General features: G+C 43.5%; 47 protein-coding genes, 5 tRNA genes and 3 rRNA genes (2 of these 55 only partly in view). 35 read left to right on the forward strand and 20 right to left on the reverse strand.

The features are described 5' to 3' along the window. Positions 1-84: the 3' end of a lysine--tRNA ligase gene (gene lysS, locus OCU56_RS02185; RefSeq protein ID WP_261873950.1), read on the forward strand. Its footprint begins 1,422 nt before the window's first position; only the last 84 of its 1,506 coding nucleotides appear in the window; the start codon falls outside the window, past its left edge; the stop codon is at positions 82-84. 51 nt (positions 85-135) lie between these two features. Here the strand turns inward: lysS and OCU56_RS02190 are convergent, their stop codons facing one another. Beyond that, complete coding sequence (locus tag OCU56_RS02190) at positions 136-579, reverse strand: CBS domain-containing protein (protein WP_261873951.1); 444 nt, start codon at positions 577-579, stop codon at positions 136-138. A 288-nt stretch (positions 580-867) separates the two neighbouring features. On the opposite strand from OCU56_RS02190, the gene OCU56_RS02195 reads away from it, so the two are divergent. The 8 genes from OCU56_RS02195 (at position 868) to ispH (ending at position 9,584) form a co-directional block, all read left to right on the forward strand. Next, on the forward strand, positions 868-2,070 hold the full coding sequence (locus tag OCU56_RS02195) for a S1 family peptidase (protein ID WP_261873952.1): 1,203 nt from the start codon (positions 868-870) through the stop codon (positions 2,068-2,070). Between the two features lie 137 nt (positions 2,071-2,207). Beyond that, positions 2,208-3,260: a tRNA preQ1(34) S-adenosylmethionine ribosyltransferase-isomerase QueA gene (queA, locus tag OCU56_RS02200; RefSeq protein ID WP_261873953.1), complete on the forward strand. Its 1,053-nt coding sequence runs from the start codon at positions 2,208-2,210 to the stop codon at positions 3,258-3,260. A gap of 198 nt (positions 3,261-3,458) precedes the next feature. Then, positions 3,459-4,592 (forward strand): tRNA guanosine(34) transglycosylase Tgt, encoded by a 1,134-nt coding sequence (gene tgt, locus OCU56_RS02205; protein ID WP_261873954.1) that lies wholly within the window; start codon positions 3,459-3,461, stop codon positions 4,590-4,592. Between the two features lie 141 nt (positions 4,593-4,733). After that, a complete protein-coding gene (gene yajC, locus OCU56_RS02210) occupies positions 4,734-5,069 on the forward strand; it encodes a preprotein translocase subunit YajC (RefSeq protein ID WP_261873955.1) in 336 nt (111 codons plus the stop codon). A gap of 22 nt (positions 5,070-5,091) precedes the next feature. Continuing rightward, the gene (gene secD / locus OCU56_RS02215) at positions 5,092-6,945 is read left to right on the forward strand and encodes a protein translocase subunit SecD (protein ID WP_261873956.1); all 1,854 of its coding nucleotides are present in this window, start codon (positions 5,092-5,094) and stop codon (positions 6,943-6,945) included. Between the two features lie 14 nt (positions 6,946-6,959). Continuing rightward, entirely contained in the window at positions 6,960-7,907 is a 948-nt protein-coding gene (gene secF / locus OCU56_RS02220) for a protein translocase subunit SecF (protein WP_261873957.1), read from the forward strand. An 88-nt stretch (positions 7,908-7,995) separates the two neighbouring features. Continuing rightward, positions 7,996-8,430: an FKBP-type peptidyl-prolyl cis-trans isomerase gene (gene fkpB / locus OCU56_RS02225; RefSeq protein WP_261873958.1), complete on the forward strand. Its 435-nt coding sequence runs from the start codon at positions 7,996-7,998 to the stop codon at positions 8,428-8,430. A 209-nt stretch (positions 8,431-8,639) separates the two neighbouring features. Beyond that, positions 8,640-9,584, forward strand: coding sequence for a 4-hydroxy-3-methylbut-2-enyl diphosphate reductase (ispH, locus tag OCU56_RS02230; RefSeq protein WP_261873959.1), 945 nt, complete (start codon positions 8,640-8,642; stop codon positions 9,582-9,584). Positions 9,585-9,665: 81 nt separating this feature from the next. Here the strand turns inward: ispH and OCU56_RS02235 are convergent, their stop codons facing one another. Continuing rightward, a complete protein-coding gene (locus tag OCU56_RS02235) occupies positions 9,666-11,117 on the reverse strand; it encodes a carbon starvation CstA family protein (protein ID WP_261873960.1) in 1,452 nt (483 codons plus the stop codon). A 217-nt stretch (positions 11,118-11,334) separates the two neighbouring features. On the opposite strand from OCU56_RS02235, the gene OCU56_RS02240 reads away from it, so the two are divergent. Continuing rightward, a complete protein-coding gene (locus tag OCU56_RS02240; protein ID WP_261873961.1) occupies positions 11,335-11,679 on the forward strand; it encodes a DUF2799 domain-containing protein in 345 nt (114 codons plus the stop codon). A gap of 227 nt (positions 11,680-11,906) precedes the next feature. On the opposite strand, the gene OCU56_RS02245 is transcribed toward OCU56_RS02240, so the two are convergent. The 3 genes from OCU56_RS02245 to OCU56_RS02255 all read right to left on the reverse strand — a co-directional run bounded on the left by OCU56_RS02245 (position 11,907) and on the right by OCU56_RS02255 (position 15,725). Beyond that, positions 11,907-13,448: a hypothetical protein gene (locus tag OCU56_RS02245; protein WP_261873962.1), complete on the reverse strand. Its 1,542-nt coding sequence runs from the start codon at positions 13,446-13,448 to the stop codon at positions 11,907-11,909. A gap of 247 nt (positions 13,449-13,695) precedes the next feature. After that, positions 13,696-14,598, reverse strand: a complete 903-nt coding sequence (gene murQ / locus OCU56_RS02250) for an N-acetylmuramic acid 6-phosphate etherase (RefSeq protein WP_261873963.1) — start codon at positions 14,596-14,598, stop codon at positions 13,696-13,698. 8 nt (positions 14,599-14,606) lie between these two features. Next, a complete protein-coding gene (locus OCU56_RS02255; RefSeq protein ID WP_261873964.1) occupies positions 14,607-15,725 on the reverse strand; it encodes an anhydro-N-acetylmuramic acid kinase in 1,119 nt (372 codons plus the stop codon). 94 nt (positions 15,726-15,819) lie between these two features. On the opposite strand from OCU56_RS02255, the gene nagZ reads away from it, so the two are divergent. Then, positions 15,820-16,809 carry a beta-N-acetylhexosaminidase gene (nagZ, locus tag OCU56_RS02260; RefSeq protein ID WP_261873965.1) on the forward strand — a complete coding sequence of 330 codons (990 nt, stop codon included), beginning with the start codon at positions 15,820-15,822 and terminating at the stop codon, positions 16,807-16,809. On the opposite strand, the gene btsR is transcribed toward nagZ, so the two are convergent. Together btsR and OCU56_RS02270 are read right to left on the reverse strand one after the other, a co-directional pair. Further along, a complete protein-coding gene (btsR, locus tag OCU56_RS02265) occupies positions 16,783-17,508 on the reverse strand; it encodes a two-component system response regulator BtsR (RefSeq protein ID WP_261873966.1) in 726 nt (241 codons plus the stop codon). The genes nagZ and btsR overlap by 27 nt on opposite strands. After that, entirely contained in the window at positions 17,501-19,186 is a 1,686-nt protein-coding gene (locus OCU56_RS02270; protein WP_261873967.1) for a sensor histidine kinase, read from the reverse strand. The genes btsR and OCU56_RS02270 overlap by 8 nt, the downstream gene beginning before the upstream one ends. Positions 19,187-19,612: 426 nt before the next feature. On the opposite strand from OCU56_RS02270, the gene OCU56_RS02275 reads away from it, so the two are divergent. Together OCU56_RS02275 and tyrA are read left to right on the forward strand one after the other, a co-directional pair. Further along, a complete protein-coding gene (locus OCU56_RS02275; protein ID WP_261873968.1) occupies positions 19,613-20,686 on the forward strand; it encodes a 3-deoxy-7-phosphoheptulonate synthase in 1,074 nt (357 codons plus the stop codon). Between the two features lie 11 nt (positions 20,687-20,697). Continuing rightward, positions 20,698-21,828, forward strand: coding sequence for a bifunctional chorismate mutase/prephenate dehydrogenase (gene tyrA / locus OCU56_RS02280; RefSeq protein WP_261873969.1), 1,131 nt, complete (start codon positions 20,698-20,700; stop codon positions 21,826-21,828). Between the two features lie 143 nt (positions 21,829-21,971). Here tyrA and ettA read toward each other — a convergent pair whose 3' ends face one another. Further along, a complete protein-coding gene (ettA, locus tag OCU56_RS02285; protein WP_261873970.1) occupies positions 21,972-23,639 on the reverse strand; it encodes an energy-dependent translational throttle protein EttA in 1,668 nt (555 codons plus the stop codon). 215 nt (positions 23,640-23,854) lie between these two features. Here ettA and OCU56_RS02290 point away from each other — a divergent pair, with 215 nt between their 5' ends. Further along, positions 23,855-25,777 (forward strand): transglycosylase SLT domain-containing protein, encoded by a 1,923-nt coding sequence (locus tag OCU56_RS02290; RefSeq protein ID WP_261873971.1) that lies wholly within the window; start codon positions 23,855-23,857, stop codon positions 25,775-25,777. A 32-nt stretch (positions 25,778-25,809) separates the two neighbouring features. Further along, entirely contained in the window at positions 25,810-26,106 is a 297-nt protein-coding gene (trpR, locus tag OCU56_RS02295; protein ID WP_261873972.1) for a trp operon repressor, read from the forward strand. Between the two features lie 35 nt (positions 26,107-26,141). On the opposite strand, the gene yjjX is transcribed toward trpR, so the two are convergent. The 5 genes from yjjX to bamD form a co-directional block, all read right to left on the reverse strand. Continuing rightward, positions 26,142-26,657 (reverse strand): inosine/xanthosine triphosphatase, encoded by a 516-nt coding sequence (yjjX, locus tag OCU56_RS02300; protein WP_261873973.1) that lies wholly within the window; start codon positions 26,655-26,657, stop codon positions 26,142-26,144. Between the two features lie 13 nt (positions 26,658-26,670). Continuing rightward, entirely contained in the window at positions 26,671-27,852 is a 1,182-nt protein-coding gene (gene pheA / locus OCU56_RS02305) for a prephenate dehydratase (protein ID WP_261873974.1), read from the reverse strand. Between the two features lie 127 nt (positions 27,853-27,979). Beyond that, entirely contained in the window at positions 27,980-28,333 is a 354-nt protein-coding gene (gene hpf, locus OCU56_RS02310) for a ribosome hibernation-promoting factor, HPF/YfiA family (protein ID WP_261873975.1), read from the reverse strand. 245 nt (positions 28,334-28,578) lie between these two features. Next, positions 28,579-30,036, reverse strand: a complete 1,458-nt coding sequence (locus tag OCU56_RS02315; RefSeq protein ID WP_261873976.1) for an MltF family protein — start codon at positions 30,034-30,036, stop codon at positions 28,579-28,581. Positions 30,037-30,122: 86 nt separating this feature from the next. After that, positions 30,123-30,848, reverse strand: coding sequence for an outer membrane protein assembly factor BamD (gene bamD / locus OCU56_RS02320; protein ID WP_261873977.1), 726 nt, complete (start codon positions 30,846-30,848; stop codon positions 30,123-30,125). 142 nt (positions 30,849-30,990) lie between these two features. Between bamD and rluD the strand changes: the two genes are divergently transcribed. From rluD to OCU56_RS02375, 11 genes are all read left to right on the forward strand, one after another. Further along, the gene (rluD, locus tag OCU56_RS02325; protein WP_261873978.1) at positions 30,991-31,965 is read left to right on the forward strand and encodes a 23S rRNA pseudouridine(1911/1915/1917) synthase RluD; all 975 of its coding nucleotides are present in this window, start codon (positions 30,991-30,993) and stop codon (positions 31,963-31,965) included. Further along, positions 31,965-32,687, forward strand: coding sequence for a peptidoglycan editing factor PgeF (pgeF, locus tag OCU56_RS02330; RefSeq protein ID WP_261873979.1), 723 nt, complete (start codon positions 31,965-31,967; stop codon positions 32,685-32,687). Before rluD ends, pgeF begins: the two co-directional genes overlap by 1 nt. An 89-nt stretch (positions 32,688-32,776) precedes the next feature. Then, entirely contained in the window at positions 32,777-35,353 is a 2,577-nt protein-coding gene (gene clpB, locus OCU56_RS02335; RefSeq protein WP_261873980.1) for an ATP-dependent chaperone ClpB, read from the forward strand. A 549-nt stretch (positions 35,354-35,902) separates the two neighbouring features. Next, positions 35,903-37,472: ribosomal RNA gene (locus OCU56_RS02340) — 16S ribosomal RNA — on the forward strand. Positions 37,473-37,598: 126 nt separating this feature from the next. Further along, positions 37,599-37,674: transfer RNA gene (locus OCU56_RS02345), tRNA-Glu, on the forward strand. Between the two features lie 2 nt (positions 37,675-37,676). After that, a tRNA-Lys gene (locus OCU56_RS02350) sits at positions 37,677-37,752 on the forward strand. A gap of 35 nt (positions 37,753-37,787) precedes the next feature. Continuing rightward, a tRNA-Ala gene (locus OCU56_RS02355) sits at positions 37,788-37,863 on the forward strand. A 35-nt stretch (positions 37,864-37,898) separates the two neighbouring features. Continuing rightward, positions 37,899-37,974 (forward strand) — tRNA-Val (locus tag OCU56_RS02360). Positions 37,975-38,445: 471 nt separating this feature from the next. Beyond that, positions 38,446-41,335, forward strand: a 23S ribosomal RNA gene (locus OCU56_RS02365). A gap of 156 nt (positions 41,336-41,491) precedes the next feature. Then, positions 41,492-41,607, forward strand: a 5S ribosomal RNA gene (gene rrf, locus OCU56_RS02370). Together the 16S, 23S and 5S rRNA genes with 5 tRNA genes alongside form the textbook arrangement of a ribosomal RNA operon. A 67-nt stretch (positions 41,608-41,674) precedes the next feature. Further along, positions 41,675-41,751, forward strand: a tRNA-Asp gene (locus tag OCU56_RS02375). 516 nt (positions 41,752-42,267) lie between these two features. On the opposite strand, the gene OCU56_RS02380 is transcribed toward OCU56_RS02375, so the two are convergent. From OCU56_RS02380 to rdgC, 5 genes are all read right to left on the reverse strand, one after another. After that, positions 42,268-43,119 (reverse strand): DMT family transporter, encoded by an 852-nt coding sequence (locus OCU56_RS02380; protein ID WP_261873981.1) that lies wholly within the window; start codon positions 43,117-43,119, stop codon positions 42,268-42,270. 2 nt (positions 43,120-43,121) lie between these two features. Further along, entirely contained in the window at positions 43,122-43,577 is a 456-nt protein-coding gene (locus OCU56_RS02385) for a DUF6314 family protein (protein ID WP_261873982.1), read from the reverse strand. A gap of 160 nt (positions 43,578-43,737) precedes the next feature. Continuing rightward, complete coding sequence (locus OCU56_RS02390) at positions 43,738-43,992, reverse strand: YfhL family 4Fe-4S dicluster ferredoxin (protein ID WP_261873983.1); 255 nt, start codon at positions 43,990-43,992, stop codon at positions 43,738-43,740. Between the two features lie 3 nt (positions 43,993-43,995). Then, positions 43,996-45,354, reverse strand: a complete 1,359-nt coding sequence (gene trhP, locus OCU56_RS02395; RefSeq protein WP_261873984.1) for a prephenate-dependent tRNA uridine(34) hydroxylase TrhP — start codon at positions 45,352-45,354, stop codon at positions 43,996-43,998. A gap of 140 nt (positions 45,355-45,494) precedes the next feature. Next, entirely contained in the window at positions 45,495-46,403 is a 909-nt protein-coding gene (rdgC, locus tag OCU56_RS02400) for a recombination-associated protein RdgC (protein ID WP_261873985.1), read from the reverse strand. A 181-nt stretch (positions 46,404-46,584) separates the two neighbouring features. Here rdgC and phoB point away from each other — a divergent pair, with 181 nt between their 5' ends. The 7 genes from phoB (at position 46,585) to phoU (ending at position 55,145) form a co-directional block, all read left to right on the forward strand. Next, a complete protein-coding gene (gene phoB, locus OCU56_RS02405; protein ID WP_261873986.1) occupies positions 46,585-47,274 on the forward strand; it encodes a phosphate regulon transcriptional regulator PhoB in 690 nt (229 codons plus the stop codon). A gap of 36 nt (positions 47,275-47,310) precedes the next feature. After that, complete coding sequence (phoR, locus tag OCU56_RS02410; protein WP_261873987.1) at positions 47,311-48,624, forward strand: phosphate regulon sensor histidine kinase PhoR; 1,314 nt, start codon at positions 47,311-47,313, stop codon at positions 48,622-48,624. Positions 48,625-48,635: 11 nt separating this feature from the next. Then, positions 48,636-49,574: a PstS family phosphate ABC transporter substrate-binding protein gene (locus OCU56_RS02415; RefSeq protein ID WP_390904858.1), complete on the forward strand. Its 939-nt coding sequence runs from the start codon at positions 48,636-48,638 to the stop codon at positions 49,572-49,574. A 144-nt stretch (positions 49,575-49,718) separates the two neighbouring features. Then, positions 49,719-51,911 (forward strand): ABC transporter permease subunit, encoded by a 2,193-nt coding sequence (locus OCU56_RS02420; RefSeq protein WP_261873988.1) that lies wholly within the window; start codon positions 49,719-49,721, stop codon positions 51,909-51,911. A 62-nt stretch (positions 51,912-51,973) separates the two neighbouring features. Further along, a complete protein-coding gene (gene pstA / locus OCU56_RS02425) occupies positions 51,974-53,608 on the forward strand; it encodes a phosphate ABC transporter permease PstA (RefSeq protein ID WP_261874757.1) in 1,635 nt (544 codons plus the stop codon). Continuing rightward, positions 53,598-54,416 (forward strand): phosphate ABC transporter ATP-binding protein PstB, encoded by an 819-nt coding sequence (pstB, locus tag OCU56_RS02430; RefSeq protein WP_261873989.1) that lies wholly within the window; start codon positions 53,598-53,600, stop codon positions 54,414-54,416. Before pstA ends, pstB begins: the two co-directional genes overlap by 11 nt. 15 nt (positions 54,417-54,431) lie before the next feature. Continuing rightward, positions 54,432-55,145 carry a phosphate signaling complex protein PhoU gene (phoU, locus tag OCU56_RS02435; RefSeq protein WP_261873990.1) on the forward strand — a complete coding sequence of 238 codons (714 nt, stop codon included), beginning with the start codon at positions 54,432-54,434 and terminating at the stop codon, positions 55,143-55,145. Positions 55,146-55,297: 152 nt separating this feature from the next. Here phoU and OCU56_RS02440 read toward each other — a convergent pair whose 3' ends face one another. After that, positions 55,298-55,906, reverse strand: coding sequence for a peroxiredoxin C (locus OCU56_RS02440; protein WP_261873991.1), 609 nt, complete (start codon positions 55,904-55,906; stop codon positions 55,298-55,300). A gap of 193 nt (positions 55,907-56,099) precedes the next feature. Here OCU56_RS02440 and OCU56_RS02445 point away from each other — a divergent pair, with 193 nt between their 5' ends. Together OCU56_RS02445 and OCU56_RS02450 are read left to right on the forward strand one after the other, a co-directional pair. After that, positions 56,100-57,011 carry a hydrogen peroxide-inducible genes activator gene (locus tag OCU56_RS02445; protein ID WP_261873992.1) on the forward strand — a complete coding sequence of 304 codons (912 nt, stop codon included), beginning with the start codon at positions 56,100-56,102 and terminating at the stop codon, positions 57,009-57,011. Positions 57,012-57,135: 124 nt separating this feature from the next. Then, positions 57,136-57,453, forward strand: coding sequence for a DUF6482 family protein (locus OCU56_RS02450; RefSeq protein ID WP_261873993.1), 318 nt, complete (start codon positions 57,136-57,138; stop codon positions 57,451-57,453). Between the two features lie 11 nt (positions 57,454-57,464). On the opposite strand, the gene mutH is transcribed toward OCU56_RS02450, so the two are convergent. Next, positions 57,465-57,671, reverse strand: the end of a protein-coding gene (mutH, locus tag OCU56_RS02455; RefSeq protein ID WP_261874758.1) for a DNA mismatch repair endonuclease MutH. It continues 462 nt past the right edge of the window; the window shows 207 of its 669 coding nt (coding positions 463-669); its start codon lies off the right edge, out of view — the gene reads right to left on this strand; it ends in the stop codon at positions 57,465-57,467.

A 57,671-nucleotide genomic window follows, 5' to 3' on the forward strand; every position in this document is an offset into this window, starting at 1 on the left:
ATTGATCGCCTAGCGATGTTGTTTACTAACACGCACACCATTCGCGACGTCATCCTATTCCCAGCGATGCGTCCTCAGCAGTAATAGCCATTACCGCTAAATGATTGAGCCACATCATTACTGATGTGGCTTTTTTTATGAGCCCACTTCTATGGGTTCAACTTCTTCTTGCAATTCAAGCAGGTTAATAGCGATAGCGACAAAATCACTATCGGTAATAATGCCCACCAGTTTGCCGTTTTGCACTACAGGTAAACAGCCTACTTTCCGCTTTTGCATCATCATGGCGCTTTCTCTGAGTCCCGCATGAGGGCTAACCGTGATGACATTTTTGCGCATGGCTTGATTGAGTGGGGTAGTAAGCGTGTAGGCTCCGCTATCTGGGTTAACTTGCAGGCTAGAGTCTTGAGCTGCCAAAATATCTCTTTGGGTTACCAAGCCTAGTAATTCATCGTCTACATCAACCACAGGGACGTGTCTAACATCGTGCTCTGCCATTAGCTTTTTTGCATCAGCAAGGGTGTTGGAACGCAACAAGGTGTAGGGATTGCGAGTCATCAGCTCGACTATTTTCATCATAATAATCTCCTAGATAGTTCCGAACTATTCCATCTCATTTAACTATAGTAATGAGTTGAGTTTTTTACTTTGATGTACCCCTAAAAATGGCCTGATTTATGTACTTTTATTAGTGGGAACCGCGTCTGTTTTGTGAGTACATGTGTTTGCATGATTGCGTGATATTGATCATGTCTCTGTGTTGTTCTTCTTTTGTTTCTGTTCATTTTCAGGATGTTGACCCATTTTTATAAGTGGCTTATGACGATGAACGTCAGATCATTTCAACATTTATAAACGGATTTTATAATGAAAAGATGGATATTATGTATAGTTGGCTTACTGGCAGCAGTTAGTGCGCAAGGGATCACCCTAGGTGAGGATGCATTTGACGCAGAATATAGAGTGAGTATTCGTTCTAGTCATATGGCGGAGTTTCCTTTATGTAGCGGTACCTTGATCCGTGATCAATGGGTTTTAACCGCCGCACACTGTGTGGTGTTTCCTGGTGAAGATGAGTTAAGTGAAAAAGACTATTATGTGGCGCGTCCTGGGGAATTAACGATCACATACAATGCCGCTCATTTACGTGATGATATCAATGAAGATATTAGCAACTTTGTTGATGTATCACATGTAGTGGTGCATGAAGATTATCGTCGATTGGGGCATGTGGAGGTGCAAGACGACGGTGTTGAAGTGATGAGTACTGAGCTTACTCATGATGTTGCTTTATTAAAATTAAAGTATCCGCTAACCGGTATAGAACCTGTTGCGTTAGTTAGTCCTGATGTGATGCAGGAATTAGAGCTTGAGCTAATCTCACAATGGCCAAGTAGCAATGCAGCTAAACCTGAAAACATTCAAATATTTGGCTGGGGAAGTACTGATGTCCTAGACCCTTGGGGCAACACGGTAGAGTTACAACAGCAGACCACATCTCAAGCTTTTTACCCTATTGATGAGTGCTTTACCCGTTTAGAGGGAGGGAAGAGTGTCCCAGATTTTATTTCATCAGCAATTGATGAGACGAAGATATGTAGCAGCCCAACCAAGCTAGAGACCTTTTTTAATCCCGAGACGGGGCAAGATGATGGACAAGTCTATGGTAATTCAGCATGTATCGGTGACTCTGGTGGCGGTCTAATCTCTACTTTCAATGGTGTTGATTATCAAATTGGTATTATCAGTGGTACGCCTCTTGTATTGCCTGTTTGTGGTTCTGTGACTATCCCTAGTTTCCATAGCAAAGTGTCCTATTTTTACGACTGGATTGTGGCTATGGTAGATAGTGAAAGCGATCCTAATGCTACCGTTATGGCTCCAAGTTTTATCCAACAAGCTCAAGATGCAACAGAAGATGCCAGTGATACTGAGGTTGAGGTTGGCGCTTGTAATGAGGATGAAACGGTGTTTGTTGATTGTGGAGATTCAGACTCGGGTGGTGGCTTACATTTATTATGGTTGCTTGGTTTAGGTTTAATGGCATTTAGACGTCATAGAGCCGCGTAGATAATGAGACTCCTCGCTCTGCTGAATACCGTTAGCAGGGCGTTACTTGGGGAACTTCTTTATATCCCCTTGATCTTGTCTGGTGGCAATCTATACTAGCGCCCTGCACTATATTTAGCCTAGGATCGTTAATCGCCATGCAAGTTTCAGATTTTCACTTTGACCTACCTGATGAGTTGATCGCTCGTTATCCCATGCCAGAACGCACTTCTAGCCGACTGCTGCAACTAACGGGTAATAGTGGTGATGTTCAAGATAAAAACTTCACTGATGTCTTGGAGTTGGTGAATGAAGGCGATTTGCTAGTATTTAATAATACTCGAGTCATTCCAGCCCGAGTTTATGGTCGTAAAGCCAGTGGCGGTAAGATTGAAGTCTTAGTGGAGAGAATGGTGGATGAGCACACTATTTTAGCTCATGTTCGCGCTTCTAAGTCCCCTAAGCCTGGTACTGAGTTATTTCTTGGAGATAACGATCAATATGCGGCTGAAATGGTGGCAAGACATGATGCTTTGTTTGAAATTCGCTTTACTTGCGATAAAGCGGTGTTGCAAATATTAGAAGAAGTAGGGCATATGCCTTTACCTCCTTATATCGACCGCCCTGATGATGATTCTGATCAGGAGCGTTATCAAACCGTTTATAATGAAAAACCGGGTGCCGTGGCAGCGCCTACAGCGGGCCTTCATTTTGATGATGAAATTCTAGAAAAAATTAAAGGGAAAGGGGCGAAGCTAGCCTTTGTTACTTTGCATGTTGGGGCGGGTACTTTCCAACCGGTGCGCGTTGACAATATTTTAGAGCATCACATGCATGCGGAATATGTTGAGGTGACCCAAGAGGTTGTGGATGCGATCAATGAAACGAAAGCCAACGGCGGTCGTGTTATTGCTGTCGGTACCACCTCTGTACGCTCTTTAGAGAGTGCCGCGCAAGACGCAAAACAAAAAGGTACCTCATTACAACCTTTCTTTGGCGACACCGATATTTTCATCTACCCAGGTTATGAGTTTCAACTTATCGACTGTTTGCTAACAAACTTTCATTTACCTGAATCGACATTAATCATGTTGGTGAGTGCTTTTGCCGGTTATGACCATGTTATGCACGCTTATCAACATGCTGTTACCAATAAGTATCGTTTCTTTAGTTATGGTGATGCCATGTTTGTCACTCGTAAAGGTTTATAAGTAAAAAAGAAAAGTTAGATACCATTCTCGTTTGATGAGAAGGGTTAGATACAATTCATTCGTGAATGTCAGTTGTACGCGGTGGGGAAAGTCCCATTACGGTAATTGGAATGACATTCTTTTTTGGGGCAATTCTAAAATAAAGACATTGTCCTAAACTAACCGTCAGATTGTTTCTCTGGCGTATTGGAGTAATTCGTGAAATTTGAACTAAAGAAAACGGACGGGACAGCTCGCCGTGGTCAATTACAGTTTGAGCGTGGTTCCGTTCAAACTCCCGCATTTATGCCTGTAGGTACTTACGGTACGGTTAAAGGCATGACACCTGAAGAAGTGAAAGAGACAGGGGCAGAAATCCTACTCGGTAATACTTTTCATTTGTGGTTAAGACCCGGTCAAGAAGTGATGAAATTGCATGGTGATTTGCATGACTTCATGAACTGGCAAGGTCCTATCTTAACGGATTCAGGCGGTTTTCAAGTCTTTAGCTTAGGGGATCTACGTAAGATTACCGAACAGGGTGTTCATTTCCGTAACCCAGTTAATGGCGATAAGATTTTCATGGATGCAGAAAAGTCTATGGAAATTCAAAAGGACCTCGGTTCTGATATCGTGATGATTTTTGACGAATGTACTCCATATCCAGCGACACACGATGAAGCCCAAAAATCTATGGAAATGTCTTTGCGTTGGGCGCAACGTTCTCGAGATCATTTCAATAAGCTGGAAAATCCTAATTCTTTATTTGGTATTGTGCAGGGTGGTGTTTACGAAGACCTTCGTGACGTGTCTGTAGAAGGCCTAACAAAAATTGGTTTTGATGGTTATGCCGTTGGCGGTCTTGCCGTTGGTGAACCTAAAGAAGATATGCATCGCATTTTAGAGCACACTTGTCCGCAGCTGCCACAAGATAAGCCTCGCTACTTGATGGGCGTGGGTAAACCTGAAGATCTTGTCGAAGGTGTTCGTCGTGGTATTGATATGTTTGATTGTGTTATGCCTACTCGAAACGCACGTAATGGTCACTTATTTGTGACTGGAGGTGTGATCAAGATCCGAAACGCGAAACATAAAACAGATACAACCCCTCTAGATCCTGAGTGTGACTGTTACACTTGCCGCAACTATTCTAAATCGTATTTGCATCATCTAGATCGTTGTAATGAGATCTTGGGCTCTCGCCTAAATACCATTCATAACCTTCGTTACTATCAGCGCTTAATGGAGAGTATCCGTAGCGCTATTGACGAAGACCGATTTGAAGCTTTTGTAGAAGAGTTTTATGCACGTCGCGATAGAGACGTGCCGCCGATGTTAAAAGCTGAAGCATAAAAAGAGTTAAAAGGTGATTCAAGCAATCAAATTGTATGTTCACCTCGCTGGCTTTGTCGTTTGCCCTTGAAAAAGGGGCGATAAGGCCACATTTAAATTTATAACTTAAATTAACGATTATTTTAAAAAAAGGGGATTTTAATGAGTTTATTTATTTCTGAAGCTCACGCAGCAACAGAAGGCGCAGCACAAGGAGGTGGTTTTGAAATGATCATCATGCTTGGTATGTTTGCTGTAATTTTCTACTTCATGATTTACCGTCCACAAGCTAAACGCTCTAAAGAGCACAAAAACCTAATGGCTTCTATGAGCAAAGGTGATGAAGTGCTTACCAGTGGTGGCCTAGTAGGTAAAATTTCTTCTGTATCTGAAGAAAATGATTTTATTGCTATTGAACTAAACCCAAACAACGTAGTTGTGATCAAGAAAGACTTCGTAACTGCAGTGCTACCAAAGGGTACACTGAAGTCTCTTTAAGAACAGCTAGAGGATCCTCGCTGTGTTAAACCGTTATCCGTTATGGAAGTACTTAATGGTCATATTGGCCATTTTAGTTGCGGCACTGTATGCCCTTCCGAATCTTTACGGTGAAGATCCAGCCATTCAAGTGACAGGGGCACGTGGTGCCTCTGTAGATATGGCGACGATGGATACTATCACCAAAGCTCTTGATGAAGAGAGCCTTTCCCATAAGTCTATTGCATTAGAAAATGGCTCAATCTTAGTTCGTTTTAGTGACACTGACACTCAAATTAGTGCACGCGATATTATAAGTGAAGCCCTAGGCTCAGATGTTATTGTGGCCCTTAACCTTGCACCTTCAACGCCAAATTGGTTAGAAAGTATTGGTGCGGCACCTATGAAGCTAGGTCTCGACCTACGAGGTGGTGTTCACTTCTTAATGGAAGTGGATATGGACGCGGCTATGAATAAGCTGATTTCGCAACAGGAAGAAGCCTTCCGTAGCGAGTTACGCGAGCAAAAAATTCGCTATCGCGCTATTCATGCCACGAAAGACTCCGTTGAGGTTACTTTGCGTAATGCTGAGCAGTTAGCTCAAGCTGAAGCAACGTTAAAATCTAAGCACCATGACATGCTATTTGTTGATTCAGATAGTAATGGTCGTTTTGTAATAACCGCTACATTTACTGAAGCTCGTCTTACTGAAATTCGCAACTATGCGGTAGAGCAAAATATTACTATTTTGCGTAACCGTGTGAACGAATTGGGTGTTGCAGAGCCGTTAGTTCAACGTCAGGGCACTAGCCGTATCGTTGTTGAATTACCGGGTGTGCAAGATACCGCACGCGCTAAAGAAATCTTGGGTGCAACAGCAACGCTAGAATTCCGTGAAGTTGATATGCAGGCTGACTTAGCCGCTGCTGCAAATGGTCGTGTACCTGCTGGCAGTGAAGTTAAGCATGATCGTGATGGTCGTCCTGCGGTATTGAAAAAACGCGTTATTCTTGGTGGTTCAAGCATCACAGACGCAAGCTCAAGTGCTGATGAATATGGCCGTCCTCAAGTAAACATCTCGCTAGATAGCGAAGGTGGTAGCAAAATGGCTGCTTTCTCTCGTCAAAATATTGGCAAGTTGATGGCAACGGTATTTGCTGAATACAAAGACAGCGGTAAACGCACTCCTGAAGGCAAAGTCATTCTTGATAAGCACGAAGAAGTCATTAACCAAGCAACCATACAATCAGCTCTTGGCCGTAGTTTCCGTATTACGGGTATCGACTCAGCAGCAGAAGCGCACAACTTAGCCTTGCTATTGCGTGCAGGTGCTTTGATTGCGCCAATTTCGATTGTAGAAGAGCGTACGATTGGTCCATCAATGGGACAACAGAATATCGATATGGGTATTCAAGCGTGTGCTTGGGGCTTAGTTGCGGTAATGCTATTTACGCTTCTTTATTACCGTAAGTTTGGCTTCATCGCTAATATGGCGTTGATGGCAAACCTTGTATTGATCATCGGTGTTATGTCCATGATTCCAGGGGCGACAATGACGCTACCGGGGATCGCTGGTATTGTATTGACGGTCGGTATGGCGGTGGATGCTAACGTACTTATATTTGAGCGTATACGTGAAGAGCTTCTTGAGGGACGAAACCCACAACAGGCGATTCACCAAGGTTATGCCAATGCGTTTAGTACCATTGCCGATGCCAACATTACGACACTACTTACAGCGATTATCTTATTTGCTGTTGGTACTGGTGCGATTAAAGGCTTTGCCGTAACACTGTCTATCGGTATTTTGACTTCCATGTTTACTGCTATTGTCGGTACTCGTTGTGTTGTTAACTTGCTATATGGCGGCAAGCGCGTCACTAAACTGTCGATCTAATTGAAGGTATTTCCATGTTTCAAATAATGAAAGCTGGCAAAACGCTCGACTTTATGCGCTGGTCAAAAGGCGCCGTCGTTTTCTCGTTACTCATGATTGCAGCTTCAATCTACACCATTTCAACTAACTGGTTGAACTGGGGCCTTGACTTCACTGGCGGTACTTTAATTGAGGTAGGGTTTGAACACCCTGCCAATTTAGAAGAAATTCGTTCAGCTTTGGATGCGAAAGGCTTTGGTGATGCTACCGTGCAGAACTTTGGTTCGGCGCGAGATGTAATGGTGCGTTTACGTCCCCATGATGATCTACAAGGCGAAAAACTGGGTGCGAAAATCATCCAAGCTTTGCAAGAAGGCACTGGCGAGTCAGTAGAGATGCGTCGTGTTGAGTTTGTTGGTCCGAATGTGGGTGATGAACTGGCAGAGGCTGGTGGTCTTGCGATCATCGTGTCATTAATCTGTATCTTGCTTTACGTGTCAATGCGTTTTGAATGGCGTCTTGCAGCCGGTGCGGTATTAGCACTGGCGCACGATGTTATCATCACCATTGGTATCTTCTCTATCATGCAGATAGAAGTGGATCTTACTATCGTCGCGGCGCTGCTAACGGTTGTCGGTTATTCACTCAACGATACTATCGTTGTATTTGACCGTATTCGTGAGAACTTCCGTAAGATGCGTAAGGGCGATTCCGTTGAGATTATCAATGGCGCGATCACTCAAACCTTGAGCCGTACCTTGATTACATCCGGTACCACTTTATTTGTGGTTATCGCGTTGTTCACTAAGGGGGGTGCGAATATTCATGGCTTCGCAACAGCATTGTTGTTAGGTATTACCGTTGGTACATACTCATCTATTTATGTTGCTTCGAACTTAGCTCTGAAATTGGGTGTTTCTCGTGAACACTTAATGCCACCTCAAGTTGAGAAGGAAGGCGCAGAATTTGACAAAATGCCTTAAGCCTTTGTCTTATTTCTAGTAGTCTTTTAAGCGGTCAACATTATGTTGGCCGCTTTTATTTTGGGCGCAAAGTAGGTAAGGAAGCAAGATGTCAGTAATTAAACAAAACAGTGCGGTGACGATGCACTTTGCCATTAAGTTACAAGATGGTTCTATAGCAGACAGTACTTATCAGATGGGTAAGCCCGCCAAATTAGTCATTGGTGATGGTAGCTTAAGTGATAACTTTGAGTCGTGTTTACTGGGCTTGCAAGCGGGGGATAAGCACAGCGTTAACTTGCCAGCAGTCGATGCGTTTGGGTTATCTAATCCTGATAACATTCATCATATGGATCGCGCTAAATTTGTCGGTGATACCCAAGTGGAAGTGGGGACTATAATGGCATTTAATGGGCCTGATGGTATAGAGATCCCCGGTATTATTACTGAAATTGCAGGCGACTCTGTTACCGTTGATTTTAATCACCCATTAGCGGGACGTGATGTGACCTTTGATGTAGAAATTATCGCTATTGATCACTAACCCTTATCATCCTCTGCAATTTTTAATAGCAATATAGCAAGTCACTGTAATAAGTATAAATTTGCTTTCTAGCCTATAGGCAGTAGTACCCTTAACGTTTTTGTGGATATTACTGCCTTGAGCTTAGTAGGCTAATATCGGTACAATGAACGGGACTTGAGGTTGCTCATTACCTGAGCAACAAGGCCTTCACTAATGAAAGATAAAAAATGGAAATTCTATTAGCTAACCCCCGTGGTTTTTGTGCCGGTGTTGACCGTGCTATCAGCATCGTCGAACGAGCGCTTGAAATGTATCAACCACCTATTTATGTGCGACATGAAGTAGTACATAACCGCTTTGTAGTAGAGGGGTTAAAAGCTCGCGGAGCTATCTTTGTCGAAGAACTCAGTGAAGTTCCAGATAACAACATTGTGATTTTTTCTGCACACGGTGTGTCACAAGCGGTAAGAAAAGAAGCGAAACTGCGTGAATTAACCGTGTTTGATGCAACGTGTCCTCTGGTGACCAAAGTGCATATGGAAGTGGCTCGTGCCAGTCGTAAACATAATGAAGTGGTATTAATCGGTCATGCCGGTCACCCAGAAGTGGAAGGCACTATGGGTCAGTACGCTAGTGAGCAAGGTGGTATGTACCTAGTGGAGAAAGCAGAGGATGTGGACTCCCTACAGGTGACCAATCCTTCTAACTTGCACTATGTAAGCCAAACCACGCTATCGGTAGACGAAGCATCTGATGTGATTGAACGGTTGCGTCAGGTGTTTCCTGACATTCAGGGACCGAGAAAAGATGATATTTGCTACGCCACACAAAATCGCCAAGATGCGGTGCGAACCATGGCCAATGAAGTGGACGTTATGATAGTGGTTGGTTCTAAAAACTCATCTAACTCCACACGACTAAAAGAGCTGGCTGAAAAGCTAGGGACTCCTGCTTATTTAACCGATTGCCCTGAAGACCTCAATGCACAATGGTTTAAGGGGAAAAGTAAGATAGGTATGACTGCGGGCGCTTCTGCCCCTGAAGAGCTAGTGAATGCAATTTTACAGCGAGTTAAAATATTATCGGGCTGTCAGGACGTGATCGAAGCGACAGGTAGAGAAGAGAATATGTTTTTTGAAGTTCCTAGAGAGCTGCAAATTAAAAATATTTAGCGCTATTATTTGTGATTGGTATAAAAATGGGCTTCCACTGGAAGCCCATTTTTTTATGTCTCATTGTTGATGAGTTTTCTTTTAATCGAGAAGGTCTTTTTCACCTTTCCCTTTTGAAATCTTAATCACGAGAGCAGTAACAGCTAAGCTCACAATCACACCAATAATAGTAGATGGCTGCATAGAGAGACCAAACCCAAGAGTGGCGTTGTTTAAGATGAAAGTCACACATACTGCCGTCATGAACATAGCAGGAATAGTCGTGATCCAATGGAATTTATTGTAACGCAACAAGTAAGCAGAAGCGGTCCAAAGCATCATTACAGCTGTAGTTTGGTTAGCAAAACCGAAGTAACGCCAAATAACACCAAAGTCAACTTGAGTTAAGATACCACCGATAATAAATAGAGGCACAGCCATCAATAGGCGGTTGCGCATTGAGCGTTGTTCAAGGTTAAAGTACTCAGCAAGAATCAAACGGCTTGAACGGAACGCTGTGTCACCAGAGGTGATTGGAAGAATAACTACCCCTAGGAAAGCGATAATACCACCGAAGACACCAAGTAAGCCAAACGATGAGTCATAAACCACTTTACCAGGACCGCCACTTGCCACAACATCAGCCAATGAATCAACAGAACCAAAGTATGATAGTGCTAGCGCACACCAGATAAGAGCAATGATACCTTCGCCTATCATGGCACCAAAGAAGACAAAGCGTCCATTTTTCTCATTTTCAATACAACGCGCCATCAATGGTGATTGAGTTGCGTGGAAGCCAGAGATAGCACCACAAGCGATAGTGATGAATAGCGCAGGCCATAGAGGAAGATCATGAGGGTTCATATTAGTGAGCATATCGCTTACTTGGAAATTACCCATTACGGTGTAATCACTAGAAAGAGCGACAGCAGTAATTAAGCCAACGGACATGAAAATTAATAGTGCGCCAAACAGTGGGTAGAAACGGCCAATAATTTTATCTACAGGCACTATAGTTGCAATAATGTAGTAAATGAAGATAACAGAGACCATGGCTCCCATAGAGACTGTCATATCTGTTTGGTTATTAACTAAGTTAGTAATCATGCCTGCTGGGGCTGAAACAAATACCACACCAACAAGAAGCAGCAAAACAATGGCAAAAATGTTCATAAAGTGTTTTGCGCCATTGCCGAGGTAACGTCCGGTCAACGTTGGCACTGATGCACCGTCATTGCGCACAGAAAGCATACCTGAGAAGTAGTCATGTACGGCACCGGCAAAAATACAGCCAAGAACAATCCATAACATAGCCGCAGGGCCGTATAGAGCACCCATAATAGGACCAAAAATTGGACCCACACCGGCAATGTTGAGTAATTGAACTAAGTAAACTTTTTTGGTTTTCATTGGTACATAGTCAACACCGTCTGGTCTAGTTATTGCCGGTGTTTGACGTTTTTCGTTAACGCCAAAAATTTTTTCTACTATGGAGCCATAAATAAAGTAACCAGCAATCAGTGCTGCTACACAGGTCAGAAACCACATCATAATTGTATTCTCTTTCTCTTCGATTTTATTTCAGGGAAATGTCTGACTAAATAGTATAAAAACGGACAATCAGCGACACTCGCTTCTTAGGTCAGCGGTCAAATAGAGAGTTAAGCGGTTAAATAGTTATGTGAGTGGTAATGGTAACGACACACTTTTAGGTAATGTGCTTTTGCTGTGCTAATCTCAAAAAAATGTATCTAATTAGTGAGTCTCAATGAAAGGATTTAAGGCACTTTTACTAACAGTGATTCCCCTGCTGTTTGCTTGCGCAAATAACGATGAAGCAATGGTAGCCAATGGCGACTGGAATGGCATTGGCTATGCCGATGCTATCAAAGGCAAGACGCAACGCTCTTATTCACGTTTAACCGAATTGGGTGCCGTCAATATGGCTGACTATGAACTAGGATATTCAAAAGGGTTAGCTGAATATTGTAATCCAGATTTCGCTTATCAAATTGGCTTATCAGGTCAGTATTATGAAGGGGTGTGCTCAGGAACCAAAGAAGGGCAGCGTTTTCGTATGGAATGGCAACGGGGCTGGAATGAACAAAACTAACCGTATTGTCTAATAAAAAAGCCAGTCAGCGGATAAACTGACTGGCTTTTTTTACTACATACTTTCGCCATTCATCGATATGGGCATACCCATAATCGCAGTAACTGGTCAGCCTAGCGGTTTTTAACACCTGATAACAGTGTTGAAATTTTTGCTTGTAGAATAACTACTTATCAAAGATATTCGCTTGTTCTCAGGTGCTTCTCTACGCTGTTTTGTAATTGATATTAGAAAGTATTAAAGCCGAAGTATTTCACTTGAATACTATTGCTGTTACCCCATGTTAGTGTCGGAGCGCCCAGTGCTGTTTTAGAGCTAGCATGACATTGTGCACTATCACCACATAATGCATGTAGGTCTTGGTTATAACCCATGATGAACTGAATATAGTAAGGGATATTATTCGGTTTTAGCATTGTTTCGTTAACTGGATCATGTGCATAACCCCAAGTGTGACTGAACTCGTGCGCCACCAAAGGAACTTGCCCAAAGCCTGAGTGTAGTAGTGAGTCTTCTTCTACGGTCATCTCTACAGGGTTTGTAGAACCTTGAGCTGCCGCCATGCCGTAATCGAAGCCACTTTTACTACCAGATAAAATCACTTTTAATTTATGATTTTCAGTCGTTTTCTGTGAGTCTGCTTTTAATTGCGCAAAGCTATCTGGCATAGGTGTATTGAATACACCAGGTTGACCTTGTGTTGATTTATCTAACATGGCCATGTTATTGCCATCGTCAAATTTCTTAGCAAATTCAGGGGTATTATATAGGAACATAACCTGACCAAAGACGCGCATAAAGCGGGCTTTAATTTCAGGTGTCCACGTATCTTGAATATATCCCGGAGTGTTATTGGTTGCTGGTGATACAAATTCAAAGTCTTTTGGATTTGTGCCATTAAAAATCAGGTCGCTTTTTGGTGTATTAAGCATCGTTTCCACTGTCGCTTTTAGCTTGGCGTCTTTATTCGCCTTAGCCGCTACAATGGTGGCATCCGCAGGGTCTAAATAGAAGGTGTTTTCTAGGCGAGAAACCAGATCACCTGCATTATTAGCTGCATTGCTTGATGTATTACTCGCCGCTACTTTTGGCAGTGGTGGAATATTGGTTGGTACGTCCCCTTGAGGATCAGTATGATCGTAGTAGGCATCTAGCGATTGACGGATAGTTTTTGTGATACCTGAATCTTCAGTTAGCTTGGTATCTAAATGCTCTTTTATAAAGCGAACTTGAGTGATTAAACGATCGTAGTCAAAAATATTTTTACCGTTTGCATCTGTGTCGTATGACCATTTGCTACTAAATGGGAAGTCTTTAATAAGCAGAGCAGACTCACCCTTCATGCTGGTGATTTCTAGGGCAAAGTCACTGATAGCGCCAAGAGCAAATTCATAGTTTTGCCAACCCATAGCATGTTGAATCGCGGAGAGATCCGCTTGTAGTTGGAATGGGATTTGTTTTGGCACTGAACCTGGGAAAGCTTTGGCAATTTGCGAGTGCTGCGACGCTTCAGCGGTATCGAGTATATTTTTAGTCGCATCAGGATCTTTAGCATACACAGATGCTAGAGAGGCATCTAGACCGGCAATGAGCATTAACTGCTGCTTACGAGTTTGTTCTTGTTTATTAAGTGTTAAGCTGGCCAGTTCACCATCTTCTGGTGCTTTTACTTTGTTTACAGCGCTTTTATTTGAACTGTGACAACCACCAAGTGCGATAGCACTGGTAATTAAGGTGACCAAAGCCAATTTAGATGTATTGAGCTGCATAGAACCTCTTTAATAACCAAGTAAAGGCGTCAGCATTAGCGATTAAATTCTTATTTAATCGCTAAGCTAATCGCTATAAATAATTGTTTGCAGCCTGATTGTATTTTTGTCAGTACGGTCATTCAATGAACAAAATTGAGAAGTTATTTATCTGCGCGAATTTACAGGGAGTTAATCTGCGCTGACATTAAACAAACAAACCAACAAGGATAAAGAGGTATTATTACCGATTGTCTGGAGAGCCTATCTATTGGCGAATAAAGCCTTTTTGATCGTCTAACAGAGCTTGAGCTTGTGCTTTATTTTTCCCTGTTAGCTGCATCATAATTGCGAGTTTTACTTTCATATCAGCCAGTTGTAATAGCTTTTCTGCTTGATTCTCATCACACTCAGTGGCCTGCATAATAATGCCAACGGCCCGTGCAATTAATTTTTTATTGCTAGGCTTAACATCCACCATCAGATTTTGATAAACCTTGCCCATTTTTATCATGCTCGCAGTTGAGAGCATGTTCAGAACCAATTTTTGTGCAGTCCCTGCTTTCAAACGAGTTGAACCGGTTAATACTTCTGGGCCTACGATAGGCGATATGGCAATTTTAGCTTGTTGGGCGATCGCTGAGTCAGGGTTACATGAAATAGACACTGTACTTGCCTGAATGTGGTTAGCATATTCTAGCCCACCAATGACGTAGGGAGTACGACCACTCGCGGCGATACCAACAACGGTGTCTTTGTGAGTTAACTGAATCTGTTTTAGGTCACTTTCGGCTAAGGTTAGGCTATCTTCCGCTCCCTCTTGAGCCTGAAACATGGCTTCTTTGCCACCTGCAATCAAACCAATCACTTGCTCTTTATCTACGCTAAAAGTGGGAGGACATTCCGCCGCATCTAAGACACCTAATCGGCCACTTGTTCCTGCTCCAATATAAATCAAGCGCCCTCCTTGAGAGAAAGAGTGACAAATAGCATCGACCGCTTCAGCTATCTTAGGCAACTGTTGCTCAATAGCCATAGGAACCTCAGCATCGGCTTGATTCATTTTTTGTACAATCTGCAAAGTGTTTAGAGTATCAATATCCATAGTAGTAGGATTGCGATTCTCAGACACTAATTTAGACAGAGAGTTAAGTAGTGTATTTTGTGACATGATAAACCTTATTCTGCGTTGTAGATGATGCCAAGAGAAGTGGCTCGGCAAGCGCCGGTGACTTTAGGGAGATTACTTGGCAGATTATGAATACGTCGATAGGCGAGCCAAGCAAAAGCGAGAGCCTCCATATAGTCGCCACTCACTCCGTGGGCATCTGTGGTATCAATATGCCATGTAGGGAGGTGCGCCTTTAGTGCTTGCATAAGGGCACTGTTGTTGGCTCCACCACCACACACCAATAATTGGTCTTGGTGGTGGGTTTGATATAACTGACACTGCTGGGCAATAGAGCTTGCCGTAAACTCAAGCAAACTCGCCTGCACATCTTGCTCACTGAGCGGTGTGTCTATTTGCGATAATATATGCTCTAGCCAAGGGAGATTATAGTGCTCTCTACCGGTACTCTTTGGTGCGGGTTCAGCAAGGTAAGGATCTTGTTGTAATCCTTGTATCAGTTCACGGCTTACCGTGCCAGAACGAGCAAATTGCCCATCATGATCAAAGGGCTTATTAAGGCACTTTTCAATCCAAGCATCCATCAGCATATTGCCCGGCCCGGTATCATAACCGAGCACTTCACCGTTTGCTTTTAATACGGAAATGTTGGCTATTCCGCCAATGTTGAGCACGATCTTACAGGCTTTTGATAGCGGAAACAGCGTTTGATGATAGGCTGGAACGAGGGGGGCACCTTGACCGCCTAGAGCCATGTCTTTGCGTCTAAAGTCTGCAATTGTGGTAATGCCCGTTTTTATCGCCACTAGGTTGGCATCACCAATTTGGCTGGTAAATGGTGTGTCACCCGTAGGTTGATGATAGACAGTTTGCCCGTGGCAACCTATCGCCGTAATGTCTTGTGCGGAGAGCTTTAGATGGTCAAGAAAGGCATTAACTGCTGCTGCGTAAAGCAGACCAAATTGATGATCGAGTTTGCCTAATGCCTTTAATGTTGTGGACTGACCTTGGCACACTTGTAATGTATTGTGCTTCAGTTCACTTGGTATAGGAAATTCAAACGTATTAAGACAGTGAGTTTTGTCATGCTCAAAATGAGCTAAAACGAGGTCAACACCATCTAAACTGGTGCCCGACATAATGCCGATATAAAGGGCTTTTGTGTGCATATTTTCGCTGTCATATCCGTTCTATCATTGTCAAAATACAATAAACTGAATACTCTGCTAATGCCACATAAGATATGCGATATAAGGATGAAAAATGGGCCCGTTATGGTTAGATGTTGAAAGCTATGAAATTGATGCAGAAGAAAGAGAGATACTGCAACATCCCACTGTGGGAGGGGTCATTCTCTTTGCACGAAATTATCATGATAATGAGCAGTTACAGGCGCTGACCGACTCTATTCGTCAAGCTGCGAAGCGACCTATTTTGATTGGAGTTGACCAAGAAGGTGGGCGAGTGCAACGCTTTAAAGAGGGGTTTACTCGTATTCCTGCCGCGCAAACATTTGCCACTAAAGCCAATGGAGAACAATTGGCTAAACAAGCCGGGTGGCTAATGGCCACAGAGATTATAGCTCATGGTATCGATTTAAGTTTTGCACCTGTATTGGACCAAGGCCATCAATGTTTAGCCATTGGCTCTCGTGCATTTGGTGAAGACAAGTCAACCATATTAACCCATAGCGCCGCATTTATGCGTGGCATGAAACAAGCGGGAATGGCCACAACGGGTAAGCATTTTCCTGGGCATGGTGGTGTGACAGCGGACTCTCATAAAGAGACGCCGTTTGATGAAAGAGACAACCTATTTGATCTGGATATGGCGATTTTCAAGGCTCAGATTCAGGCTGGGTTATTGGATGCCATGATGCCTGCGCACGTTGTGTATCCTGAGTATGATGATAAACCGGCCAGTGGTTCTGAGTATTGGCTTAAATCGGTATTACGTCAGCAGTTAGGCTTCCAAGGCCTGGTCTTTTCTGATGATCTGAATATGGAAGGTGCAGGGATCATGGGAGGCGCTGCACAAAGAGCTAAACAGAGTTTGGCTGCAGGTTGCGATATGGTGCTTATGTGCAATAACCGCAAAGGGGCGGTTGAAATACTGGATGCACTGCCAATAACCACCGTGGCTAAAGCACAACAATTGGTGAAGAAAAACACATTAAACCTGCAAGATCTACGTTCAAGTCGAGAGTGGAAAACCGCGAGCGAAGCCTTAATTAAAGCCGAGCTTTTCCTTTAATATTTTAAGATAGCGCCGACTCACTGGCGCTTGATGACCACTTTGAGTGATGATCTCGGCTAACCCTTGTTCCAGTAGTTTGATCTCTCTAATAGTTTTGGGGCTCACTAAGTATTGACGATGACAACGCATTAGCTGGGTTTTTTCTTCCAATACTTTCAGCGTTAGTTGGCTGGTGGCGGTGTGTTCTTTTGTTTGGATATGCACGCCACTGATGTCGCTATACGCCACTTCAATATCATCAACTGGGATAAGCATTATTCGGTTGTGCCCACTGCACGGAACTTGCTCGATTCTACTTGGTGTAATGGCAGAAAAATCCACTTTAGGATGTTTCTTTTCAAACAATTTTTTTAAGCGACACACGGTTTTATTTAATCGCTGAGGATCGATGGGCTTAAGTAGATAGTCAAAGGCGTTATCTTCAAATGCTTGCAATGCGTATTGATCATAGGCGGTAATGAACACCACAATAGGCATAGTGTCAGGATCGAGCATACTTAATAGTTCAATGCCGGTTACTTGGGGCATATGAATATCCAAAAACACCACATCAGGCTTTAAAGTATTAATTTTTTTGATGCCTTGAATCGCATTCCCAGCCTGATCAATCACGTCTACTTTTTGTGTTTGTTCTAGCAGTTCAATTAGCTCTTCTCGGGCAAATAATTCGTCGTCGATCACTAGGACTCTAAGCATTGTTATTCTCATTATTTTTTGGAATAGTAAAACTCATACGAGTGAACTTGTTTGGCTCGCACTCAATGTCGAGTTGATGTGGTTCACCAAAGTAATTGGTTAGGCGTTTGCCAACAATTTGCATCCCAAGCCCAGTTTGATCTTTATTTTCAGGCTGATAGGAGCCAGCATTGTCCTCAACGGTAATTCGGTCACCAATAGGATCTGAGCTGCTGTAGATTTTAATGACGCCTCCCTCCAGAAGGTTAGAAACGCCATGCTTGATCGCATTCCCCACTAAAGGTTGCAGGGTAAAACTGGGGATCATTCTTTCTAATAGATGATCCGCAATATCAATTTCCACCTCTAAGCGGTCCACAAAGCGGGCTTTTTCGATAGTGAGGTAAGAATTTACATGTGCCAGTTCTTCACTAAGAGTGACAAATTCCGTGTTGCGCTTTAGGTTGCCACGGAAAAATTGTGAAAGGTGTTGAATCAACTCTCTCGCTTTATGTGGATCTCTACGTGTTATGGCGCTGATAGTATTGAGGGCATTAAACAAAAAGTGAGGGTTTACTTGCGCATGCAGTAATTTAATTTCTGCTTGAGAAAGTAGTATTTTTTTCTGTTGATATTCGCTGTTTAGGATCTGACTTGATAGTAATTCGGCGATCCCTTTGGCCATGGTCGTGTTGATGGAGGAAAATAATTTAACTCTAGGTTCATACAGTTTAATCGTCCCAATCACCTTATCATCGGCAATTAAAGGGATCACTAAGGCCGACCCCAATTTACAATTAGAAGAGAGAGAGCATTGATAAGGACTGCTACGCCCATCTAGGTAAATAATGCGCTGTTCTTGAATTGATGTATGGGTGTACTCAGAAGAAATGGCCGTATTCGGTTTATGATGATCCGATCCTATGCCTTCAAAAGCTAAGATTTTTTCTTTGTCGGTAATCGCCACTGCGCCGACTTTTGTTTCATTTAAAATGATGGAGGCTATCTTTTTTGCGCTACTGGCATTTAAGCCTTCGGCTAATACGCCGACACTACGTTCGGCAATATTAAGGGCTCGTTTAGAGTAAGCAGAAGAGTATTTTTCTAAAATGGCGCGCCTATCTTGCAAGATACTGATAAAGAAAGCAGCCCCCAATGAGTTGGCTAAAATCATAGGGACGGCGATGGCTTCGACTAAGACAATCGCCTGCGCTGTGGGTGTGGCCACCAGAACAATTATTAACATCTGGATGATCTCTGCCACTAAAGTAACGTTAAAGATGACGACAGAGCTAAATAGGCGATCCGCTTTTCCTTTTTTAAGCATATATAGGTGAACAAACCCACCAATTACCCCTTCAACAGTGGTAGAAATTGCACAGGCAAGATCGGTAAACCCCCCCATAGAATAGCGATGTAAGCCACCGGTTAGTCCCACTGCAAACCCCACCAAAGGACCACCAAAAATCCCCCCTAAAACGGCTCCTATGGCTCGGGTATTGGCAATCGCATCGCCAATTTGTCGTCCAAAATAGGTGCCGAGAATACAGAATAAAGAGAACATTAAGTAGCAGATGAGCTTATGTCTGCTTTCAGCCGATATATTGAGTAATGGAATGACCAAAGGTGTCTTACTTAAGGTATAAGCGACCATAAGGTACACACACATTTGCTGTAAAAGAGAAAGAATTAATTCCATTGTGGCTAAAACTCAATAATGTCGATATCTTTAATTCTATACCAATGTACGGAAGTGCTTTGTTTTTGTTGTGAAAACAAAGCTTAGTATTCCATTTTCTTGCGTAATGTGTTCACACCAATCGTGCTAAATAACGGTCATTCTAGCTTGTTAAAATACTCGATAACTGCATTACAATTTTTGATTGTAGAATAACGACTTATGGAAAAGTTCTGCCTTGTTTTCGAGCATTTTTCCTGCGCTATTTCTGAACACTTACTTAGGGGGATTGGTATCACTTTACGTTAGCGTTAAATGTAGCGGTGTAAACTTAAGTTTACATTAACTGTAATTTCTTGTGTACAAAGTTCTTGCTTTATATTCAAGGTGCGGTATGGTTAGGCTATATCTTAAAAGAACATGTATAAAATTATTTACGGTGAGACTATGCAGCGCAGTGAACTTAGCAATATTTACATCAGTGAAGAACAAGTATTAATCACTCCGGAAGAGCTAAAAGCAAAAATTCCATTGAAAGAAACGGCTAGACAATTTGTTCAGCAGTCTCGCGATACCATTGCCAACATCATTAAGAAAAAAGATCATCGCCTATTAGTGGTGTGTGGTCCTTGTTCAATTCATGATGTTGAAGCGGCAAAAGAGTACGCTAAGCGTTTAAAAGCGTTGTCGGAAGTTGTGGGTGATCAACTGTACTTAGTTATGCGCGTGTACTTTGAGAAACCGCGTACTACTGTAGGTTGGAAGGGACTCATCAATGACCCTCATTTGGATGGTTCTTTTGATATTGAACATGGCTTGCACATCGCTCGTGAATTGCTCGTTGAATTGGCCGATATGGGCATTCCACTTGCGACAGAAGCGTTAGACCCGATTAGCCCGCAATACTTAGCTGATACCTTTAGTTGGTCAGCAATTGGTGCTCGTACGACTGAATCTCAAACTCACCGAGAAATGGCCAGTGGTCTTTCTATGCCAGTGGGCTTTAAAAACGGTACTGACGGTAGCCTTTCAACTGCAATCAATGCTATGCAAGCGGCTTCTTCAAGTCACCGCTTCATTGGTATTAACCGTGCAGGACAAGTGGCGCTATTAACTACTAAAGGTAATCCAGATGGCCACGTTATACTTCGTGGTGGTAAGCAAACTAATTACGATTCAGTCTCTGTTCGTGAGTGTGAAGAAGATCTAGCAAAAGCGAATTTAGACGCAGCACTAATGATTGATTGCAGTCATGCCAACTCACGTAAAGATTTCCTTCGTCAGCCACTAGTGGCAAAAAATGCGATACAACAAATTAGAGAAGGCAATAAATCCATTATTGGCTTAATGATTGAAAGTAACATTAACGAAGGTAATCAAGGTACTGATATCCCTCTAGATCAGTTGAAATACGGCGTTTCTATTACTGATGGATGTATCAATTGGCAATCAACTGAGGCACTATTAACGGATATTCGTGAAGAGTTGATTCCTGTTTTACAAGACAGATTAAATAAGTAACAGAGTAGAGTATGGCAAAGGAACTACAGGGTTTAAGAGATAAGATAGATGCGGTAGATAAGCAAATGCTTGATCTGCTTGAGTTGCGCCTTAAGTTAGTTGAAGAGGTGGGTGAGGTCAAAAGCGAACATGGCCTCCCTATTTATGCTCCTGGCAGGGAAGCTGCCATGTTGCAGTCGCGACGAGATGAAGCGGAGAAGCGTGCGATACCCCCTCAACTTATCGAAGATATCCTGCGCCGAGTAATGCGAGAGTCCTACGCAAGTGAGAAAGACTCTGGCTTTAAATGCCTTAACCCTAATGTTGGGGATGTGGTCATTATTGGTGGTCATGGTCAACTAGGTAGTTTATTCAAAAAGATGTTTGATCTTTCTGGGTACCAGGTGAAAGTGCTAGGCAGTAAAAATTGGCATGAAGCCGATGCACTGTTTAGCAACGCCGGCTTAGTCGTCGTGACTGTGCCTATCAATAAAACGGCGTCGGTTATTGCTAAATTGGATAACCTGCCAGAACAATGCATTTTATGTGACTTTACCTCGATCAAAGCTAAGCCTTTGCAAGCCATGCTCGATGTACACTCTGGCCCAGTGGTAGGGCTTCACCCTATGTTTGGTCCTGATGTACCAAGTCTTGCTAAGCAGGTTATTGTTCATTGTGAAGGCCGTGGTGCAGAGCAGTATCAGTGGTTGCTGGAGCAGTTTGCCATTTGGGGGGCAAGTTTATGCCCTATGGATGCCGAGCAACATGATGATGGGATGACCTTGATTCAAGCGCTTCGTCACTTTACCTCGTTTGCCTACGGTTTGCATTTAAGCAAAGAAAACCCAGACATAGATACGCTACTTAAGTTGAGCTCTCCTATTTACCGACTTGAAATTGCAATGGTGGGACGTTTGTTTGCTCAAGATCCTGATTTATATGGAGATATAATTTTATCTTCAGATAAAAATATAGAGATGATCAAGCGCTTTCAGCAACGTTTAGGTGAAGCGGTATCTTTATTGGAACATCATGATAAAAGTGCGTTTGTGACTCAGTTTAACTCTGTATCTGAGTGGTTTGGTGACTATTCGAAGCAGTTTATGCATGAAAGCCAGACTTTGTTAAAGCAAGCCAATGACTCAATCCAGCGAGATCACTAGAACCCATTTACTCCACTTGGTAGTGGATACCATAGGAGTGAATTTTTGATCACTTACTTAATGTGATTGGCATGATAAATATTATTGGTGAGTGATGAAAAAAGGTCGCGAAAGCGACCTTTTTTATAGACATAACGCGAGTTTTATTTTGCAACACGCTTGTACTTAATGCGGTGAGGTTCAGCCGCTTCAGGTCCCAACGTTTTCTTCAACCATTCCATATATTCATTGTAGTTACCCTCGTAGAAGTTCACTTGCCCTTCGTCGCGGTAATCAATGATATGGGTGGCAATGCGGTCTAAGAACCAACGGTCATGGGAAATAACCATAGCACAACCAGGGAACTCAAGCAGTGCTTCTTCTAGTGCACGTAGAGTTTCAACGTCCAGGTCGTTGGTTGGCTCATCGAGAAGTAATACGTTACCGCCCGTTTTAAGCAGTTTGGCTAAGTGAACACGGTTGCGTTCGCCCCCAGATAACTGACCGATAACTTTCTGCTGGTCTGCACCTTTAAAGTTAAAGCGTGAGCAGTAAGCACGAGCAGGAATTTCAAAGTTATTGATCTTGATGATATCGGCACCATCGGAGATTTCCTGAAATACCGTTTTGCTGTCATCCATGCTGTCGCGGAATTGGTCAACAGAGGCCAGTTTAACGGTGTCACCCATTTCAACGGTGCCTGAGTCTGGTTGCTCTGTACCGCTAAGCATTTTGAACAGTGTTGATTTACCCGCACCGTTAGCACCGATAATACCGACAATAGCGCCTTTAGGCATAGAGAATGACAAGTCATCAATCAGTACGCGACCATCAAACGACTTGCAGAGGTTTTTCACTTCAATAACTTTGTCACCTAAACGTTCACCCGGTGGGATAAACAGTTCGTTGGTTTCGTTACGCTTCTGACGATCGCCACTTTGCAGTTCTTCAAAGCGAGCCATACGAGCTTTAGATTTTGACTGACGGCCTTTAGGGTTTTGACGAACCCATTCCAACTCTTTCTCGATGGTTTTTTGGCGAGCACTTTCTTGAGAGGCTTCTTGTTGTAAGCGAGCATCTTTTTGTTCAAGCCAAGATGTGTAGTTACCTTCCCATGGAATACCTTCACCACGGTCAAGTTCAAGAATCCAACCTGCAGCGTTATCAAGGAAATAACGGTCATGGGTAATCGCTACTACGGTTCCTGTATAGTCCACAAGGAAGCGTTCTAACCATGCAACTGATTCTGCATCCAAGTGGTTGGTTGGTTCATCAAGAAGCAACATATCCGGTTTTTCTAATAGCAAACGACAAATCGCCACGCGACGACGTTCACCACCAGATAGATGTTCAATTTTCTGATCCCACTCAGGAAGACGAAGTGCATCGGCAGCACGTTCCAGAGAGTTTTCTAAATTGTGTCCATCTTTTGCTTGAATAAGGGCTTCAAGATCCCCTTGTTCTTTTGCTAGTGCGTCAAAATCTGCGTCAGGTTCAGCGTATGCGGCATACACTTCATCAAGGCGCTTCATTGCTCCTGCAACATCTGAAACCGCTTCTTCTACGATTTCACGAACCGTTTTCGATTCATCTAATTTAGGTTCTTGGGGAAGGTAACCTACGTTTAATCCCGCTTGAGGACGTGCCTCACCATCAATATCTGTATCAATACCCGCCATGATACGTAATAGAGTGGATTTACCTGCACCGTTTAAACCCAAAACGCCAATTTTTGCGCCTGGAAAAAAGCTAAGAGAAATGTCTTTAAGGATTTGACGTTTTGGTGGCACGATTTTGCTCACCCGAGACATGGTATAGACGTATTCAGCCATTACCTAGAGATCCTGTATTAAATGGGGTCAGTTGACCCTAGAAACAAAGCTCTATTTTATACCATGCTCAATACTTTTGTTACTGTGTGTAGCTCAAAATATTTACTTGTTGAAACCTTAAATAGTAATTTACATGATTCTTACAAATGTCATCAATTGTTGAGTATTATAAAGGTAGGCAATAGACAATAAATATTCTTATAAAAGAGAGAAGCATGTCAGCATTCATAAAATGGTTAGGGCTAGGGTTGGGGGTGGTGTCCTTATCCGTCTCTGCATTAACACTGCAGCAGCAAAGAGATCTGTACGATCAGGCGCAAACATTAATTAGCCAGAGGGATTTCTCTCAATACCAACTGGTTAGAGACCAATTAAATGATTATCCATTGACGCCGTACTTGGACTACCGCACTTACATGCTCAACCTTGAGAAGAGAACACCGGATGAAGTCGATAAGTACATAAAAGACCATCATCAGTACCCGTTTTCTCAATCGGTACGCGGTGCGTATCTAGATGCCTTAGTGAAAGCCGAAGATTGGCATGGTTTTTATCATTTTCAAGATAAAAAGCCCCGCATGCAAAGCTATCAATGCAGTTATTACTTTGCTCAGTATCAAGTGGGTAAAAAGGTTGAGGCGTTTAACGGCGCATCAAAGTTATGGCTGAGCGGTTCTAGCGTAGGCAATGAGTGTGACCAATTGTTTAAAGCGTGGGATGAAGCTGGATTGCGTGAAGATAGTTTGATTTTACAACGTATCGAATTAGCGTTCACTCGTCGCAATGGCCGGTTGCTTAATCACTTAAAAGATCTGCCGAAATCAGAGGCGATGAAAAACAACGCCATGGCGATTTATCAGCTTTATAAAAATAAATCGAAAATTAAGGAATTTGCCACATCTCAGCCTAAAACTGAGGTTAATAAGAAAGTGTCGTTGGCCGCCTTAAAACGAATCACCTACCAAGAAGGCAACCCTCAGTTAGCGATTAAAATGTTAGATAGTGTAGCTAAAGCTCAGCAGTTTACGGATAAAGAGTATCAAGATAGCGCAGATTATATCGCTTATAGCCTGATTAATACCGACGATGCCGCATTAGCAAAATGGCGTGATGATACTTTGCTGAAAAGCACTAACCCTCAATGGCTACAGCGTCGCGCACGACTTGCTATTCAACACCAAGATTGGCAAAGCTTGAATGTATGGATAGATAGGCTCCCTGATAAAGAAAGAAACTCAAAACGCTGGCAGTACTGGAAAGGCAGAACTGAAGTGGCTCTGGGGCAGGTGAGTCAAGGCAAATCTCGCATGCAAAAATTGCTGGGGCATAGAAACTTCTATAGTATTGCGGCCGCAGACTTTCTAGGTAAACCTATTCAATACCACACCTCTGTATTGAAGCCAGAACACGCCTCTCTTGACGCTTTTTCAACAACCCTTACTCGAGTGAAAGAGTTGATTGCGGTAGATAAAATTTCAGCGGCGAAACATGAGTGGCGCTGGTTACTTGCAAGGTCTACGTCAGATCAAAAAGCTGAACTTGCGCGATATGCATCGAAGCACCATTGGCATCACCTCACAATAATGGCAACGATTGAGGCGAAGTTGTGGAGTCATATCGACCTGCGTTTTCCTATTGCTCATGAATGGTGGTTTAACTTTTTCGCGAAGAAATTTGCTGTAGATCCGATTACCTTAATGGCATTAGCTCGTCAGGAAAGTGCGTTGGATATTGATGCTCAATCCCCTGTTGGTGCGAGAGGGTTAATGCAAATAATGCCTAAAACCGCCTCTGCAACGGCTAAGCAGTACAATATTGAGTATAGCAGTGCAGATGAGTTATTTGACGTAAGTAAAAATATTGAAATAGGTAGTCGTTACTTAGCGGGTTTGTTAGCTGACTATGATGGCAACCGAATTTTGGCTTTTGGTGCTTATAACGCGGGACCAAATCGAGTTCAGTTATGGCGTTCAAGAACCGCAGGTAAAGTGGATGCGTACTCATACATAGAGTCAATTCCATTTAAAGAAACGCGAGGCTATATAAAAAATATCTTGATGTTTGAGGTGTATTATCGCGATATTTTAAATGAAAATGGACCATTTTTATCTGACTTAGAGTCTGAAATGAAGTATTAATAAGAGAGTTTTAGAAGATAAGTGGATACGCTATGAGTCCAGACTTACAAGAGTGGCATAAGTTGTTATCAACCATTGCCTTAGCAGCTAAGCAAGATCAGCATCAAACATTATTATCAATGATGCTGACTCCTGACGAAAAAGAAGCATTAGTCACTCGGGCAAAAATATTACATAAGTTACTTAACGAACAATGCTCTCAAAGGCAAATTAGTCAACAGTTAGGGGTAGGGATTGCAACGGTAACTCGTGGCTCTACCGAGCTTAAAGGACGTTCAGAAGAAGAGCAGCAACTCGTTGCCCGCCTTCTGAAACCTTTTATCGATTAATGTTTATTTTGTTGGGTGTTAGAGCAATCAAGGTATTAGAAAGTATCTTGATTGCTAAATGGAATGAGCGCTAAAATCAGAGCTTGTTGATAGACACTGCTACGACTAAGAAGGTTATTGGTCAAGATGCCAATAGCCCCGCCTCTTTGCTTAATGTTAAGAGTGCCATAGGACTCATCCATCGCATCCCCTAACTCTTTACCTTGTTTCACCAACTGCAATACTTTATTCGGTAGCATTAAACTTGATGAGCGTGACTCGCCGTGTTGTTGCTGAGATTCTATTATCATCCAAGCAAAAGTCGCATTAGCTTCGATTCCCGCTTCTAATCCCACATAAAAATCCGCATCAGGCACAGCCTGTTTGGCGTTGATTACGCGTTGCTGCGCCCCAAGCTTAGTCTCTTTATCCGACATAGGCTGAGGGCGGACGCCACTCTCCACACTGATACCTTCAAAGGTAAATGAAAGTGTTGGAAATACTTCACTAAAAGCATTTTTTACCGCAGTTACCTTTGCGGGATTTAGAGAGGCAACGATCACTTTTTGCATTGAGAGCAATCCTTTAAGGTATCTTTACTTGGGTTGGTTTTATGTTTTCACTTGGGTAGCAACCTAGCACTTTCAAAAATCGCGTGATTTTCACTAATTCATTAATCGTTGCTTGAGCGGCCGCGGAGTTTAGGTGTGTTTCTAAGTCCATATAAAACATCTCTTCCCATGGATTGCCCATAATTGGGCGCGATTCCAGCTTAGTAATATTGATGCTATGGCGCTGCAACACTAACAGGGTTTCCACGAGCGAGCCGGCTTCCTGTGACGTTGACATGATTAAAGTGGTTTTGGCTGGTATTTGGTCTGAAACACTCACTGCTTTACGGGCAACAATGATGAAGCGAGTATGATTTTCGGTTTGATTCGCTATGTTTTCTTGAACATTTTGCAAACCATACAACTTGCCACTTATTGCATTACCAATAGCGGCAACATCGGGACGATTGATCTCTTTTACCTTGAGCATCGCATCGGCAGTACTGGCGCAAATTTCCAGCTTGACCCCTTTAAGGCGTCCTAAAAAGTCGCTACATTGCTGGTGAGGCTGAGGATGAGAGTAAATGGTTTTTACTTGCTCTAAGCGGATGTCTGTTGTTGATAGTAGGCAATGATCTATTGGTTGGGATAATTCGCCCACTATGTATAAGGTAGTTTGCTGTAAAAGGTCATAAACTTCATTGATGGAGCCTGAGCTGGTATTTTCTATAGGTAAAACACCATAGTCAGCATGGCCTGATTCAACGGTTTTGGTTACTTCTTTAAATGAGTCACAATTGAGCTCAATTAAATCGGTATTGCGACGACTAAAGTAGTCTCGACTCGCTAGATGTGAATATGAGCCTTTTGCTCCAAGGAAGGCAACACGGGCGAGAGGCTTACGTTGTAGAATCGGGTTAACTAAATTTTGTAGATAGGCCTGTTGTAGCAGCACTGAGTCTTCAATAATGGTATGGAATACTTTAGTGATGTATTCCGCATCCAGTTGATATTTCTGTTTACCATTTTTGATTAATTTGACCAACAATTGCTGCTCTCGATCAGCATCGCGAACCGGTTTTGAGGTTTCGACCTTGCTTTTCGCTACTTCTAAACTTAAATCGCGACGCTCAGAGAGCAAACTTAATAGTTTGTCATCGAGTACGTTGAGCCTGTTACGAATGTCGTCAAGAGAAAGTGATGTGTCGTCGGCCATTTTTAGTTCCTTTAAATGGGGTAGCGAAGAGTATACAGATCACAATAAGCTAAGGCGGGAATTAGGGTCAAGCAAAAACAGCGCCCAAAGGGCGCTGTTTTTTGTACTTTAGTGTTGCTAACTGCTTTTAAAAAACTTCGTCTTGGGTGACTTGCTCTTCTTGCTCTACGGGTGCATCCGAGTGACTTGCTCGTCTTGCTTCAGGCTTATGGCGAAGTTTATTCAATTGTCTTTCAAGTTTTTGTTCTACCTCGTTAACAGCAATGTAAAGATCTGCGTGAACAGAAGAGGCAACCAGTTGTCCTTTAGGGACGGTAATGACAGCTTCAAATCGTTTTTTATTGTTCGGTTCTTCTTGGAAGCTCGCATTGCAGCCGATAATGTCGACTTGCCATTTCTCTAGTTTTGTAAATTTCTCTTCAATATGAGAGCGGATAGCAGAGGTGATCTCAATGTTTTTACCGGTGATATTCATTTTCATATAGGTCGTTTCCTCTGGTTGAAATCCTTGTGGATTGAGTTCAGATTACGTCTCTACTAAAAATATTATTGTGAGTAAGATCCCATTGGCGCATAGCGAATAATTGGCGACATATATTTGTGATTATTGAGCGATCTTGGTAATAAAGAACTTGTAGAAATAACGATTTAATGTCAAATTTGAATGGATTTATTGCCATGCAGGTTAGTCATTTATCGTTCATAAGTACTTGTTTTAATCTGCTTTTATTTGTCTGAAACATCAAAAATAAGTTGCACAGGATCGATTTTGCGATTCATGTTTTTATGATGTTCGTTTCGTTCATCTTGAATCTCACCAAGCTGTTTATAAATGGTGTAGTAGCGATTAATATTAGCTACATACTGCACCGGTTCGCGACCGATATTGCGACGTGCCACAATTTCTACATTGTTAAACCAAACATTATGATCAAAACCTTGTCTTTGGGCTAACGCTCGCATTCTACGAATTTTAGCGGGACCTGCATTGTAAGACGCTAAACTAAAATACACTTTGTTGTTTTCATCTATGTCTGGGTCGGCAAAGTACCTATCGTGGATGAATCTTAGATATTTAGTACCGGCGTGAATATTGTTTTCAACAGGCTTAATATTTGGAATATTGATATACGGGTCTTTGGCTGTGGCAGGTAAGACTTGCATGATCCCAACAGCACCTCGGTGAGAGACTTTATTATTATCTAAACCCGACTCTTGAAATGCTTGCGCAGATAGCATCACCCAGTCAATGTCATACTCTTGTCCATAACGCTCAAATAATTTTGATAAGCTCTCTAGTTTGGCTATTTTCTTTGGATTTAATGCTCGAGTTAGCCAGCGAGTATCTTGTAGGTACTTACCGTAAATCACATTGCCTAATAAAGTGCCCCCTTTTGCTGTTTTAAGATAGTGATTCAGTGTTTGCTTTAACTTGGGGTTATTATGGCGTAACGCCCAGGCTATTTGAGCATTTTCACGCAATGGAAACGCCTCGTGAACTCGAATGTTTTTCATCACGTTCAACCACAACTGCGCTTTATGGCTATCAATGATAGTCGCGGGAATTAATCCTTGATTCACCATTTCCATCACTTCGATATCTTGTAAGTTCTCTTGGATAAAGTTGACTCTAAGTGGTGTGTACCCACTGTTGGATAACTGCTTATTGAGTTTTTGCACACTTTCAAAATAACTGGAGCTGGCTCTTATCCAGACTTCCATGCCACTGAATTGTTCAAGGGTCGTGATCTCTTTGATTTTTTTATTGGTGAGCATAAGCTCATTAATGTCAGTAAGAATGGGGGTACTGAAGTCTATGATTTTTTTACGGCGCTCAGTGATTGTGAGGTTAGCAACGGCAATATCACCATAGCCCTTATTTAAAGTATCAAACAGATCATCTCGAGAGACAGGAATAATTTTGACACGCATGTAAGGGTGCTTTTTTTTCAGGCTGACTTCAAAGTGGTGCAGTTGCTCTGCAATGATACCTTTAGGTCTACCACCTTCGACATAGTAGAAACCAAGATCTGCGGCAACCAAAGCGCGAACAACGCCTTTTTCTTTAATGACATCAAAATCGCCGGAATAGGCGGTTTTCTGTAATGGAGACAGCTCTAAAGCCTGAGTGGGTAATGACAGTAATAGTAGGGAAGAAAAGAGCCCCGTTATCAAGTTTTTCATACAACATTCCGTGTTGGTTTATGAAAAAGTGGCGAGCGCCACGGTGAGATGTTAAAAATTTAACATCTCACCCTTATATTTAACACTTAAAGTGGGTTTAGCTCAATTAATTTTTCAGTACGAGCTACAGCATCGTCTAATTTCAGCTCTTGATAGGCTGTTAGCTGTAAGCGTAAAGATTTACGAGCCGCTTCCGTATCGGGGTAGCTACGTTGAATTTCTTGGCAACGGTTAATGGCCGAAATCCAAGCTTTACGTCGAATATAAAAATCAGCGGTAGCGTAATCATATTCAGAAAGACGAGTCTTAAGAGCAATAAGGCGTTGCTGGGCATCTTCAGCATAAGCACTGTGTGGGTAGCGCTGTAATAAACGTTTGAAATCCGCAAACGCAAGTTTTACTGGTTCAGGATCGCGATCAGAACGGTCAATGTTAAAAATGTCATGCAGGAAATTTCTGTCTTGAGCCATGTGCGATAGGCCGCGCATATATAAAATCCAGTCAGATTTCTCATGAGTTGGGTTTAATCGAGTAAAACGCTCAATTGTAGCCAACGCCAATGGAAGCTCATCATTTTTATAATAGGCATAGACAAGATCTAATTGCACTTGCTCAGAGTACGGGCCAAATGGGTAACGGGAGTCTAAAGCTTCTAGCTTTTCAACAGCGGTACTCCAAGAGCCTTCTCTTAGTGACGTTTGTGCATCAGCATACAGTTGTGCTGGTGGAATATCGGGTACGATGTCATCGCTACTGCTGCAGCCAAAAAGCAACATAGCAGACAACAGGCCGACTAAAGTTTGATGTTTCATATTAAAACGAGAAGCCATGCTCAATTAAATTATTTCCTTGGTTGCCGTTACAATCGGCGAGTAAGCAGATACAATAACGGATAGAACGCTTATTTTTTCATATAAACAAGCATTAGTCCCACAGTTTTTTAAAAAGTTCGATATGGCCCAGCAGATAGAATTAAAAAGTACCGTAAAAGAGACTCAACTAGGTCAACGCCTAGACCAAGCCATCGCAGAATTGTTCGATGAGTTTTCCCGTTCTCGCATGAAAGAATGGTTACTTGCCGGAAAAGTCAGCGTTGATGGTGTCGTTGTTACCAAAGCTCGAGTAAAGGTAATGGGTGGTGAAGAGATCACCGTTCTAGCTGAGATCGAAGACGAGGAACGTTGGGAAGCTCAAGATATACCTTTAGATATCGTTTATGAAGACGAAGATCTATTGGTCATTAATAAACCTAGAGGCTTAGTTGTTCACCCAGGGGCTGGTACTCCTGATGGCACAATTTTGAATGCCTTATTACATCATTATCCGCAAATTGCGGAAGTACCTCGTGCGGGTATCGTGCATCGTCTTGATAAAGACACCACAGGCTTGATGGTGGTGGCGAAAAACGTACCTACGCAAACTCGCTTGGTTCGAACTTTGCAAAAGCGCCGTATTACTCGTGAATACGAAGCCATCGCGATTGGTAAAATGACGGCGGGTGGCATGGTTGAAAAATCAATTGGTCGCCACTCCACTAAACGTACTTTAATGGCAGTCAGTGAATTTGGTAAGCCGGCGGTAACACACTACCGAGTAGCCGAGCACTTCCGTGAACATACACGCATTAGACTGCGCCTTGAAACGGGACGTACTCACCAAATTCGTGTACACATGTCTTATTTGCAGCATCCACTACTTGGTGATATTGCTTATGGAGGACGTGCGCGTATTCCTAAAGGCGCATCGGAAGAGCTAACGGCGATGATTCGTAGCTTTGATCGTCAAGCACTGCATGCGGTCATGCTTAAATTTGTGCATCCATCAACGGGTGAGGAGATGAAATTCCATGCTCCAGTACCGGATGACATGATCGAAATAGCCGAAGCGTTACGTCAAGATATGAAACTTAATCATGAAGATGACTATTAATGAGCTATTTGCATCCTAATTGGCACCTTGCCCGCGGTATAAAAGCCATCACTTCCACCCGAGTGGGGGGCTTTTCTACTGGGGATTTTGCCAGCCTTAATTTAGGAATGCATGTGAATGATGATCCTCATGTCGTTCAACAAAACCGAGATCATTTAGCGCAGTTAAGCCAGATGCCAGCAGCGCCTGTGTGGATGAATCAAACTCATTCAACGAAAGTGGTTGAGTTGCATGAGCAAACCACGGAAATAATAGAAGCGGATGCCTTAGTGACCTCGGTACCGGGTGTGGTGTGTAGCGTAATGACTGCGGATTGTCTTCCGGTGTTATTTGCTAGTGCAGATGGCACTAAAGTTGCTAGTGCCCATGCTGGATGGCGAGGGTTAGTGGGTGGCATTTTAGAAAACACATTACAACATTTCAGTGGCCCTGTGAGTGCTTGGGTAGGTCCTGCCATTAGCTTGGCCGCTTTTGAAGTTGGCGATGAAGTTAAACAGCAGTTTGTGTCAGTAAATAGTGCTGACGCTATTGCTTTCCATCAGCATAAGCCTGGAAAATGGATGGCCGACTTACCTTTATTGGCAAAGTTAAGGCTACAAAGGGCAGGATGCGTTAATGTTGAACTCTCCGGTTTATGTACTTATACCGATACAGAACGTTTCTTTTCTTACCGTAGACACTCCTCAACAGGTCGTCAATCCAGCTTTATTTGGATTGAATAACCTCCTTTGTTCATCGTGAACACTTGAAATTGGCCTCGGATGCAACCATGTGATTACTAGATAATCATCAATGCTCTTAGGAGGCCAGCATGCGTTATGAACGGTTAACGGGTAAATTTCAAACAGCCCTTTCAGATGCTCAGTCTTTAGCTGTAGGTAAAGATCATCAATATATAGAACCTACGCACCTCTTATTATCTTTGCTGAATCAGCAAGGGGGGAGCGTAAGGCCATTATTAACTATGTTGCAAGTAGACATCGCTCAACTGCGCAGCCAACTATCAGACAAATTAGAACACTTTCCTAAAGTCAGTGGCATGAATGCTGACGTTCAAATAGCAAACGCGTTATCGAAACTGCTTAATCAGTGCGATAAACTTGCTCAAAAGCGTAACGACAGTTACATCTCTTCTGAATTGTTTTTGCAAGCGGCAATAAACGACGGTAGCCAATTAGGTCCAATGCTCAAGTCACAAGGTGTGACAGAGAAAAAAATCATCGAAGCCATTGAAAAGATCACTGGTGGGAAAAAGGTCGATGATCCTAATGCAGAAGAACAACGACAAGCCTTAGAGAAGTACACCATTGATCTTACTGCTCGTGCAGAGCAGGGTAAGCTCGATCCTGTCATAGGGCGTGACGATGAAATCCGCCGCACGATCCAAGTGTTGCAACGCAGAACAAAAAACAACCCTGTACTCATCGGCGAACCCGGAGTAGGTAAAACCGCAATCGTTGAGGGATTGGCACAACGCATAATTAATGACGAAGTGCCTGAAGGCTTAAAAGGTCGCCGTGTATTAGCGCTAGATATGGGAGCGTTGATTGCCGGTGCAAAATACCGTGGAGAATTCGAAGAGCGATTAAAATCGGTACTCAATGAATTGGCCCAAGAAGAAGGTAACGTCATCTTATTTATAGATGAAATGCACACTGTGGTAGGGGCAGGTAAAGGCGACGGCGCTATGGATGCCGGTAATATGCTAAAACCGGCCTTGGCCCGTGGAGAGCTTCACTGCGTTGGTGCCACCACACTAGATGAACATAGACAATATATAGAAAAAGATCCCGCATTAGAGCGTCGTTTTCAAAAAGTGCTGGTGGATGAACCCTCAGTGGAAGACACCATTGCTATCTTACGTGGCTTAAAAGAGAAGTATGAACTCCATCATCATGTAGACATTACTGATCCTGCCATTGTCGCAGCCGCCACTCTTTCTCATCGTTATGTATCCGACCGTCAACTTCCCGATAAAGCCATAGACTTAATTGATGAGGCCGCATCCTCTATACGTATGCAGATCGATTCAAAACCAGAAGCGATGGATAAACTGGATCGTAAAATTATTCAGTTAAAAATGGAGCAACAAGCGCTAAATAAAGAAGATGACGATGCCAGTCGTAAACGTGTGGCATTAATTAACGAAGAGCTAGCAGAAAAAGAGCGTCAGTACGCAGAGCTTGATGAAGTGTGGGTAGCGGAAAAAGCATCCCTATCGGGAACGCAGAATATCAAAGCGGAATTAGAACAAGCTCGTTTAGATATTGAATTTGCCCGACGCGCAGGGGATCTTAATCAGATGTCCGAGTTACAATATGGACGAATCCCTGAACTTGAGAAAAAACTGCAACTCGCCTCTGAAGCCGAACAGAAAGAACTGACATTATTGAAAAATAAAGTCGGGGATGCAGAAATTGCCGAAGTACTGTCAAAGCAAACTGGAATTCCGGTAGCGAAAATGCTTGAAGCTGAAAAATCCAAGCTATTGCGTATGGAACAAGATCTTCATCAAAAAGTCATAGGGCAAAATGAAGCCGTGGAAGCCGTTGCTGATGCAATACGACGTAGCCGCGCAGGTTTATCCGATCCAAATAAACCCATTGGTTCCTTCTTGTTTTTAGGTCCTACTGGGGTAGGTAAAACTGAGTTGTGCAAAACATTAGCCACTTTTCTATTTGATAGTGAAGATGCCATGGTGCGCATAGACATGTCTGAATTTATGGAGAAACACTCAGTTGCACGTTTGGTCGGTGCCCCTCCCGGTTATGTGGGTTATGAGGAAGGGGGGTATTTAACTGAGGCTGTGAGACGCAAACCTTATTCAGTCATATTGCTAGATGAAGTAGAAAAAGCACATCCAGACGTATTTAATATCCTTTTACAAGTATTGGATGACGGCCGGTTAACTGACGGACAAGGGCGAACTGTGGATTTTCGCAACACCGTACTTATCATGACGTCAAATCTTGGCTCTACACAAATACATGAAGGTTTTTCTGATGCCTCGTATGAGCAAATGAAACACAGAGTCATGGAGGTCGTGAAAAATCATTTCCGTCCAGAGTTCTTAAACCGTGTTGATGAGAGCGTGGTTTTCCATCCATTAGGGCAAGAACACATCCGTAATATTGCTGCCATTCAATTGCAGTCATTGATGCAGCGCTTAGAATCTCAAGAATACCAATTAACCATCAATGATGAAGCGTTAGATAAAATTGCAGAAATTGGCTTTGATCCTGTTTATGGAGCAAGACCACTAAAACGAGCCATACAACAATATATTGAAAATCCATTAGCGAAATCACTATTGTCTGGAGCATTTATACCTGGCTCTACAATAGAGTTACTTGTTGAAGGTGAAAATTTAGTCGCTAAACAAAACTAAATACAGGCTTTATTCCCCTTAGTCGCTGTTGAAAAAGTGACGAAACCGTTTGCTTTGTTTGAAAAGTAAACGGTTAGCGCTTTTTATTGAAAAAAAGTGCTTTTTAGGGGTTGTCAGGGGGCGTTTTATTCTTATAATGCGCCTCCGTTGTCACGATAAACATCGCAGACAACAAGCGGTTCTAAAAAGATGAAATGATTAATAAAAAAGTGGTTGACACTGGTAATTATCTCATTAGAATAGGCCGTCCGCTTGGAGAGGTAACCCTTGAAAAGCACGCTCTTTAACAATTTAAACCTATCAATCTGTGTGGGCACTCGTTGATGATAATCGAAAAGATTTATCAATGAACTGAGTGACCAATATCAAATTGGAAATCAGCCTTGAGCTGTTTTGTTTTACTTTTTTAAAAGTGAAAACCAATAAGAGCACAGTCAATTCATTATCGTTCTGTTGGAACGATAATAGCTTTAAAATTACTTCTTTATTTATAAAGAAAGAGTTTTGAAGTCAGTATTCATTGAGCCGTTCTTCGGAACACAAAAACTTTAATTGAAGAGTTTGATCATGGCTCAGATTGAACGCTGGCGGCAGGCCTAACACATGCAAGTCGAGCGGAAACGACAACATTGACCCTTCGGGTGATTTGTTGGGCGTCGAGCGGCGGACGGGTGAGTAATGCCTGGGAAATTGCCCTGATGTGGGGGATAACTATTGGAAACGATAGCTAATACCGCATAATGTCCCTGTTTTTCGAAATGGGAACCAAAGAGGGGGACCTTTTAGGCCTCTCGCTTCAGGATATGCCCAGGTGGGATTAGCTAGTTGGTGAGGTAATGGCTCACCAAGGCGACGATCCCTAGCTGGTCTGAGAGGATGATCAGCCACACTGGAACTGAGACACGGTCCAGACTCCTACGGGAGGCAGCAGTGGGGAATATTGCACAATGGGCGCAAGCCTGATGCAGCCATGCCGCGTGTATGAAGAAGGCCTTCGGGTTGTAAAGTACTTTCAGTCGTGAGGAAGGCATATAAGTTAATAGCTTATGTGTTTGACGTTAGCGACAGAAGAAGCACCGGCTAACTCCGTGCCAGCAGCCGCGGTAATACGGAGGGTGCGAGCGTTAATCGGAATTACTGGGCGTAAAGCGCATGCAGGTGGTTTGTTAAGTCAGATGTGAAAGCCCGGGGCTCAACCTCGGAACCGCATTTGAAACTGGCAGGCTAGAGTACTGTAGAGGGGGGTAGAATTTCAGGTGTAGCGGTGAAATGCGTAGAGATCTGAAGGAATACCAGTGGCGAAGGCGGCCCCCTGGACAGATACTGACACTCAGATGCGAAAGCGTGGGGAGCAAACAGGATTAGATACCCTGGTAGTCCACGCCGTAAACGATGTCTACTTGGAGGTTGTGGCCTTGAGCCGTGGCTTTCGGAGCTAACGCGTTAAGTAGACCGCCTGGGGAGTACGGTCGCAAGATTAAAACTCAAATGAATTGACGGGGGCCCGCACAAGCGGTGGAGCATGTGGTTTAATTCGATGCAACGCGAAGAACCTTACCTACTCTTGACATCCAGAGAACTTAGCAGAGATGCTTTGGTGCCTTCGGGAACTCTGAGACAGGTGCTGCATGGCTGTCGTCAGCTCGTGTTGTGAAATGTTGGGTTAAGTCCCGCAACGAGCGCAACCCTTATCCTTGTTTGCCAGCACGTAATGGTGGGAACTCCAGGGAGACTGCCGGTGATAAACCGGAGGAAGGTGGGGACGACGTCAAGTCATCATGGCCCTTACGAGTAGGGCTACACACGTGCTACAATGGCGCATACAGAGGGCGGCCAACCAGCGATGGTGAGCGAATCCCAAAAAGTGCGTCGTAGTCCGGATTGGAGTCTGCAACTCGACTCCATGAAGTCGGAATCGCTAGTAATCGTGAATCAGAATGTCACGGTGAATACGTTCCCGGGCCTTGTACACACCGCCCGTCACACCATGGGAGTGGGCTGCAAAAGAAGTGGGTAGTTTAACCTTTCGGGGAGGACGCTCACCACTTTGTGGTTCATGACTGGGGTGAAGTCGTAACAAGGTAGCCCTAGGGGAACCTGGGGCTGGATCACCTCCTTATACGATGATTGCTCACGATGAGTGTCCACACAGATTGATATGGTTTAGAAAGTAGAGAGATTTAGAAATGTCTCCCAAGACATTTCAACAGTTTGTTTTCACTTTTAAAGTGAAAGTAAATCTAGTGTCCCGTTCGTCTAGAGGCCTAGGACACCGCCCTTTCACGGCGGTAACAGGGGTTCGACTCCCCTACGGGATACCATTGGGTCGTTAGCTCAGCTGGTAGAGCAGTTGACTTTTAATCAATTGGTCGCAGGTTCGAATCCTGCACGACCCACCATTTTCTCCTTTAAAGAGAAAGTGAATCCCTTAGATGGGGCTATAGCTCAGCTGGGAGAGCGCCTGCCTTGCACGCAGGAGGTCTGCGGTTCGATCCCGCATAGCTCCACCATCTAAGAATGTTCATACCACTGAACAATAAAATGTGGGCGATTAGCTCAGTTGGGAGAGCACCTCCCTTACAAGGAGGGGGTCACTGGTTCGAGCCCAGTATCGCCCACCATTCTCTAAATATTTTTGGTTATAATTACCAAACCAGAACAAGAAATTGATGCTGGTTGGGTTTTCTGCCCTCTAAAGGGTTGCCTAAGAATCTTTAGAAAATGTTTTTTATAGCTATTTGCTACAAAAATCTCGCTCTTTAACAATTTGGAAAGCTGACGAATATTGTTTGATTAACAATATTCAAATTTAAAAGTTCTCAAATCCTAACAATTTATTGTTAGGTACCAACACACATTCAAGTGTTCTTGCCTTTTTATTTCCACTTTTTTTAAAAAAGTAGAACAAAAAAGGACATCTACTTTAAGTAGGTGTGTAATTTGAGTCCGGCAAAATCGATGTTTGCTTCTGCTTTTTAAAGCGGAAAAAAACAATAGTTATCTCGCTCATAATAAAGAGATAACACACCTTGGAAACGTCATACTACGCTGTAGCAAGCGTATTGCGTTAGCAAGACCCTTTGGGGTTGTATGGTTAAGTGACTAAGCGTACACGGTGGATGCCTTGGCAGTCAGAGGCGATGAAAGACGTAATAACTTGCGATAAGCCCAGATTAGGTAGTAATAACCATTTGAGTCTGGGATTTCTGAATGGGGAAACCCACCTGCATAAGCAGGTATCATTAACTGAATACATAGGTTAATGAGGCAAACCCGGGGAACTGAAACATCTAAGTACCCGGAGGAAGAGAAATCAACCGAGATTCCGAAAGTAGCGGCGAGCGAAATTGGATTAGCCCTTAAGCTTTTAATGATGCAGGTGAAGAGTCTGGAAAGTCTCGCAATAAAGGGTGATAGCCCCGTAGCCGACACATTGTTTTAAGTGAAATCGAGTAAGGCGGGACACGTGATATCCTGTTTGAACATGGGGGGACCATCCTCCAAGGCTAAATACTACTGACTGACCGATAGTGAACCAGTACCGTGAGGGAAAGGCGAAAAGAACCCCTGTGAGGGGAGTGAAATAGAACCTGAAACCGTGTACGTACAAGCAGTAGGAGCGCCTCGAAGCGTGACTGCGTACCTTTTGTATAATGGGTCAGCGACTTAATTTTAGTAGCAAGGTTAACCGAATAGGGGAGCCGTAGGGAAACCGAGTCTTAACTGGGCGTCGAGTTGCTAGGATTAGACCCGAAACCAGGTGATCTAGCCATGGGCAGGTTGAAGGTTGAGTAACATCAACTGGAGGACCGAACCGACTAATGTTGAAAAATTAGCGGATGACTTGTGGCTAGGGGTGAAAGGCCAATCAAACCTGGAGATAGCTGGTTCTCCCCGAAAGCTATTTAGGTAGCGCCTCGGACGAATACCAATGGGGGTAGAGCACTGTTAAGGCTAGGGGGTCATCCCGACTTACCAACCCTTTGCAAACTCCGAATACCATTGAGTACTATCCGGGAGACACACGGCGGGTGCTAACGTCCGTCGTGGAGAGGGAAACAACCCAGACCGCCAGCTAAGGTCCCAAAGTATAGCTAAGTGGGAAACGATGTGGGAAGGCTTAGACAGCCAGGATGTTGGCTTAGAAGCAGCCATCATTTAAAGAAAGCGTAATAGCTCACTGGTCGAGTCGGCCTGCGCGGAAGATGTAACGGGGCTAAGCTATACACCGAAGCTGCGGCTGCATACTTTGTATGCGGGGTAGGGGAGCGTTCTGTAAGCGGTTGAAGGTGGTCTGTAAGGGCTGCTGGACGTATCAGAAGTGCGAATGCTGACATGAGTAACGATAAAGGGAGTGAAAAACTCCCTCGCCGGAAGACCAAGGGTTCCTGTCCAACGTTAATCGGGGCAGGGTAAGTCGACCCCTAAGGCGAGGCCGAAAGGCGTAGTCGATGGGAAACGGGTTAATATTCCCGTACTTCTTATAATTGCGATGGGGGGACGGAGAAGGCTAGGTGGGCCTGGCGATGGTTGTCCAGGTTCAAGTAAGTAGGCGGGTGGTTTAGGTAAATCCGGACCACTGTTAACGCTGAGATACGATGTCGAGTCGCTACGTGCGATGAAGTCATTGATGCCATACTTCCAGGAAAAGCCTCTAAGCTTCAGATTATAAGGAATCGTACTCCAAACCGACACAGGTGGTCGGGTAGAGAATACCAAGGCGCTTGAGAGAACTCGGGTGAAGGAACTAGGCAAAATGGTACCGTAACTTCGGGAGAAGGTACGCTCTTGGCGGTGAAGTCCCTTGCGGATGGAGCTACTAGGAGTCGCAGATACCAGGTGGCTGCAACTGTTTATTAAAAACACAGCACTGTGCAAAATCGTAAGATGACGTATACGGTGTGACGCCTGCCCGGTGCCGGAAGGTTAATTGATGGGGTTAGACTTAGGTCGAAGCTCTTGATCGAAGCCCCGGTAAACGGCGGCCGTAACTATAACGGTCCTAAGGTAGCGAAATTCCTTGTCGGGTAAGTTCCGACCTGCACGAATGGCGTAATGATGGCCACGCTGTCTCCACCCGAGACTCAGTGAAATTGAAATCGCTGTGAAGATGCAGTGTACCCGCGGCTAGACGGAAAGACCCCGTGAACCTTTACTACAGCTTGGCACTGAACATTGACCCTACATGTGTAGGATAGGTGGGAGCCTTTGAAACCTCGTCGCTAGATGGGGTGGAGGCAATCTTGAAATACCACCCTTGTAGTGTTGATGTTCTAACTTAGACCCCTAATCGGGGTTGAGGACAGTGCCTGGTGGGTAGTTTGACTGGGGCGGTCTCCTCCCAAAGAGTAACGGAGGAGCACGAAGGTGGGCTAAACACGGTTGGACATCGTGTGGTTAGTGCAATGGCATAAGCCCGCTTGACTGCGAGAATGACAATTCGAGCAGGTGCGAAAGCAGGTCATAGTGATCCGGTGGTTCTGAATGGAAGGGCCATCGCTCAACGGATAAAAGGTACTCCGGGGATAACAGGCTGATACCGCCCAAGAGTTCATATCGACGGCGGTGTTTGGCACCTCGATGTCGGCTCATCACATCCTGGGGCTGAAGTCGGTCCCAAGGGTATGGCTGTTCGCCATTTAAAGTGGTACGCGAGCTGGGTTTAGAACGTCGTGAGACAGTTCGGTCCCTATCTGCCGTGGGCGTTGGAAGATTGAAGGGGGCTGCTCCTAGTACGAGAGGACCGGAGTGGACGAACCTCTGGTGTTCGGGTTGTCATGCCAATGGCATTGCCCGGTAGCTAAGTTCGGAATCGATAAGCGCTGAAAGCATCTAAGCGCGAAGCGAGCCCTGAGATGAGTCTTCCCTGGCACTTTAAGTGTCCTAAAGGGTTGTTCGAGACTAGAACGTTGATAGGCAGGGTGTGTAAGTGCTGCGAGGCATTGAGCTAACCTGTACTAATTGCCCGTGAGGCTTAACCATACAACACCCAAGGGGTTTTGATGGACTCAAAGAAAGAACAGATTGAATGTGTATATAGACTTTTAACTTTTGTTTTCATCTTTTTAGAAAAGATGAAGGTAAAAAACAGCTTTCCGAATTATTAATATCTGCGTTATGCGGGTATTACAAAATTTGCTTGGCGACCATAGCATTGTGGACCCACCTGATTCCATGCCGAACTCAGAAGTGAAACACAATAGCGCCGATGGTAGTGTGGGGCTTCCCCATGTGAGAGTAGGACATCGCCAGGCTTTAATTTAAAACTTATAGGCTTATAGCCTGTAAGTATGGACGCTCACTTAGTGAGTTGACCACTGCGGAGTGGTAGTTCAGTTGGTTAGAATACCGGCCTGTCACGCCGGGGGTCGCGGGTTCGAGTCCCGTCCACTCCGCCACTCATTAAAAAAAGCCTTAACAGCAATGTTAAGGCTTTTTTGCATTTATAGGTAAATAACTAGCAATGTCATGGTAGTTCAGTTGGTTAGCTATGCCTTGAAAGACGCGGCCTGTCACGCCGGGGGTCGCGGGTTCGAGTCCCGGTAACGAAGCCACTCATTAAAAAAAGCCTTAACAGCAATGTTAAGGCTTTTTTGCATTCATAGGTAAATAACTAGCAATGTCATGGTAGTTCAGTTGGTTAGCTATGCCTTGGCAAATCGAGAGTGAGTGTATTGGTAATCCCTTGTTGAGTCTGTAAAGCAGCGGCCTAAAGAGCCGTTTGATGAAGTGACAAGCCGATGTCAATTCGACTTGAGATGCGAGTTAATGGAGAGAGTGTCGTTGGTCCAAACCGTAAGCCGTGGCTTGAAGTTAAAGATAAACTCACACGTTAATAGAGTCTAAATAACTATAAGCATGGCTTTGCATCAAGCTGAGACTAAGCACTAAACCAAGTACTTAGCCTCTACAACCTATTGGGTCACACGTTTAATTCGAGAATGAATAAACAGTGCTAGCAGAATGATTGCACCGCCTATCACTAAGCGGGTCATGTCTACATCGCGGTTCCAGATGGTAACGTTGACGATGAGTCCGGCAGGGATTAAGGCGTTATTCATTATGGCAAGATAGCCGGGATCGACTTGGCTTGCGCCCCTGTTCCATAGGAAATAGCCTAGTCCTGATGCGCCAATCCCCAGCCACACTAATACGCCAATTTGTACTGGATCGGTTGGCAGTTCGGCTTTGCCCCATATTAGCCAAGCGATACTAACAACCACCAATGCGCCAATATAGAACCAACCAAAAATGTCTTTTTGTGGCATCTCTTCACGGCTTTCTTTGAAGTACTTGTAGGCGACTTGTCCAAAGGCAAAACAGAGGTTAGAGCACTGCACCACAAAGAAGCCGATCACGTAGTCTTCGGTTAGGTTATCAAAACGAATCACCAATGCGCCGAGTACCGCTACAAGGGCGCTTAAAAGGTATAGAGGGTTGAATTGCTTCTTTAATGCATCGTATATCAAGGTGACGTAAATCGGCGTGAATACGGTGAACACTAACACTTCGGGTACGGTGAGTAGCAAGAAAGATTGGTAGTAAAAAATGTACATTAGGCCAAGCTGTACACCGCCTATGCCCATCAATTGTAGTGCCTCTTTTTTCTTAACCGCTTTAAGGCGAATAAAAGGTAAAAATACGATAGCGGCTAACGCAATACGTATCCATACCGATACATAAGCATCTACATGTCCGGCGAGATAAACGCCAATTAAGCTAAATGATAACGACCAGATGATCGTGGTAACGATTAGATATATCAAAACTACCTCGTATAACGATAATGTAAATTTTCTTGTTTGCGCGGGCCGGTGATGGTCCAATTAAATTCAACTGCGTTGTCTCGCCATTGTACTGTGCCACTATAAAGATCGTCAGCGCAGACGTGGGCGGCATCGCTGACCCACTGCTGGGTTTCTGCATGGTAGCTGAGGATAAACAGTTCAATGGCATTGTTGCGACCAAAGCGGCTATGGAGCAGTTTTATTTGATGTTGATTTAAACGCTGCCAAATAAACTCATTTTGGGTATCGACGGTATAGCCATTTTGTTGAAGGGTAAATTGGCCTACTTCTTTAAAATAAAGTGTCTGCTGATCTTCAAGTTCACAAGTCACATCACCACTACCAGCTCCTGCCCAACCCATAACGGAATCGGCTCCCGGTTGCGATTGATAACGATAGTGATTCATTTTTTGCAGCTCTTGCCAAAGATCAAACATCTTTCTTACTCATAATTAAAATCAGTTGCTTACGTTCTATATCAGTATAAAAGATACAACACATCCATTGAGTTTGTTTTCGCTTCCCATAAATCGCTGCCCATAAAAAATCCGATAATCATGACTGAATATCGGATTTAAAGTAGGTCAACGATTAGGTCTAAGCAATACCTTGAATGATGACAAATTTCTCGAGCAGTTCGTCTTCACTTTCAATGTGCTGCGGATCAGTGATGATGCATTTTGTTATAGGGCAAACTGATTGACATGTTGGCTTGTCATAGTGTCCTTTACATTCAGTGCATAGGTTTGGATCTATTTCATAGATTGAATCGCCCATGCTAATTGCATTATTAGGACACTCTGGTTCGCACATATCGCAGTTAATACATGATTTTTGGATCAGTAGAGCCATCGATTATTTACCTGATGGGTTTCGAGTATCTTGACCTGAGCTTAGGTTACGCATGAGCAAACCAAACTCGAGATCCATATCTTCTGGTACAGGAATAAATACAAAGTGACCGTTGCCTTTTGCATCATCGATGCTTTCTGACTTACGATTCTCCATCACTTCAAGGTTGAATACTACGTTACCTTGTGGAGTCATTAACTCTAAGCTATCGCCCACCATGAATTTGTTTTTCACTTCAACTTCAACAAGCTCACCACGACGTTTGCCTGTGAACTCACCCACAAATTGTTGAGAGTCAGACACTGAGTAACCATAGTCGTAGTTTTGGTAGCTATCGTGAGTATGACGACGCAGGAAGCCTTCTGTATAACCACGGTGAGCAAGGCTCTCTAGAGTACCGAGTAGGTTTTCGTCAAAAGGTTTACCGGCTACGGCATCGTCAATGGCTTTTCTGTATACCTGAGCGGTACGGGCGCAATAATAGAAAGACTTAGTACGTCCTTCTATTTTTAACGAGTGGATGCCCATTTGAGTCAAACGCTCTACGTGTTGTACCGCACGCAAATCTTTTGAGTTCATGATGTAAGTACCATGCTCATCTTCAAAGGCTGCCATTTTTTCTTCTGGGCGATGAGACTCTGAAAGTAATACCACTTCGTCGGTGGGTTTGCCTAAGCCAAGAGTATTGTCTGGGCGGGCTTCTGCTTCTTGGATTTCAACTATCTGTCCAGCATCATCTTCTGTCGCTTTTTCAGCTTTATATTCCCAGCGGCAGGCATTAGTACAAGTCCCTTGGTTTGGATCACGCTTATTAATGTAGCCAGATAACAAACAACGGCCTGAGTAAGCCATGCACAAGGCACCGTGAACAAAAATTTCTAACTCGGTATCAGGGCAGTGCTGGCGAATTTCTTCAATTTCTTCAAGGGAAAGCTCACGGGAAAGAATCACGCGCTCTACACCTTGGGTAGACCAGAACTTAACCGTAGCCCAGTTAACCGCATTGGCTTGTACTGAAAGATGGATGGTTACGTCAGGAAAGGCTTCACGAACCATCATGATAAGACCTGGATCAGACATAATCAGTGCGTCTGGACCCATTTCTACCACAGGCTTAAGATCGCGAATAAAGGTTTTTAATTTAGAGTTGTGTGGTTGGATGTTGCAAACCACATACAGCTTCTTACCTTGTGCATGCGCTTCGTTGATGCCAATTTGCAGGTTTTCGTGGTTGAATTCATTATTACGAACACGAAGACTGTATCGAGGTTGGCCCGCATAAACGGCATCGGCACCGTATGCAAACGCATAACGCATGTTTTTTAGGCTACCGGCAGGAGAAAGTAATTCTGGTGTGAACATAGCTGTATACTCTATATCTGATTTCAAGTCAGTATCTCGCCACCTTGTAGCGAGATATAAGGAGGGCGAATTTTACGGGATCGTCGCAAAAATCGCCACTAAAAAGTATACATGTCACACATTGTAGTGACTTATTGAGGTTAATTTTTCTCTAAACCGCCTAATTCGGTATGTAAATTGCCAATTAAGGCCAGTAATTCGCTGCTCATAAGAGAAAAATCGGCATCAAAACGTGCTGCTTTATCTTCACGAGGGATGTCTTCGTTTTGATCTTTCACTTCTTCACCAAATTTAATCCGTTTTAAACTTGCGTCGTCAGCAAGGACGAATTCAACGCGATCTTGCCAATTAAGCGCCAGTTTAGTCACAAACTTATTGGCCTCAATGTGGTTAAGGATCTCTTCACTTTGTAAGTCCTGTTGCTTACAGCGAATGATACCACCATCCTCTAACGCAGATTTTAATTCAGCTTCCGCTAAGATTTCGAATCCGCTAGGTTGGCTATCTCCTTTAACCCACTCTGTTAGTGTCGTCTCAACCGGTTTTTCTGGTAGGGCTGGGACCACAGGCAAACTGCCAATCGTTTTGCGCAATAACGCTAATGCGTCTTCCGCTTTTTTAGCGCTAGATGCATCGACAACAATCACGCCATCTTCAATGGATACAAGCAAATAGGTCAGTTGGCTACGCGTAAAGGCTCTTGGCAATAAGTCGATAAGCACTTCATCTTTGATGGTATCGCGTTCTGTTTTCTTTAAACGGCGATTTTCTTGTGCTTCAAGCAGATCCACTTTATTGGATACCGCATCATTAATGACAGAGGCAGGGAGTAACTTCTCTTCTTTTTTTGCACATAGCAGAATACGGTTTTGTGCTACATGACTTAATAGTTGATCTTGACCTGGCATCGCATATGACCAGCCAAATTTTTGCTTGTCTTGACTGCCACAAGGTTTGAATTGAAATTCTTTGAGTTGTTCTTCAAGTGTTTCGATTTGAATCTCTACTTCACGGTTGAAGCGGTAGACGAGGCAATTTTTAAACCACATGTCGTGTCTCTGTTTTGCTATGGGAAAAGTTTATAATAAGGAAGGTTTGTCCCAGTGCCTAATACAAAATTCATGTTAAAGCATGAATTTATTATGATCTTTTGTTTTCAACGGACACAAAAGTGTCATAATTTATCGGGATAATGTGCGCAGTGAACAAATTACAGAGGTTGTTAGAAAGATGTCTAGAAGAATCCTAGTGGTAGAGGATGAAGCGCCAATTCGTGAAATGCTTTGTTTTGTTTTAGAGCAAAAGGGCTACGAGACAACAGAAGCAGAAGATTACGACACGGCGATCAGTATGCTAAAAGAACCCTTCCCAGATCTTATTCTTTTAGATTGGATGCTACCTGGTGGCACAGGCATCAATTTCATCAAGCATTTAAAACGTGATGAAATGACACGTAGCATTCCAGTGGTAATGTTAACTGCGCGTGGAGAAGAGGAAGATAAAGTGAAAGGGCTTGAAGTGGGCGCTGATGACTACATCACTAAACCCTTTTCACCAAAGGAACTCGTCGCTCGCCTTAAAGCGGTTATTCGCCGTGCATCGCCGACTTCAACTGAAGATGCCATTGATGTAAAAGGGCTCAAGTTAGACCCAGTTTCTCATCGTGTAACCGCGCATGAACAGCCCCTTGATATGGGGCCAACAGAGTTTAAAATGCTGCACTTTTTCATGACTCACCAAGAGCGTGTGTATAGCCGCGAGCAATTATTAAATCATGTTTGGGGCACCAATGTGTACGTGGAAGACAGAACAGTAGATGTGCATATTCGTCGTTTACGCAAAGCACTAGAGGCCTCTGAGCATCATAAATTGGTTCAAACTGTACGTGGTGCAGGTTACCGTTTCTCGACTAAAGCCTAACCTAGTAACGGGTTGGACTCTGGAGTAGATTTTTAGATGGTAGAAAAACTGACATGGAGGAAGCTGGCTTTGGAGCTGGCTTTTTTTTACACCCCTTGGGTTTTACTCGGATGGTTTGTAGGTTTCATGCCGTGGATGCTGTTAATTGCAACAGCATTGCAATTAGGCTGGCATTTGCACAACCAAATTCGATTTTCACAATGGTTATGGAACGATAAACGCCTTTCTCCGCCTTCAAGCTCAGGTAACTGGGAGCCTCTTTTTAATGGCATGTATCGTTTACAGCAGCGTCAACGCCGCAAAAGAAAAGAGCTAACGGGCCTGATTCGTCGCTTTAGAAATGGGGCAGAGTCGTTGCCGGATGCCGTGGTTGTCTTTCGTGATGAAGGGAATATTGTTTGGTGTAACCGCTTAGCGCAACAATTGCTGGGTTTCCGCTGGCCTGAAGATACCGAGCTACCGATAACGAATCTGCTGCGTACTCCCGACTTTATTAAGTATCTCAATAAAAATGACTTTTCTGAGCCTTTGGAGATCCGCTCGCCATTAAATGTTGAGCGAATTCTCGAATTACGTATTGTGCCATATACCGATGGTGAGCACTTGATGGTAGTACGTGATGTTTCGCAGTTAAAAACACTGGAAGGAATGCGCCGTAATTTCTTTGCTAATGTCTCCCATGAATTGCGCACGCCAATGACGGTGTTGCAAGGTTACTTAGAGATGACAGCGGACCCTGATATGTTGATCGGTCCAATGTGGCCGAAAGCTCATGGCGTCATGACTGAGCAATTAAATAGAATGAATAGCTTAGTCAATCAACTGCTCACCTTATCTAAGATTGAAGCCGCTCCTATGGGAGGGGGGGAGGATTTGGTTGATGTGCCTCGTATGCTGACGGTTTTAGAAAAAGAAGCGCAGGCGTTAAGTGGTAATAACGAACACAAGTTACAGTTTGATATTGATACATCTCTGAAAGTGCTGGGCGATGACGATCAACTACGCAGTGCCATCTCTAACCTTGTTTATAATGCAGTGAAATACACACCTGCGGGTTCAAATATTCATGTGACCTGGCGCGAAACAGCTCAAGGAGCGTTACTGCAAGTTGCCGATACGGGGGATGGGATCGAGCCTCAGCATTTACACCGATTGACTGAACGTTTTTATCGTGTCGATAAAGATCGCTCAAGAGAAACTGGAGGCAGCGGTTTGGGGCTGGCGATAGTTAAGCATACTCTTAGCCATCACGACTCTCAGTTAGTCATCCATAGTGAGGTGGGCAAAGGGAGTCAGTTCTCGTTTGTGTTGCCAAAACGTTTGATCGCTCGGGAAGTTGTAGAGTCGTGATAAAAGGGTATATTTTAGCGTTATCACTGCTTATAGCGTCGTTTTATAGTGTGTCAGCGCCATTGTCAGACTACAAAACCAGCCCTGGCATCTCTGGCAATTTGTCATCAGTAGGTTCTGACTCATTAGCGGGTATTGTCACAACATGGGCTGAAGAGTTTTCTGCTTTATATCCCAGTGTCAATGTTCAAGTACAGGCATCTGGAAGTTCAACGGCCGTTCCTGCATTAACTCAAGGCACCGCGCAGTTTGGTCCTATGAGCCGAAAAATGCAGCCCAGTGAAATTGCCGCCTTTGAGCATGAGTATGGCTATGCACCAACAGAGCTAGTGGTAGCTTTGGATGCCTTAGGGGTGTTTGTTCATCAAGATAATCCCATAAAAGGACTCAATTTTATTGAGTTGGATGCCATTTTTTCAGCTACGTATTTTTGCGGTACAGAGCGCCCGATTAAGACTTGGAGCGATTTAGGCGTTCACCAGCCATGGGGCAAACTCAAAATACAGAAATTTGGGCGTAACCCTGTGTCCGGTACGCACGGTGTGTTTAAAAGTAAAGTATTGTGTGGTGGGGATTTTGATCGCTCCGTTAATGAACTTCTTGGTGGCACATCGGTGATACAAGGGGTAGCATCATCCGTGTCATCTATTGGTTACTCTGGAGTCGCATCAAAAGTGGTGGGAACGCGTTTATTGCCTATTGCAGAATATGGCGATAATTATACATTGCCGACCCCAGACAATATTATTAGTGGTAAGTACCCACTTAGCCGCAAACTATACCTGTATGTGAATAAACAACCGAATAAACCATTGCCACGTACTCAAAGTGAATTCATTCGTTTTATCTATTCAAAAAATGGACAGCAAGCCGTTCATCGAGAAGGGTATATCTCTATTTCTAGTCTGTTTGCAGAAAGAGAGTTAGCGAAGGTTGATCTAAAACTATAAGAAATACGCAATAAAATGAGTGGATGAATCTCGGCACATGGGGTCAGGGAATGGAATGATTTAAATGACCGGCACATTGGTGCTATTAGTTAGGATGTCAAATGTCGAGATTACATGCGCGAGTTCAGAAGAAGCTAAAATTAAATGAATAAGGCTCCATCATTGTTAAAAGAGACCAATAAGTCTCGCTTGGTCAAAGATAAACTCATCGCCGGATTAATACGTGCGAGCGGTTTAGGTATGTTAGTCGGCTTGTTTGGCATTCTTATTTACTTTATTACAGAAGCGCTCCCTGTATTTAGCCCTTCAAGCTACCAGCAGTCTGATTATCAACTTCCGGTTGATGGTCGAACATTGCAGCATTTTCACATTGATAATTCGGCTGATAACGCCATTGCGATTAACCGTAGTGGGGAAGTGCTCTATTTCTCTATAGCCGGTCAGGTCAAACTGCTACAAAAAACCGTAATCCAAGAAAACCCCGCTGCCATTGCGATGAATAGTCGTAAACCTTGGGTAGCGATGTTGGATAACAAAGGCGGCTTAGATGTGGTGCTACCAGAATTTAAAACCTCTCAACCACACAGTGGTAAACACACAGAGCCTAAGTTGGTAGTGGACAAATCATTATCGAACTTACGCTTTATAACGCCAAATTTTGAGGCTAAGTATTTAGGCTTTACCTTGTTATCAGAGGGAGCCGTTATTGCTAGAGCAAACCGTCATGCAGTAGAAATACTGGATTATGTGCAGAGTGAATCGGCAAAGGCGGTCACTAACATTACTCGATTACCCCATCGTTTCGATAATTTATCGGGGATATTTATCACCAATAATGGATTGCATGTAGTGGTGTTAGATGGCAAGCAGAATTGGCTATTCTCTCGTCACACTACCAATGATGCCTTTTCCTTGGCCTACCGACACATTGAAACGGTGCCTAATGACTTTCAGCGAGAGTTTGCGTTTATCAATGGAGATAAGGGAGCGATAGTCTCTAGCCCTAGCCATGAGGTTGAATTTTGGTTTTTGGCCTTTCACAATGAAAAACGCTTACGTTCAGAGCGTACATACCCAATAGGTTCAAAGGTACTAGATATTTTACCTGAGCATACGAATAAAGGTTTTTGGGCTATGGGGGGCGATGGTTCGTTTAAGTTATTCTATGCCACTCGTACTAAGCCAGTGTTGAGTATAGACCCGCATCCCATTCCTTTACTTAGTACGTTATCGGCCAATGATCGCTACCTTGTGAGCGTCTACCAAGACAAACTGGTTAAATTTGCTATTAATGCTCCTCACCCTGAAATATCGTTAAAAGAACTGACGCAGAAAGTGCAATACGAAGGGTACTCTGAGCCAGATTATGTTTGGCAAACATCAGCATCTGCTGAAGAAGTTGAGCCTAAGTTTAGTCTGGTTCCTCTAGTCTTTGGCACTTTAAAAGCCGCGTTCTACGCTATGTTGTTTTCGGTACCTATTGCGGTGTTAGGTGCGGTGTATACGGCTAACTTCATGTCGACGAGAATGCGAAATACCATAAAGCCAGCCATAGAGTTAATGGAAGCCTTGCCGACTCTAGTTATCGGTTTTTTAGCCGCCACTTGGTTGGCTCCCATTATGGAGAAAAACCTGCTGGCTTTCATGCTTAGCATTGTGGTTATCCCTTTAACAGCATTAGCTTGTGGTGGCATCTGGGCGGTACTGCCTGTGCGGGTTAAAACACAAGTACCTAAAGGATTGCATTTGGTAACCTTGTTACCTGCAATTGTATTGATTTGGTGGATTCTATTTCAGGTTTCTCCTTACATTGAAAAGTTTTTCTTTGATGATGGCTTACTTTATTTCTTGGCCAAGAATGGCTGGGATTATCAGCAACGCAATACTTTGATCGTTGGTATAGCCATGGGGTTTGCGGTGATCCCTACTATTTTTACCATTGCAGAAGATGCCATTTTCTCTGTGCCTAAGCACCTATCTAATGGGGCATTAGCTTTAGGGGCGACAGAGTGGCAAACCTTAACGCGGGTTGTGCTATTAACCGCCAGTCCCGGAATTATATCGGCAATTATGTTAGGGCTAGGGCGAGCTATGGGAGAGACTATGATAGTGCTGACTGTCACGGGCAATACTCCGATAACAGACTGGAATGTTTTTGAAGGGTTACGTTCGTTGACGGCGACAATTGCCACTGAGTTGCCGGAATCTAAGGTAGGCAGTTCTCATTATCGTTTATTGTTTCTTTCTGCACTGATTTTGTTTTTGTTTACCTTTATCGTGAATAGTGTTGGCGAGAGTGTACGTCAGCGTCTTCGCGATAAATACCGATCTCTATAGGCAGGGTGTACTGAGTGATTAATTGGTTTAAATCGGGAAAACCTTGGATATGGCTGACCTCAATGGCGGTCACCATCAGTATTCTATCTATGCTTGCTGTACTCCTTTTTATTGGCTGGAAAGGGATGAGCCATTTTTGGCCTCATAATGTTTATCAGTGGCAAAACTCCGCAGGACAATCCCTAATTGGTCAAGTGTATCAAAGAGAGCAGGTGCCTTGGTCTCAAATCTCTGCAGCACAACGGCAACAGGTACCGAAACAATTACGTACAGAGTTAGCGGAGCAGTCATTGCCAACGATTGAAAGGTTGATGATTAAGGTAGCCAATCGAGATCTCTATGGAGGTGCGTTTGTTTCTGAGTTTTCTTATGCTTGGTCTCAGCCTGTATTGAACCCAGATATTGTGGTGATGGACAGAACTCGAGGCGGTCAGTTTTTTGGCCAAGTGGTGGCCGTTGAAGAAAAGGGTGAAAAAACACAGCAGATTCAATCACCACAACAGATCAAAACACTCCTAGCGAGCACTCGTATTGCACGTAATAAAATCGAGCATATTATAGAGCAGCAGGTTGAACCTGCCGCAGAAGCGTTACTAAAAAATAAACAGATATTGCAGCGTCTGCAAAAAGATGGTTCAGCAGACATTGAACGTATCGACAGACTGGTGGCTAAAACCAATACGTTAAATAACCAGCGAGACGCAGCAGAACAACAAATTGAACAGATACGTGAACAAGTAGAGCAACGTATGCTGGTGGTGAAGGATATGAATAATGACCTTCATAGAATCAGCTTTTCTACCATTTTAGATGCATGGTACCCAAACCAAATGACACTGTTTGACAAGCTAGGTCATTGGGTTAAACAAGGGGCTATGTTTCTGATTGATGAACCAAGAGAGTCTAACTCTGAAGGGGGCGTATTTCCGGCGATTTTTGGCACCATATTGTTAGTGCTACTAATGTCTGTTGCGGTTATGCCTCTAGGGGTATTAGCGGGGCTGTATCTCCATGAGTACGCACATAATAATTGGCTTACTCGTTTGATTCGCATTACGGTTCAAAACTTAGCGGGTGTCCCCTCCATAGTCTATGGTGTGTTTGGCTTAGGATTCTTTGTTTACACTTTAGGGGGAAGTATTGATGACCTCTTTTATGCCGATAATCTACCCGCCCCGACCTTTGGTACTCCTGGCTTATTGTGGGCATCTTTAACCTTAGCCATGCTAACGCTACCGGTTGTTGTTGTGACGATTGAAGATGGATTATCGCGTATACCCAAATCGGTTCGCGACGGCGCTTTTGCGCTGGGTGCCACCAAATCAGAGACCATTTTTAGAGTCGTCTTGCCTATGGCTTTACCAGCGGTATTGACCGCATTGATCTTAGCGGTGGCGAGAGCGGCGGGTGAAGTGGCACCGCTGATGCTTGTTGGGGTAGTGAAACTAGCACCGAGCTTGCCCATTGATGGTCAGTTTCCCTATATACATTTAGAGAGAAAGTTCATGCATTTAGGTTTTCATATTTATGATGCAGGCTTTCAAACAACCAATTTAGAGGGGGCTAAATCTTTGGTTTATGCGACCTCTATGTTGTTAGTGACTGTAATTATTGGTTTAAATTTAATTGCGATACGCATACGTAATTCTTTGCGTAACAGTTATAAAAACTTAGGATTTGACGAACATGTATTCTAGTCCCGCAACCATCAATGTGTTACGACCTTTTGATGTGGCTAATTTGCCAAAGGATAAAACTGCGATAGAAATAGAAAATTTAAATCTCTATTATGGTCAGAAGCAGGTCCTGCATAATATTTCTATGCGGATACCCAAAGGAAAAGTCACCGCCTTTATTGGTCCGTCAGGTTGTGGTAAGTCTACGATCATGCGTTCTATTAACCGAATGAACGACTTGATAGAGGGCTGTAAAGTTGAGGGGGCTATTCGCTTATTAGGTACGGATATTAATAGTGATGATGTGGATGTGTCAGCACTAAGGCGAACCGTAGGTATGGTGTTTCAGCGGCCCAATCCTTTCCCTAAAACCATTTATGAAAATGTCGTGTTTGGACTGCGTTTGCAAGGCATTAGAAATAGCCGAGTGCTGGATGATTGCTGTGAGCACGCCCTGCGTGGTGCTGGCTTATGGACAGAAGTTAAGAACCGGTTGCATGAAAGTGCGGTGAGCTTGGCTGCCGGTCAGCAGCAGCGGTTAGTTATTGCGCGAGCCATCGCCATTGAGCCAGAAGTATTACTATTGGATGAACCCACTTCGTCTTTAGATCCTATCTCAACCTTAACCATTGAAGAGTTGATTAATGATCTGAAAAAGAAATATACCGTGGTAATCGTGACCCATAACATGCAACAGGCCGCGAGGGTGAGCGACTATACCGCCTTCGTACACATGGGACGAATTGTTGAGTATGCGGATACAGATAGCGTATTTACCTCACCAAAAGAGAAAAAAACCGAAGACTACATTACCGGTCGAATTGGATAAGGAACAGTAACTTAGATGCAAACAGGTCGTCATATATCAGGGCAATACAATGTTGAACTTGAGGCCATTCGTAGCCATGTTTTAACCATGGGGGGGCTGGTGGAACAGCAACTGGCGTACGCGTTACGCGCCTTGGTGAATCAAGATTATGAGTTGGCGAAAAAAGTGATGGCTGAAGATCATAATGTGAATGCCATGGAAGTGGTTATTGATGATGCATGCACTAGGATAATAGCGAGACGTCAACCAACAGCGGGCGATCTAAGATTGGTTATGTCGATCATTAAAACGATTTCAGCGCTAGAAAGCATTGGCGATGTTGCTTCGCGACTTGCACGCACCTCACTAGATAATAGAAGCGCCGATCCTAGATACCAAAACTCTCTTGAGCCCCTTTGTCGTTTAGCGATCAATATGCTTCATCAAGTGCTTGATGCTTTTGCTCGCTTAGATATTGATGCCGCCGCTCATATTTATGAGATGGACGATCAAGTGGATGAGGCGTATCAGAATATCATTCGTCAATTGACTCAATATATGATGGATGAGCCTGCATTGATCCCAGCCATATTACAGGTGATGTGGTCGGCGCGAGCCATCGAGCGAGTCGGGGACAGATGCCAAAATATTTGTGAGTATATTATTTACTGCGTAAAAGGTAAGGATGTCAGACACTCACAGGATGAAGAGATGTATAAATACAAAGGTAATACCGATCGTAGTCATTAACTGATCATTCGAGCATTTTTCCTACGCTATTTCTGATCACTTACTTAGTGTGATTGGGGTGATGATAGGAAACTTAACTTCTTAAACAACAAAATAAAAAGAGGCCAATACATTGTATTGGCCTCTTTTTTAAATTAGACAGTAAGCGTTAATTATTTGCTTAGGTCTTCAGCGTGCTCAGATAGGAATGCTGCAACACCTGTTGGAGATGCGTCCATACCTGCTTTGCCTTCTTCCCATTGTGCTGGACATACTTCACCGTTTTTCTGGTGGAAGTTCAAGGCATCAACCATACGTAGCATTTCGTCGATGTTACGACCTAGAGGAAGATCGTTAACGACTTGGTGACGGACTAGGCCGTCTTCGTCGATTAGGAAAGAACCACGGAAAGCAACACCTGCTTCTGGATGCTCAACATCGTATGCTTTACAGATTTCGTGTTTAATATCAGCAACTAGTGGGTACTTAACTTGACCAATGCCACCGTCGTCGATAGCAGTGTTACGCCATGCGTTATGTGAGAATTGAGAATCGATAGAAACACCGATAACTTCAACACCCTTGTCTTGGAAGTCTTGGAAACGGTTGTCGAACGCGATCAACTCAGATGGGCAAACGAAAGTGAAGTCTAGTGGGTAGAAGAAAACTACCGCTTTTTTACCTTTAGTGAATTCTGAAAAGTTAAAGTTTTCAACGATTTCACCATTGCCTAGAACAGCTGCTGCTGTGAAGTCTGGTGCTTGGCGGCCTACTAATACCATTTTGAGCTCCTAAATATGTAATGATGCCTATCTTTTAGGCTGAGTTCATGTTTCTACGGGACAAACTATAATACACAATGTACCATTGAAAAAAGCGAAATAAATAGATTAACTTAATCGAAAAAAGCGATGTTTAAAAATTGTTAAGCAACGCACATATTGACAGATAATATACGGTAAACATTGAACTTTTATGAACAAGTGGCCCAGTCTCAAACAGCTTCATTACCTGATAACTCTTCATGAAACACGCCATTTTGGTGAGGCTGCACAACAGTGCTTTGTGAGTCAGTCCACCCTAAGTAAGGGCATTCAAAATTTAGAAGAGCAGTTTGGCTGCTCTCTATACGAAAAGAAAGATAAGCGAAGTACGTTAGTGTTCACCCATATTGGTGAAATGGTAGTTAAGCAGGGACGAGAGTTACTGACCAAAAGCCAAGATATTATGGAGTTGGGGCAATTAGCTTGTGGCAGTGCAATGCAGGGGCAACTTAGGCTAGGGGCAATCCCCACAATAGCCCCTTTTTTATTGAGCAGTTTAGTGCATGAGGTGAACAACAATTTTCCTGAACTGACGTTACTGCTAAGAGAAGATACCACGGCTAATTTATTGACCGCGTTGCAAAATGGGCAGTTGGATGTCTTAGTGTTAGCCTTGCCGATGGACATTGGCAACTTTGCGAGCAAAATTGTCGGAAGAGACCAATTTCGAATGGTGATCAGTGAGTCTCAAGCACAGAGTGTGCGAACCCCTTTGCATTATTCTGATTTACCGGATGAGTCGGTATTTTTACTGGAGAAAGAGCACTGTTTAACTGAACATGCGGTTTCTGCCTGTAATTTGACGGAGAAAAGTAAGATTAACCCTTTTACCGCAACCAGTTTGCATACTTTAGTGCAGATGGTAGCTAACGGATTAGGGACCACATTTATTCCGCAAATGGCCATAGATCATGGATTATTAGCTAACCAAGCCTTAAAAGTGATTGACCCACCCGGACGCCAAGCGTACCGCAATATTGGCTTGGTATGGAGACCGAGCAGTACACGCACAGACACTTTTATGCAGCTTGCCGATGTCATAGAAACATTATTAGAAAAGTAATTTTTAACGGCAAATTGAAAGATCCAACGGTGGGGGACACCAATAGGCTGATAGAAATATCGGCTAATTATTTGCTCCCTTATAGCGGGTAGTCTTTACTAAATAAAAGGGTAGGGGGTGTACCATGCAAAAGCGTCAGTTCGATCAATGGATTCATGCTGATATTGAGCGACACTTGGCAGTGCCTAAAGTGTTTGTTATCGGCTGCTCGGATCTTTCTACTTATCAACTTGCCGTTGAGTTTAAGCACAAATTAGAGCCGATACGAGAAGATGGGAAGCCTATCTCTTTTTCTTCATTAGACGTCATTCGAGATGAGTTGATCAAACTGGGTTTAGACCGTGCCTATTTACGTTTACATAATGCCTATGATGAGTTTGGATCATCTGTTGAGCGTAGTTATTGTGATATTGAACTGTCACTAAAAAATGACTCGCTCTAAATAGTTGTCAATCAAAGGTTATCTTGCTGAGTGAGTATTGAGTGAGTGAAGCGACTGCGAAGATAAAAGCCTCTCGGCAGTGTCTTTATTTTTTTTCCATTGGCCCCATAAGCGTCAGTTAAAGCTCGGCTATTGGCTGCTTTTGGCCGAATTTGCATGACTTCCCCATGCCTGGCGTTGATTTCATGAATACGACCTGTTGCGATCATTTCCATCAA

This window comes from Vibrio rarus (assembly GCF_024347075.1).
In the GTDB taxonomy this organism is placed as follows: domain Bacteria; phylum Pseudomonadota; class Gammaproteobacteria; order Enterobacterales; family Vibrionaceae; genus Vibrio; species Vibrio rarus.

Coding starts and splice junctions, on each gene's coding strand:
- murQ (WP_261873963.1), bottom strand. CDS start 14,598: ATGTCACAAAATACACTACTTAACTCTCTGTCTAAATTAGTGTCTGAG.
- bamD (WP_261873977.1), bottom strand. CDS start 30,848: ATGAAACATCAAACTTTAGTCGGCCTGTTGTCTGCTATGTTGCTTTTT.
- OCU56_RS02390 (WP_261873983.1), bottom strand. CDS start 43,992: ATGGCTCTACTGATCCAAAAATCATGTATTAACTGCGATATGTGCGAA.
- OCU56_RS02440 (WP_261873991.1), bottom strand. CDS start 55,906: ATGGTATTAGTAGGCCGCCAAGCACCAGACTTCACAGCAGCAGCTGTT.
- OCU56_RS02245 (WP_261873962.1), bottom strand. CDS start 13,448: ATGCAGCTCAATACATCTAAATTGGCTTTGGTCACCTTAATTACCAGT.
- pheA (WP_261873974.1), bottom strand. CDS start 27,852: ATGGCCGACGACACATCACTTTCTCTTGACGACATTCGTAACAGGCTC.
- yajC (WP_261873955.1), top strand. CDS start 4,734: ATGAGTTTATTTATTTCTGAAGCTCACGCAGCAACAGAAGGCGCAGCA.
- OCU56_RS02385 (WP_261873982.1), bottom strand. CDS start 43,577: ATGTTTGATCTTTGGCAAGAGCTGCAAAAAATGAATCACTATCGTTAT.
- ettA (WP_261873970.1), bottom strand. CDS start 23,639: ATGGCTGAATACGTCTATACCATGTCTCGGGTGAGCAAAATCGTGCCA.
- OCU56_RS02450 (WP_261873993.1), top strand. CDS start 57,136: ATGCAAAAGCGTCAGTTCGATCAATGGATTCATGCTGATATTGAGCGA.
- OCU56_RS02235 (WP_261873960.1), bottom strand. CDS start 11,117: ATGATGTGGTTTCTGACCTGTGTAGCAGCACTGATTGCTGGTTACTTT.
- OCU56_RS02270 (WP_261873967.1), bottom strand. CDS start 19,186: ATGGAATTAATTCTTTCTCTTTTACAGCAAATGTGTGTGTACCTTATG.
- trhP (WP_261873984.1), bottom strand. CDS start 45,354: ATGTTCACACCAGAATTACTTTCTCCTGCCGGTAGCCTAAAAAACATG.
- fkpB (WP_261873958.1), top strand. CDS start 7,996: ATGTCAGTAATTAAACAAAACAGTGCGGTGACGATGCACTTTGCCATT.
- secF (WP_261873957.1), top strand. CDS start 6,960: ATGTTTCAAATAATGAAAGCTGGCAAAACGCTCGACTTTATGCGCTGG.
- hpf (WP_261873975.1), bottom strand. CDS start 28,333: ATGAAAATGAATATCACCGGTAAAAACATTGAGATCACCTCTGCTATC.
- OCU56_RS02290 (WP_261873971.1), top strand. CDS start 23,855: ATGTCAGCATTCATAAAATGGTTAGGGCTAGGGTTGGGGGTGGTGTCC.
- OCU56_RS02275 (WP_261873968.1), top strand. CDS start 19,613: ATGCAGCGCAGTGAACTTAGCAATATTTACATCAGTGAAGAACAAGTA.
- trpR (WP_261873972.1), top strand. CDS start 25,810: ATGAGTCCAGACTTACAAGAGTGGCATAAGTTGTTATCAACCATTGCC.
- rluD (WP_261873978.1), top strand. CDS start 30,991: ATGGCCCAGCAGATAGAATTAAAAAGTACCGTAAAAGAGACTCAACTA.
- queA (WP_261873953.1), top strand. CDS start 2,208: ATGCAAGTTTCAGATTTTCACTTTGACCTACCTGATGAGTTGATCGCT.
- rdgC (WP_261873985.1), bottom strand. CDS start 46,403: ATGTGGTTTAAAAATTGCCTCGTCTACCGCTTCAACCGTGAAGTAGAG.
- OCU56_RS02255 (WP_261873964.1), bottom strand. CDS start 15,725: ATGCACACAAAAGCCCTTTATATCGGCATTATGTCGGGCACCAGTTTA.
- pgeF (WP_261873979.1), top strand. CDS start 31,965: ATGAGCTATTTGCATCCTAATTGGCACCTTGCCCGCGGTATAAAAGCC.
- OCU56_RS02445 (WP_261873992.1), top strand. CDS start 56,100: ATGAACAAGTGGCCCAGTCTCAAACAGCTTCATTACCTGATAACTCTT.
- pstB (WP_261873989.1), top strand. CDS start 53,598: ATGTATTCTAGTCCCGCAACCATCAATGTGTTACGACCTTTTGATGTG.
- tyrA (WP_261873969.1), top strand. CDS start 20,698: ATGGCAAAGGAACTACAGGGTTTAAGAGATAAGATAGATGCGGTAGAT.
- phoB (WP_261873986.1), top strand. CDS start 46,585: ATGTCTAGAAGAATCCTAGTGGTAGAGGATGAAGCGCCAATTCGTGAA.
- OCU56_RS02190 (WP_261873951.1), bottom strand. CDS start 579: ATGATGAAAATAGTCGAGCTGATGACTCGCAATCCCTACACCTTGTTG.
- phoR (WP_261873987.1), top strand. CDS start 47,311: ATGGTAGAAAAACTGACATGGAGGAAGCTGGCTTTGGAGCTGGCTTTT.
- OCU56_RS02315 (WP_261873976.1), bottom strand. CDS start 30,036: ATGAAAAACTTGATAACGGGGCTCTTTTCTTCCCTACTATTACTGTCA.
- clpB (WP_261873980.1), top strand. CDS start 32,777: ATGCGTTATGAACGGTTAACGGGTAAATTTCAAACAGCCCTTTCAGAT.
- ispH (WP_261873959.1), top strand. CDS start 8,640: ATGGAAATTCTATTAGCTAACCCCCGTGGTTTTTGTGCCGGTGTTGAC.
- phoU (WP_261873990.1), top strand. CDS start 54,432: ATGCAAACAGGTCGTCATATATCAGGGCAATACAATGTTGAACTTGAG.
- OCU56_RS02240 (WP_261873961.1), top strand. CDS start 11,335: ATGAAAGGATTTAAGGCACTTTTACTAACAGTGATTCCCCTGCTGTTT.
- yjjX (WP_261873973.1), bottom strand. CDS start 26,657: ATGCAAAAAGTGATCGTTGCCTCTCTAAATCCCGCAAAGGTAACTGCG.
- OCU56_RS02195 (WP_261873952.1), top strand. CDS start 868: ATGAAAAGATGGATATTATGTATAGTTGGCTTACTGGCAGCAGTTAGT.
- btsR (WP_261873966.1), bottom strand. CDS start 17,508: ATGCTTAGAGTCCTAGTGATCGACGACGAATTATTTGCCCGAGAAGAG.
- OCU56_RS02420 (WP_261873988.1), top strand. CDS start 49,719: ATGAATAAGGCTCCATCATTGTTAAAAGAGACCAATAAGTCTCGCTTG.
- pstA (WP_261874757.1), top strand. CDS start 51,974: ATGGCGGTCACCATCAGTATTCTATCTATGCTTGCTGTACTCCTTTTT.
- nagZ (WP_261873965.1), top strand. CDS start 15,820: ATGGGCCCGTTATGGTTAGATGTTGAAAGCTATGAAATTGATGCAGAA.